The following is a 57671-nucleotide window of genomic DNA, read 5'->3' on the forward strand; positions in this document are numbered from 1 at the left end:
AGGACGCTCCGTTTCTTTCCAGTGCAAAAGCTTCGCGCAGGAACAGCCCCCCCTCCCTCAACGCCTGACGGCCGTTCCGAAACAGCGCATAGCCGTTCAGGAACCCATGAATCATGCGCGGGAAGTTTTTCAGCAGAACTGGTATTCCGGCCTCATCGAGACGCAGGGCATAAAGCTCGCCCTCGCCCCTGAGCGGATCAAACCCCGCCGTGACAATCATGGCAGGTGGAAGTCTGTCGAACTCATCCGCGAGTAACGGCGAAAACGCCGGGTCAAACAACTGCTCTGGCCTCGCCAGTGTCTGGCCGCAATACCAGTACAGAAGCTCCGCACTCAGCATGTAACCGTTCGCATAAGTCTGCCGGGACGGCGGAACGAACGGACCGCTGAGGGCCGGATAATACAGAAGCTGGGCGCTAAGCGGGCGTGATCCCCGCCCCCGAACCCATTGAGTGAGTGCAGCGGACAGATTGCCCCCCGCGCTGTCACCCGCCACAGCCACCGGCAGATCGGCTGGCACAGTCCTGAAAATCCAGTCCAGCGCAGCCTTGGCGTCATCCAGAGCGGCTGGAAAGCGGTGCTCTGGCGCAAGACGGTAATCCAGCGACAGCACCATTGCCCCTGAAGACGCTGCAAGACGGCAGCAGATCCCGTGATGCGAGACGAGGTCGCAATGCACGAATCCGCCACCGTGCAGAAACAGAACAACGCCCCTGACTTTCCCCCGTGGGCGATACAGACGCGCAGTCCGCTCTCCCTCGCCTCCGGGAACACGGATCTCGCGCCACCGCCGGATCCGCAGCGACGAGAGCCTGACGGGAAAACTCGGACGCCCCGTCACACGGCGGATCTGCCGCAGAACATCTACAGAGGGCTGTGGAGCAGGGATGGGCGGAATTTCATCAAGAACGATTGTGCGTGGCGCAATACCACGTCTGCGGCTCTGTCGGGCCAGCCAGAATAGGAAGATCCGCAATGTCAGGGTCGGGCGCATCCATCCCTTATGCCCCGGGCATCAGAAAAAGTCTGCCCTTGACCCCGCAGGCGTCCCGGAGCAGTGTCTGCGCCGCCAGACGGCTGGACGATCGCTGTGTATGCGATGAGGATCGCATACAGGGAGGAAAGTCCGGGCTCCACGGGAAAACGGTACCGGTTAATTGCCGGCGGGGGCGACCCCAGGGACAGTGCCACAGAAAACAGACCGCCCGCCGGACTGTTGCCTCAGCGATTTATCGCGGGGAAAATACGTTGCGGGTAAGGGCGAAACGGTGCGGCAAGAGCGCACCGCATCTCCGGCAACGGCGATGGTCATGGTAAACCCTACCGGGAGCAAGACCGAATAGGAACGGCAGGTTTCCGCAAAGAAGCCGGGGGCTTCTCGCCCCGTCGTTCGGGTTGGTTGCGTGAGGCCTGCAGCGATGCAGGTCCCAGAGGAATGATCGTCCCGCTTTCGGGCGGACAGAACCCGGCTTACAGGCCGTCTGGCACCCTCTGAAAATCTGTTCTTCCAGTAATTGTTCCCCTCACCAAAGAAGAACAAAAACAGAACAAATAACGACAGGTATAGATCCGCCTCCGCGATTATCCCTGATAAACCCTAACAAACAGCAAAAATTTTTGTCACATTTCAACTTTCAAAAATGTCGCAGTTTTCTGCGGTTTTCTGACGATATCTGTTTGACGTCCCATGAAATCCCATGATATCCCAATGAAGACCAAGCCAAATAATCAGCAGCCGAATACCCGGTTCTGAATGCAGGAAGGAGGCACATCGTTCATGAGCATGTTCCTCGGCACGCATCAGAACCGTTTCGATGCCAAGGGACGCGTCTCTATTCCCGCATCCTTCCGCGCCGCCCTGAAATCCCAGGCCCAGCCGGGCGACCCGCTGGTTATTCTCCGGCCGTCCCACCTCCACCCATGCATCGAGGGCTGGACGGTTGGCGCCTTCGCCTCCCTCGCCACCCCGCTTGACGAATACGATCCGTTTTCGGAAGACCATGAAGATCTGGCCGCCAGCCTCTATGCGGATGCCTATCCGCTGGACAGCGACAAGGAAGGCCGCATCATCCTTCCCGAGACCCTGCGCACGCACGCCTCGCTGACGGACGAAGTCTCTTTCATGGGGCTGGGACGTACGTTCCAGATCTGGCATCCCGCTGCTGCTGAAGAGCGCCGTCAGGCCGCCCGGAGTCGCGCAAAAACGCTTGCAACCAGACGTCATTCCATCAGCGCGCGCGCCGCCACAAACACTGCGGGAGCAGCCGAATGAACGCGATCACCCTGGTTCATTCCGGCCATGTCCCGGTCATGCTGCACGAGGTGCTCGAAGCCCTCGCCCCCCGTGCTGGCGGACGGTATCTGGACGGCACGTTCGGCGGCGGTAGCTATGCCCGCGCCATTCTGAACGCGGCTGACTGCACCCTCGACGGCATCGACCGTGACCCGACAGCCATCGAACGCGGAAACGCCATGGCTGTACAGGCCAACGGGCGGCTGCGGATGCATCAGGGCACATTCGGCGACATGGAAGCCCTGGTCGGCGCAGAAGGACCTTTTGACGGCATTGTTCTGGATCTGGGCGTTTCGTCTTTCCAGATCGACCAGGCCGAGCGCGGTTTTTCGTTCCGCAACGATGGCCCGCTGGACATGCGCATGGGCTCGGACGGCCCTTCCGCCGCCGATCTGGTCAATGACCTCAAGGAAGCGGAAATTGCGGACATCCTTTACCGATATGGTGAAGAAAAACTCTCACGCCGCATCGCACGCGCCATCGTGGCTGCCCGCGCCGAGGCTCCAATCACCACGACCGGCCAGCTTGCCCATATCATCCGCTGCTGCGTGCCCCGTGATCGCGCCAATATCGACCCCGCAACCCGCAGCTTTCAGGGACTGCGGATTGCCGTGAACGACGAGCTTGGCGAACTGGAACGGGCGCTGGAAGCCGCACCGCGCCTTCTTGCCCCGGGCGGTATTTTCGTGGTTGTGACCTTCCATTCCCTCGAAGACCGTCTGGCAAAACGCGCCATGGCCGTTCTTGCAGGGCGGACGGGAAATCCTTCCCGCTATGAACCGGCGCCGCTTCGTCAGAACGCACCGGCCTTTTCGCTTCTCCATTCCCGCCCCCTCTCCGCTACGGACGAGGAAGCCCGGGAAAATCCGCGCGCCCGCAGCGCCCGTCTGCGTGCACTGGTCCGCAATCCCGTCTCCCCGATGCCCGTCTCAGGAATGTCCTCATGATCCGGCCCTTCACCGTCGCCTGTGCCGTCCTTGCCGCAGGATCCGGCCTGTTTCTCTATACGAAGAAGCATGAGACCACGGTTCTGGACCAGCAGATCACGAAAATCGTGCAGGACACACAGCGCGTGCGGAGCCAGACCGCCATGCTGCGGACGGAATGGGCGCTCCTGAACCAGCCGGACCGCCTCAACACGCTCGCCGCCCGCTTCGTTCCGACCCTGCATCCGATGGAGCCGGACCAGTTTATCCGCATGGCGTCTCTTGAGGCACATCTGCCGGCTCCCGGCTCGAAATCACAGGCAGCAGATCCTCGCGAAGGGCTGCACGAGGTCGTCAACAGGGCCGCAGAAGCTGCACATCTGCCCCTTCCCGCCCCGCAGCAGCCTGTTGTGCATGCACAGCCTCCCGCCCAGAGCACACCAGCGCCCCGGCCTGTGGTCGTAGCCATGGCAAGCCACCTTGCCCCGCTTGCTACCAAACCTGCGGCGATCCCGACGCACCCCTCCCATGCTCGTGCTGCCGACGTCCAGCTGGCCTCCGCCACGCCTCGGCCGGTTACAGCGTCCGTTCACAGCCATGCGGACATGGCGCCGAACGTCCATTTCGTCAGCTATCGTGAGAGCCACCCTGCTCCGCTGATGGTTGCGGCCTGGCATCCGCAGGCTGTTCATGTCAGCCATGCTCCTGTGACGACGCGCCTTGCGGAAGAACGCCCGCGAGCACATCACACTCAACTTTCCGCTCTGGCAAATGCAAATGACGCATTGCCCGCGCCGGTGCCGTTGGCTAACTGAAAGCCCTTCCGTCGTTAACCGCTCGTTCAGCATTCTCGGATAGCTTAGGGCGAGCCCTTCCACAGGACGCACCCCCGCACGATGCCCCAGGACGTGCCACCTTCTTCCGGTTCGCAGCGCCCCGCGCGTCAGGATGTCCCGTCAGGACGTCCCCGGAAAGGTGCGTCCCCGCGGGGCTTCCGCAGGCTGAATCTTGACCAGATGCACGGACGCCTGCTGGGCGTAGGAATGGGGTTTCTGGCGATTTATGGTGCCGTAGCCCTCAAGGCGACCGTTGCCACTGTCCTGATGCCGATGGAGCCTGAAAAGCGTCAGATCGCCCCTCAGGTCCCCGAAATTCCCAAAAGCGATCCGCGCGGGGAAATGTCCGGCGATTTCGTCCTGCCGACCGTCAAGCGCGCCACCATCACCGACCGGACGGGCCAGGCGTTGGCGCTCTCGCTGCCCGTGGCGCAGGTCTATGCCAATCCAATGGAACTGATCGACCCGGCAGACGCGGCGGACAAACTCCGGAAAGTTCTCCCTCAGCTTGACCGGGACGAGACGATCCGGCGCCTGTCGCTGAAGAAGCAGTTCGTCTATCTCGCACGCGATATTTCCCCCGTTCAGGAAATCGCCATCAATAATCTGGGCATTCCGGGCATTTATTTCGAAGCAGGCGAACGCCGTCACTATCCGCTGGGCCGGACGGCTGCCCAGATCATGGGTAGCGTCGATATCGACGATCATGGCATCGCCGGTGTGGAACGATATTTCGACAAGCGCCTGAACTCCGACAAATCCCCGCTGCGCCTGTCGCTGGACGTGCGCGTGCAGACTGTCGCACATGATGAACTTCAGGCTGCAAAAGACGAATTCTCCGCCATCGGCGCCAGCGCGATCGTCATGGATGTCCGCACCGGCGAAATCCTCGCCATGGTCAGTCTGCCCGATTATGACGCCAACGATTTCGGCCACGCCCCCAACGATGCGCGCTTCAATCGCGCCGTCACCGGCATGTATGAACCCGGTTCGACCTTCAAGCTCCAGACGGCCGCAATGGGCCTGCAACTCGGCGTTGTTCACCTGTGGGACCGCTTTTCGACCATCCCCATCCGCGTCGGCCGTTTCACTATCCGGGATATGAAGACGGACCATTTCGCTCCATGGCTCTCGCTGCCCGGCGTTCTGGCCTTTTCGTCCAACCCCGCCGCCGCGCATATCGCACTTGATGTCGGTGCAGCCCGGCAGCAGGACTGGCTGCGGAATATGGGCTTCTTCAACCGCGTTCCCGTTGAACTGCCCGAAGCCGGACGTCCGCTCGTACCAGCCTCGCGCAACTGGGGCATTTCCACCGTCATGACGGTCGGCTTCGGTCATGGTGTCGCCGAGCCGCCGCTTGCGATCGTGCGAGGAACAGCCGCGACCGTAAACGGTGGCATCCTGCTCAAGCCAACGCTCGTAGCCCGCGATACCGAAGACGATAGCAAGCCGACACCCGATGCTGATGCAGCACAACTGCGTCCGGTCGCGTACCGGCCAGGTACCGACAGCGACGAAATCGGCGCTGAAACACCTGTGGGCACAAGGGTTCTGTCCGAACAGACGTCAGCCCTCCTGCGCAAGCTGCTGCGCCTTGACGTTACGATGGGAAGCGGCAAGTCCGCCGAAGTTCCGGGGTATTATGTCGGCGGCAAGACCGGTACGGCAGAAAAAATCGGCGCGCATGGCGGCTATCTGAAGCACGTCAACGTCTCGGCCTTCACCAGCGTCTTCCCGATGAACAATCCGCATTATGCCGTCTATGTCATGCTCGACAGTCCGCAGGGAACTGCGGCGACCCATGGATGGACGACGGCCGCCTGGAACGCCGCCCCGACCGTGAAAAAGATCATTTCCCGCGTCGGCCCGATCCTGAACCAGTTCCCGGATCTTGCAAACAAAGACGCCATTGATGCCTCTCTGGCCATTCCGATGAACCCGGTCGTTCCCCCCGGCTATCATGCCCTCGGCCCCGGAAATGATCCCGGAGACCCGCGCAATCAGGCGCACGAAGCCAAGACCCCGTCCTCCAAGACCAAGACACAGCACTGAACCGTCCCATGCGCCTCTCCCAGCTCTTCGCCCTCTGTGGCAAATCGCAGTCCCTGACGGGCGACCCTGACATTCTGGCCGTCACTGCCGACAGCCGCAGAGTTGGCCCGGGCGCGCTGTTCTTTGCCTTGCGCGGCGCAAAACAGGACGGAAGCACCTTTATCGCACAGGCTCTCTCACAAGGCGCCGCCGCGGTGATCATTGATCATGACGGCGCAGAAACCGCAGGCCCGGTTCCTGTGATCAGACGCCCGGATGCCAAACATCTTCTGGCCAGCATGGCTTTCGCCCTTGCTGGCCCGCAGCCTTCCTGCATCGCGGCAATCACGGGGACAAACGGAAAAAGCAGCACTGCCGATTTTCTCCGGCAGCTCTGGATCCTTCAGGGAAACCGCGCGGCCAGTCTGGGAACGCTAGGGCTTGTATCGGATACAGACATCCCCGCCCCTCCAAGCCTCACCACCCCCGATCCCGTCTCGCTGGCCCAGACTCTCGCCGCACTGGCCCGGAACGGAGTTGATCACGTCGCGCTCGAAGCCTCCTCGCACGGGCTGGAGCAGCACCGCCTGGATAGCATATCCCTGACAGCCGCCGGCTTCTCCAACCTGACACGCGATCATCTCGACTATCATCTGACGCTGGAAGCCTACCGCACGGCTAAATTGCGCCTGTTTGAAGAAGTCCTGCCTACGGGCGGCATTGCCGCTGTCAACGCCGATATGGATGGCGAGACCTTTGCGGCTCTTCAGGCGATTGCAGCCAGACGAAACCTGAAACTTCGCAGTGTCGGGCGCAATGGCACGGCTCTCCGGCTGATCGAGGCCCGCCCCACGCCCTCCGGTCAGATTCTCCGTCTGGCCCTGCATGGCGAAGAACTGCCCGAAATATCCCTTTCTCTGCCGGGCCGCTTTCAGGCCGACAACGTCATGCTGGCAGCAGCCATGTGCTGGACGGACGATTCCGATGCCCGGCAGGTTGTCGACCTTCTGCCTCGTCTCAAAGGTGTCCACGGGCGATGCGAACGCGCGGTCGAACTGCCCAACGGTGCCGCGGCGTATGTCGATTACGCCCATACGCCCGACGCTCTCGACTGTGTCCTGTCCAGTCTGCGCCCGCATACGACAGGCCGTCTGGTCGTGGTGTTCGGCGCAGGTGGCGACCGTGACCGTGGCAAACGTCCACTGATGGGAGAGGTCGCTGCACACATGGCGGATCTGGCCATCGTCACGGACGACAACCCCCGCACGGAAGATCCCATGGCGATCCGCTCCGAAATCCGCGCGGCCTGCCCGGACGCCCTGGAAATCGCGGACCGTCGCAGCGCCATCGCAGCAGGGCTTGAAGCCCTGAATCCCGGCGATATTCTTGTCGTAGCCGGCAAGGGGCATGAACAGGGACAGATCGTGGGCACGGATATCCTGCCTTTCGATGATCGTCTCGTCATCCGCGAACTGACAGGTGCCGCATGAGCGTGCTGTGGACCAGTGCCGACCTGCGGGCCGCGACGGGTGGTAGGCTTGAAGCGGACGTCAGCGTCACGGGCATTTCGATCGACACACGGACGCTCGCCCCCGGCGACCTGTTCATTGCCCTGCGCGGCGAAACCAGCGATGGCCACGCCCATATCCGGCAGGCTCTGGACAGGGGTGCGGCCTGCGCTCTCGTGCATGACACTGCCGGTCTGGACGATCCGCGCCTCCTGATCGTTCCCGACACCATGACCGCATTAGTGGATCTGGGCCGCTACGCCCGCTCCCGTTTCCACGGGAAAGTCGTGGCCATCACCGGAAGCGTCGGCAAGACAACGACCAAGGACATGCTGACCGTCGCCCTGTCCGCGATCGGCCCGACACATGCCGCCGTGGCGTCCTACAACAATCACTGGGGCGTTCCCCTTACGCTGGCCCGGCTGCCACAGGATGCCCGCTTCTGCATCAGCGAGATCGGCATGAACCATGTGGGAGAAATCGCTCCCCTTGCTGCTCAGGTCCGTCCCGATGTGGCCATCATCACCACGATCGGCACGGCACATCTCGGCCATATGGGCAGCATCGAAGCGATTGCGCGGGAAAAAGCCTCCCTGTTCGGCGCCCTTCCCGGCCATGGGATCGCAATCGTCCCTGATGATGCTCACGGGCAGACGGTCTTTACAGACGTTCTTCCTGAAGGCTGCACTCTCTGGCGGTCTGGCTTCTCCGCCGCAGCAGAACTCCGCCTTGAAGACGTGAGGTGCACGGCGGAAGGCAGCCATTTTTCGCTCCACACTCCCTGCGGAACGCAGAACGTGACGCTCACTGCGCCTGGCGAGCATCTTGCCAGAAACGCGGCCCTGGCCCTCGGCGCAGTTGTAGCTCTTGGCGAAGACGTCGCAGCAGCATCGCGCGCTTTGCACGGTTTCGTGCCGGGCGCGGGACGCGGACAGATCCGCACGATCCTGAACGACGTAAGCCTGCTCGACGAAAGCTACAACGCCTCCACACCCAGCGTCCGCGCGGCTCTGGCCACGCTCGCCCTGCTTCCGGCCCAGCGGCATGTCGCGGCCCTCGGAGACATCCGCGAACTCGGCATATTCGCCGATGCCGAACACCGCTCTCTGGCAGATGCCGTGCAGAATGCAAATGCCCTCGCATTCTGCTGCGGCCCCCATATGCGCGCACTTTATGATGCGCTGCCGTGCGGGCTTCAGGGTGGATATGCCGCCGATGCTGCCTCTCTTGCCTCTGTGCTCCTTAACGCCCTTCGCCCCGGTGATCTCCTGCTCGTGAAAGGCAGCTTCGGCAGCCGGATGCGTGACGTGATCTCAGCCCTCGACAACGCCTCCAGCCCGGTTTCTTCCTGATGCTCTTCAATCTCATCGCCGCTCACGACACGTCACATGGCGGGTTCTTCAACCTGTTCCATTACCTGACGTTCCGCTCGGGCTGCGCCTGCCTGACGGCACTGGTCATTTCGCTGGCTCTGGGCAAACCCTTCATCGCACAGCTCAAACGCATCCAGCGCGAAGGCCAGCCGATCCGTTCTGTCGGACCGGAGCGCCACATTCTGGAAAAGGCCGGCACGCCAACAATGGGCGGAATGCTGATCCTGATTGCGCTTTTTTCGGCAACACTGCTCTGGGCGGATCTGACAAATGGCTTCGTCTGGGCCGTCATGCTGACCACGGCAGCCTTCGGCGCGGTTGGCTTTGCCGACGATTATCTGAAACTCTCCAAGCGCAATACGACCGGCGTCTCCAAACGTACCCGACTGGGCTGCGAATTCCTGACATCGCTGATTGCCGGAATCTGGCTGCAACATTTGACGCCGCCAGAACTGCGCAACATGGTCGCCTTCCCTTTCGTCAAGGATGTGCTGCTTCCGCTGGGTTATGCGTTTCCGATCTTCGCCATGATCGCCATCACCGGCTTCGGCAACGCCGTGAACTTCACGGACGGTCTGGACGGACTGGCCATCGTGCCAGTCGTGATCGCAGCACTGGTCTTCGCCCTGATTTCCTATCTGGTCGGCAATCACGTTTTTGCAGACTATCTGCAACTGCACCCGGTTCCAGGCACGGGCGAACTGGCAGTTTTCTGTGCGGCGCTGATTGGGGCGGGCCTAGGGTTCCTGTGGTTCAACGCCCCGCCAGCAGCCGTTTTCATGGGCGATACTGGCTCCCTCTCCCTCGGCGGAGCACTTGGCGCCATTGCCGTCGCCACGAAGCATGAGCTTGTCCTGTGCATCGTGGGTGGCGTTTTCGTCGCCGAAACCCTGTCGGTCGTCATTCAGGTCTTCTGGTTCAAGCGAACGGGACGCCGCGTCTTCCTCATGGCGCCGCTGCATCACCATTTCGAGAAAAAGGGCTGGCAGGAGCCAAAAATCGTCATCCGCTTCTGGATTGTCTCCATCGTGCTCGGCCTGTGCGGCCTGGCCACCCTGAAGCTGCGATGAACGGCTTCCCGCCCAACCTTCTTGCAGGCGAGCGTTATGCCGTCTGCGGTCTGGGGCGCAACGGCGCGGCTGTCGTCCATGCCCTGCTCGGGATGGGCGCACAGGTTCAGGCATGGGACGATCGCAACGCCGATCTGCCCGCACATCCGAACCTAACACTCGCTCCGCTGACCGATCTGTCAGGGATGACGGCCCTCGTCCTGTCACCGGGCATTCCGCACCTGCTGCCGAAGGCACATCCTGCCGCGGACCTCGCCCGCGCACAGGACGTCCAGATCCTGTCCGATGCCGAAATCCTGTATCGGGCGGTCCGGAAATCCGGCACAAAAGCCGCGTTCGTGGCCGTCACAGGCACAAATGGCAAATCGACGACAACAGCCCTGATCGCCCATCTTTTTACGGTGGCCGGACGCCCCTGTGTTGCAGGCGGCAATCTCGGGACAGCGTCTCTGGCGCTCCCGCTCCTGCCCGATAACGGCGTTTATGTGATCGAAATGTCGTCCTACATGCTTGAACGGCTGGACAGTTTCCATGCCAGCGCGGCTTGCCTGCTGAACCTGACGCCCGACCATCTGGACCGGCACGGCGACATGACCGGCTATGCCGCAGCCAAGGCACATGTCTTCGACAATATGGGCTCCGGCGATCTGGCTGTGATCGGCACCGATGATGACTGGTGCCGCGCCATTGCCTCAAAGGTCGCAGCGCGCGGCGTGCAGGTCTCGGAACTGGATGCCGATGCGCTGCCCCCCTTCGACGGTCCGGCGCTTCCGGGCCGGCACAACGCCCAGAATGTCGGCGCAGCCTGCGCCATCGCACGTCATCTTGGCCTTGGTGATGCAGCCCTCCGCGCCGGTCTGAAATCCTTCCCAGGCCTGGAACATCGCCTGCAGAAAGTGGCGGAATGCGACGGCGTGTCCTTCATCAATGACAGCAAGGCCACCAATGCCGAAGCCGCCTCCAAGGCCCTTGCCTCGTATGATAAGGTCATGTGGATTGCGGGTGGCGTTGCAAAAGCGGGCGGTATCGAAAGCCTTGCACCCTTCTTCGGACATATCGCACAGGCTTTTCTGATCGGGCAGGATGCTGACACGCTCGCTGCGACACTGGCCATGCACGGCGTACCCTTCCAGCAGTGCGGGACGCTGGAGAATGCCATTCCGGCGGCTTTCAGCGCGGCTCTCGCCCAGACTGTTCCGGTTGTCCTGCTGTCCCCCGCCTGTGCAAGTTTCGATCAATTTCGCAGTTTCGAGGATCGTGGTTCACACTTTATTCAGGTTTGCGATAATATTGTGAAATCAGGCCATTCGGGCACCATGCTCACGCCAAAGCTGGAGGATTGACACCATGTCGGGACTGTCCCGCGTCGAGACCTCCGCCGTTGCCCGCTGGTGGCGAAACCTTGATCGCGTCACGCTGGCCTGCGTCGGCCTGCTGATTGGACTTGGCTATGTGCTGATGCTCGCCGCCAGTCCTGCGGTGGCGTCGCGTATCGGCGCTTCACGCAACATGTTCATTCTCAAGCAGGTGATCTTTCTGGCGCTGGCTGGCGGGATCGTGCTCGGTACGTCCTATCTGTCACGCAAGGCCATCAAGAGACTGGCGATCATCGGCGGGATCATCGCACTGGGTGCAACGGCCATGACGCTGGTGCATGGCATGGAAATCAAGGGCGCGCGCCGCTGGATCGCGCTCCCGATGATGTCCGTGCAGCCCTCCGAGTTCCTCAAGCCCTGCTTTGCGGTCGTGACCGGCTGGCTGCTTTCCGCACGACGTTCTGTCGTCATGTGGGGCAATATCGCGTTTCCGGGGATGCTGATTGCGTTCCTGTGCTTCGGTTTCATCCTGCTCCTGCTGAAATCGCAGCCTGATATCGGAATGCTTTCCGTCATTACGATGGTCTTCATGACCCAGCTTTTCGTGGATGGCCTCAAGCTCTACTGGGTCGGACTGTGCGTGGCGGGCATGGCCGGAGCCTTTGCGGTCGCCTATATCGTCTTTCCGCACGTCCAGTCCCGCGTCCAGCGCTTCCTGCATCCCGATGTCGGTGACCATTACCAGATCGACACCGCACTGCGTGCCTTTGGAAACGGCGGCCTTCTGGGACGCGGCCCGGGTGAAGGACGGGTAAAAGACCTGCTGCCAGACGCCCATGCCGACTTCGTCTTCGCGGTTGCCGGTGAAGAATACGGCCTGATCTTGTGCGTGATGATCATCCTGCTTTTCGGAACGATCGTTTTGCGGACCCTCCTCAAGCTAATGCATGAAGACGATCCGTTCGTCATTGTCTCTGCTGCGGGACTGGTGACGGGTTTTGGCCTTCAAGCCTTCGTCAACATGGGTTCGACGTTGCATCTGATCCCGACAAAGGGCATGACGCTCCCCTTCATTTCCTATGGTGGCAGTTCAGCAATGTCGGTCGCCCTGACCATGGGAATGGTTCTGGCTTTGACCCGCCATCATGTAGGCCAGGGCAGAATCGGGCAAAGAGCCGCCGCGTCTTACGGCCAGAACCCGTTGTTTGAGAGGAATGCGCCGTGAGCCGCCCCATCGTTATCGCCGCCGGTGGCACCGGAGGGCATTTCTTCCCCGCTGAAGCCGTCGCGACTGTGCTCGCGGAACGGGGCCATGACCTCGTCCTCATGACCGATGCCCGGCATGGCCGCCGGGACACAGGCTTGTTCAGAGACCTGCCCCAATATGTGCTGGATGGTGCCGGTGTGGCAGGCAAGGGCCTTGGCGGCAAAGTCCGTGGGGTGCTCGCCCTGCTGCGCGGTATTGGAGAAGCACGTCGCGTCCTCAAATCCCTTGATGCGGCAGCTGTGGTGGGTTTTGGCGGATATCCGTCTATCCCCCCCCTGACCGCATCCCGTTTTCTGCCCTCCGCAAAGCGGCCCCGCATGGTCATTCATGAGGGCAATGCGGTTCTCGGACAGGCCAATGCCTTCCTGGCCCGCTTTTCTCCGCTGATTGCCACCTCTTACGCTACGGTCGCGCGCCTCCCGCAACACGCCCAGACGACGCTTACCGGTATGCCCGTACGCGCAGGCATCGAAGCGCTTTTTGGTAACACCTACGCGGTTCCCGAAGAACGGATCAACCTTCTGGTCTGGGGTGGCTCTCTGGGAGCACGCGTATTTTCCGAGGTTGTCCCACAGGCCCTCGCTGCCCTGCCCGAAGAACTCCGCAAGCGCCTCAAAGTCACGCAGCAGATCAAGGCTGACGATCTGGACCGCGTCCGCGCCATCTATACGGACGCCGGTATTGAGGTCGAAGCCGCACCGTTCTTCACCGATGTGCCAGCCTGTCTTCGCGATGCACATCTCGTTATCGGTCGCGCGGGCGGCTCTTCGGTCGCGGAACTGACCATGTCCGGCCGCCCCTCCATTCTCGTTCCGCTTCCCATCGCAGCCTCCGATGAACAGGGTGCGAATGGTCAGGCGCTCGTGGATGCGGGTGCCGCCTGGATGATCCGCCAGCCGGATTTCACGCCCACAGCGCTGACAGCTCTGCTGACGGACCTATTTTCCCAACCTGAAAAGCTCGAAAATGCAGCAAAAGCCGCTCATTTCTGCGCGCGCCCTCATGCTGCCGCAAAAGTCGCGGATCTGATTGAATCCGCTCTTCGTCCCTGATCCTCCGCTTCTACCCAAGAGTACCTGCCCCATGCGCGCCCTGCCCCTGAACATTGGAACCATTCACTTCGTCGGTATCGGCGGCATCGGTATGTCCGGTATTGCCGAGGTGCTGCACATGCTGGGCTACAAGGTACAGGGGGCGGACATCGCGGAAGGTGCGAATGTGCAACGCCTTCGCCAATCCGGAATTATCGTTCATATCGGCCATGACGCCGCCAATCTGGGCGATGCGCAGGTTGTCGTAACGTCGACGGCCGTGAAAAAAGACAACCCCGAAGTCGTGGCGGCACGCGCCAAGCTCATCCCGGTCGTCCGCCGCGCGGAAATGCTGGCCGAACTGATGCGTCTGCGCTGGTCCGTCGCCATTGGTGGCACGCACGGCAAGACCACGACAACCAGCCTCGTGGCCTGCGTTCTGGAACATGCCAAGCTGGATCCGACCGTCATCAACGGCGGCATTATTGAAGCCTATGGCACCAACACACGCATGGGTTCAGGCGACTGGATGGTTGTCGAGGCCGACGAAAGCGACGGCTCGTTCCTGCGTCTGCCCGCCGTGATCGCGGTCGTGACGAACATGGACCCGGAACATCTGGATCACTGGGGCACGGAAGAGGCCATGCAGGCCGGCTACGACCAGTTTGTGTCCAACATCCCGTTCTACGGCTTTGCGGTCCTGTGCGTGGACCATCCCCAGGTCCAGCAGATGATCCCGCGCCTGTCCGATCATCGTGTCATCACTTACGGCTTCAGCCCGCAGGCCGATATCCGCGCTGAAAAAGTCGTTATGGACAAGCGGGGTGCCACATTCGAGGTCGTCGTCACGAACCGTCAGCGCAACCGCTCGCGCCGGGCGGGGCCCTTCCGTTTGCCGATGCTCGGACACCATAACGTCCTGAATTCGCTGGCCGCCATCGCCGTCGCCCTTGAAATGGAAATCAGCGATTCCGTCATCGCATCCGCCCTGACGACCTTCAAGGGCGTCAAGCGCCGCTTCACGCGCACCGGCGACTATAACGGCATCTCCATCATCGACGATTACGGTCATCACCCCGTCGAAATCGCCGCCGTTCTGAAAGCCGCGCGTCAGGCCGGCGCAAAGAACGTCATCGCCGTCGTACAGCCGCATCGCTATTCGCGCCTGAAAGTCCTGTTCAACGAATTCTGCACCTGCATGAATGATGCCGATACGGTCATCGTGGCGGACGTGTACGCTGCGGGTGAAGCCCCGATCGAAGGTGCGGGTCGTGATGCACTCGTCGAAGGCCTGCGCGATCGTGGTCACCGTTCCGTCGTGCCACTCCCCGATCCCGCGCATCTGCCGGAAATGATCAACGCCATCGCCAAGCCGGGCGACTATGTTGTCTGCCTCGGTGCCGGGACCATCACCCAGTGGGCGCAGGCGCTCCCTGCCCAGCTCGAAGCGCTGAACCGGCAGCCTGCAACCGAAGGCGCAGCATGACGGGTAGCAGCGATTTTCCAGTCAAGAGCCTCCGGGGAAGACTGACCGCGAACGCACCTCTGGGGCCCCGCGCATGGTTTCGCGTCGGCGGCCCGGCGGACTGGATGTTTATCCCTGAGGATCAGGATGACCTGGCCCGTTTCCTGCGTGAAAAACCTGCGACCATGCCGGTCACGGTTCTGGGGGCATGCTCGAACGTCATCATCCGCGATGGCGGCATCGCAGGCACAGTCATCCGCCTTGCGCGTGGCTTCGCAAATATCGACGTACAGGGCAGCAGCCTGATCGTCGGGGCTGCTGCCCTCGACGTCACCGTAGCCGAACATGCCGCCGCAGCCGGCCTTGCCGGTCTGGAGTTTCTGGCCGGCATTCCGGGTTCGATCGGCGGCGCTGTCCGCATGAATGCAGGGGCTTACGGATCGGATCTTGATGCCATTCTCGAATGGGCCGAAATCCTGACGGAAAAAGGCGATCTGCGCCGCCTCTCACATGACGAACTGGGCTTTGCGTATCGTCATTCGGAGCTTCCAGAAGGCAGCGTGGTGATCCGGGCCTGCCTGCGTGGGACACCAGATAATGCAGACGCCATCCGCAGCCGCATTGCGGACATCCGGGCCTCCCGCGAAGCCTCGCAGCCCGTACGCGCACGAACCGGCGGCTCCACGTTTCGCAACCCGGAAGGTCACAAGGCCTGGCAGCTGATTGACGAAGCCGGATGCCGCGGCCTTCAGATCGGAGATGCGCAGGTCAGCGAAAAGCACTGCAATTTTCTGCTCAATCTGGGACAGGCCAGCAGCGCGGATCTGGAAACTCTGGGAGAGACCGTGCGAGAGAAAGTTCTGGCACGCAGCGGCGTCAGTCTGCACTGGGAAATCAAACGGATCGGACGTCAGTCCGAAGGAGAGCAGACGTTATGAAAGTCGCAGTCCTGCTGGGCGGAACATCCAGCGAGCGCCCCGTCAGCCTCGTCAGTGGCGAGGCCGTGATCAAGGCCCTGCGCGACACGGGTCACGACGTCACGCCGATCGACGTCGGCCCGGATATTGCCGCGACAATCGCCAGCCTGAAATCCACAGCACCGGACGTCGTCTTCAATGCGCTGCACGGCCCGCGCGGCGAGGATGGAGCCATTCAGGGCGTTCTGGAATGGCTCGGCCTGCCTTACACGCATTCCGGAATCCGGGCCTCTGCCGTCGCGATGGACAAAGGCGCCACGCGGATCCTTCTGGCCGCCGCAGGTCTGCCCGTGGCACAGGGGCGTGTGGTCACGGTCGAGGAACTGGCCGAAGCCGATCCCCTTCCCGCACCCTATGTCATCAAACCGGTCGCCGAAGGGTCATCCGTGGGGGTCGAGATCGTGCGGACGGGCGACAATCGCCGTGCGGAAATCGCGCAGACATGGCGCTTCGGAAAGGACGCACTGGTCGAAAGCTTCATCCCCGGCCGCGAACTGACCGCCAGCGTCATGGGAGACCGTGCCCTCGCTGTCACGGATATCCTGCCCTGCGAAACAGCCGCGTTCTACGATTTCGAAGCCAAATACAAGGCTGGCGGCTCGCGTCATGTCGTTCCTGCAGATATTCCGCAGGCCGTGACCGATCGCGCGCTCGATTATGCCCTGCGCGCTCATCAGACGCTGGGCTGTCAGGGCGCGAGCCGTACGGATTTCCGTTACGACGAGGCCACCGACACGCTGATCATCCTTGAAGTCAACACACAGCCAGGCATGACACCCACATCCTTGCTGCCGGAACAGGCTGCCTATTGCGGCATTCCCTATCCGGACCTGTGTGACTGGATGGTCCGGGAGGCACTGACGCGCTGATGCGGGAAGACCCGTCCTTTCAGAAAAACGATTTTATCCGGGAGCGTTATTCCGGGGCCATGCCGCCTCAGGAAGACCGTCCTTCCCGGGCAAAGCTGTTCTGGCGCCGGCAACGGCGGCTGGTCCGGCCTGCGATCGTATTTCTGGTCGTGATGGGTCTGGCAGGTGCAGGTATGCGTCTGCTGTATGACGCGGCTTCAGAAGAGCGCTTTGCCCCCCTGCGCGAACGGCTGGTTGCAATGGAGCCATTGCCCATCCGCCATATCGTCATCAACGGCCGCGGCATGACCAGCGAGGCCTCGATCCAGGACGCACTGGGCACGTCCATCGGGCATCCAATTTTCGGCTTCTCCGTCGAAGCCGCCCGCCAGCGACTGGACGAACTGCCGTTCATCGATCACGCCACGGTCGAACGGCACATGCCCGATACCGTCATCATCACGCTTGTCGAACGCACCCCGATCGCCGTCTGGCAGGACCGCGGGCATTTCATGCTCATCAACCGCGCCGGTGAAGAAGTTCCCGATCAGGGACTGACGGGAAAAAATGCACAGGCCTTCCTCCAGCTCCCGCTGGTGGTGGGCGAAGGCGCCAATACCGCCGCCGCAGGCGTCATTGATGCCCTCAACCACGAACCGCTGGTCAAGGCTCAGGTCACGGCGCTGATCCGCGTCGGAGGCCGCCGCTGGAATGCGACGCTCAAGGACGGCACCACCGTTCTGCTGCCTGAAGGTGAAGAAGCCGCAGCTTTTGCGCGTCTGGCGCGTTACCAGCAGAGTATGCGCCTTCTGGAACGTCCGGTGCAGTCGATTGATCTGCGTCTTCCGGACAGAATGGTCGTCCATCAGCCCCCGCAGGCCATCCCACCTGCCGAAGGAGCGAAAACCGATCCGTCTCCGTCCTCTCCTCCACCCCCAGCAGACAGCGCGAAGCAGCCATGAATGACCTTACCTCCATGTCAGATCTTCCGGCATTCCGTCGCCGGGGCGGTCTGAGAGGCCGGTCCCTCATCCCCGTCGGCGGCGAGCGTGACGTCAGCGTCAACCGTGTCCCGCGCGACATCCTGCCGCTTCCACCGGAAGAGACGCATCGCAGTATCGCATGGCGTCCGGGCATTTTCGGCGCGCTGGATATCGGCACGACGAAAATGACCTGCCTGATCGGCAAGGGCGAGGCTGACGGCTCCATCCAGGTTCTGGGTCACGGATGGCGCCGCTCCCACGGTATCCGCTCAGGATCAATCGTCGACATCCGCGAAGCCGAAGCCGCGATCCGCGCCACAGTCGGCCAGGCCGAGGAGGCCGCCGAACGGCGCATGGACTCTCTGGTCGTCAACCTGTCCTGCGGCAGGCCGCTGAGTCGGCTGGTGGACGCCCAGATCCCGATCGGTGGACGGGAGGTAACGGCTGGAGACGTGCAGCGTCTTATTGCGGAAGGACAGGCCCGCGCCTGGATGGAAGGCCGCGAGGTCATCCACACCCTTCCCATCGGGTATGTCGTGGATTCCATTCCCGGCATTGCCGATCCCATCGGCCACCAGTGCGAAGAACTGGCGACCCGAATGCATGTCGTAGACATGAACTCCAGCGCCCTGCGCACTCTGGATGCCGTTCTTCAACATGCCGAACTCAAGCTGGACGGGCTGGTTGCAAGCCCCTTTGCCTCGGGCATTTCGGTTCTGGCGGCCGAAGAGCGGGAGCTTGGCGTCACGGTTGTGGAAATGGGCGGAGGCACCACTTCGCTGGCGGTTTTTTGTGAAGGAAAACTGCTGCACACGGCCCAAATCCGCGTCGGCGGACTGCATGTCACGCGCGACATCGCAGGCGTCCTGTCGACGTCCCTGGAAACGGCCGAGCGTCTCAAGACGATGTATGGCGCAGCCCAGATGGGGTCCGACGACCAGCGGGAAATCCTGTCCGTACCCCTGATCGGGGAAAACAGCGACCGGCTGGTGCGTCTGCAGCGTTCCAAGGTTATTTCCGTCATCCAGCCCCGGATCGAGGAAACGCTGGAGCTTGTCCGACAGTCGCTCGACAATGCGGGACTGGGCCGACTGGCCAATGGCAGGGTCGTCCTCACAGGCGGAGCCTCCCTGCTTGAAGGGATCGTCCCCGTCGCCACCCGCATCCTCGGGCGCCCTGTCCGGATGGGGAAACCCCAGAATATCTATGGCCTGCCCGAGACGGCCGCGGCTTCGGCAGGCTTTTCAACCGCTGCGGGGCTCCTGGCTTGGGCAGCGGGTGCGGATCGGGATTTCGGAGATATTTCCGCACCCGAACCAAGACCTCGCGGACTTGTTAAACGTCTCGTAGGCTTCATACGCAATAATGTATAAGCTATTACAGATCATAACGCCCTCACCTGTCGCTTTCATGAAGTTCCGGACCAGATCATGACGCTGAACCTTACCCCTACTCCCAATTCCCACGTTGAGCTGGCGCCACGGATTACCGTGATCGGCGTTGGCGGAGGCGGGACGAACGCCGTCGACAACATGATTGCGTCTGATCTCAAGGGCGTGGAATTCGTCGTTGCCAACACCGACGCCCAGCAGCTTGCCCACTCCAAGGCTGAACGCCGCGTCCAGCTTGGCCCGCATCTGACCCGCGGCCTGGGTGCAGGCGCGAAGCCGGAAATCGGTCGTGAAGCCGCCGAAGAAGCCGCTCAGGAAATCGACCGGCAGCTTGAAGGCGCGAATCTGGTCTTCATCACCGCTGGCATGGGTGGTGGCACAGGGACGGGTGCGGCGCCGGTCATCGCGCGCATGGCACGCGAACGCGGCGTCCTGACGGTCGGCGTCGTTTCGAAACCTTTCAATTTCGAGGGGCGTCGCCGTACGACAGCTGCTGAAAAGGGCATTGCCGAACTTCAGAAGCACGTCGATACGCTGATCGTCATCCCGAACCAGAACCTTTTCAATTCCGCAACGCAGAACACGACATTCCGCGAAGCCTTCCGGATGGCCGACAATGTCCTGAACATGGGCGTTCGCGGCATTACGGACCTTATGGTCTCCCCCGGCCTGATCAATCTCGATTTCGCGGACGTCAAGGCCGTGATGGAAGAGATGGGCAAGGCCATGATGGGTACGGGCGAAGCGTCCAGTGAAGAAGACGCAGAAGACCGTGCCGTCCTCGCAGCCGAACGTGCGATTTCCAATCCGCTGCTGGAAGACGCCTCCATGGCCGGCGCACGCGGTCTTCTCATCAACATCACGGGCGGTGAAGACCTGACGCTTTATGAAGTCAACGCCGCCGCTGACCGCATCCGTGAGGAAGTGGCCGACGATGCAAACATCATCTTCGGCGCGCTGATCGACGAAAAGCTGAATGGTCGTGTCCGCGTCTCGGTCGTCGCAACTGGCATCGACACGCAGCCTTCCCAAGACCCGTCCGCGCCTCCCGAGCACCTTCAGACATCCACGCCGCACGCAAATGCAGCCTCGCAGGCGGCCCCCCGGGAGACATCTTCTTCCCGGGCCAGCGCACCGTCCTTCCAGCCCGGTTCAACCTATGCCGGCGGTCCGCCGCGGCCGAATTTCGCGCTCGACGCTCAACAGGCACCAACTCACAACACAGCTCCCCTGTCTGCGCAGGAACCCCCTCTGCCCGAGCAAGCTGCCCCTGAAAACCAGTCACCTCGACAGGACAGTGTCCATCAGTCCTCTCCCCGGGCCGGTCTGTTTTCCGACCCGTCCCGCCATGCTCCCCAGCAACAGGCCGAAGCACCCCGCAGCCTGTTCGGTATGGTCACAGGCGCTTTCCGCAGTCGTCCGGCCCAGCCGCAACATGGCCAGCAGCCAGCCCAGCGTGCCGAGCCGAACACACGCGACGGGTATCAGCACCAGGCTCCGCAGCATCCCGAACAGCCCTCCAGCGGCGGCGATGATTCCAACCTGGATATCCCAACCTATCTGCGTCGCTGATCAGCACACCCCTCTTGTGGGCAACACAAGAGGGGTAATATCCGGCAACAATCGTTGACTGGAACCAAAGTCCGGTATCTGTTTTCTAGTCTCTGGAACAAGATTTTTCGGAGGCTTTATGCAGGTGACGCCCAAGCAAGGTATAAGAACGGCGAGTGGCGTTGATACAGCGCGCCCTGAAATGGCGTCAGGTTCTGATGCCTCGTCTTCCCGCCTGGAGCGCACCAGTTCAAAAAACCTGCAGACCACTCTCGCACAGCCGATTCACTGTCAGGGGATCGCCCTGCACAGTGGTGTCACGGTCAACCTTCTTCTTTCTCCTGCTTCCGCCAATACGGGGATCAGGTTCCAGCGTTCGGATAAGGAGGGCTCACCCTCTTTCCCCGCGACCTATGACCATATTGTGGATACACGCCTTTCAACGGTTGTCGCGTGTCAAAACGACCCGTCCCTCCGCGTCGCCACGATCGAACACCTGATGGCAGCCCTCAATGCCTGCGAGATCGACAATATCCTGATCACGGTCAGCGGACCGGAACTGCCGGTTCTCGACGGGGCTTCTGACGCCTTCGCGTTCCTGATCCAGTGCGCTGGCCGCAAAATCCTCGATACACCCCGCCAGGTCATCGAAATCCTGCGCAATGTCCGCGTCGAAGGCGAAGACGGCGCTTTTGCCGAACTGCGTCCCGCACAGCGTGGACTTTCACTGGCCATCTCCCTGAGTTTTGCGGCTCAGGCCATTGGAAACCAGCGTTACGCCATGCAGCTTAACGAGCAACGCTTCATGGAAGAGGTCGCTTTCTGCCGGACATTCGTCAATCGTCAGGATATCGAATATCTTCAGAGTATCGGTCTGGCGCGCGGGGGATCACTGGAGAATGCCGTCGTCGTGGATGGAGAAAATATTCTCAATCCCGCAGGGCTGAAAATTGAGCGCGAGTTCGCCCGTCACAAATTACTCGACGCTATTGGCGACCTCTATTGTGCCGGGCACCGGATGCAGGCGGGTTTTATTGGCCATAAATCCGGCCATACACTCAACAACCGACTCCTGCGCACCGTTTTTTCGGACGCTGCCAACTGGCGCTTCGTCTCCACGGCCCCTGCCCGATCCGTTACAAAAGCCCTGCGCACACGCGTTGCCGCCTGAGACACATGGCAGGTCTTTCGTCAGCGCATTCCCGTGATATAAGACGGGCTTCCACGGGAAGAGCAGGTATGACAAGCAGCACTCAGCGTCATTTTGAAGCATCGGTCACGAATGATGGTTTCATTCTGAGAGCTGCGGCTGTCAGCGGGCTTCTGCTGCTGTCCGGCTGCTCCATGTTTTCGCATCAGCACGAAAAACCCGCGATTCCAAAAACCGCTGACGCCGAGACCCTGTACAATTACGGAATCGACGCGCTGCATACCGGCCATTACGAACTGGCTGGCGGCGAATTCGAACTGCTTCAGCAGAATTATCCCTATTCCGGCTTCACAGGAAACGCGGAGCTGATGGAGGGATATTCCTATTACCTTCAGGGCGAATACGCACTTTCGGTCCAGCAGCTCGAACGTTACCTCCAGCTGCACCCGACCAGTCCGGACGCTGCCTACGCCTTCTATCTGCGGGCACTCTGCTATTACGAACAGATCGCCAATGTCGAACGTGACCAGCAGGGTACGGTTGAAGCACTGGACGCGCTGGAAGAAGTCATCACCCGCTTCCCCCAGACCTCCTACGCCCGCGACGCCCAGCTGAAGATCGACCTGTGTCGTGACCATCTGGCAGGCAAGGAAATGCTGGTGGGCCGGTGGTATCAGCAGCAGCGCAACTACGAAGCCGCCATGACACGTTATCAGCGCGTCGTGCAGGATTATCAGACAACCAACCACGTCGCCGAAGCTCTCGAGCGTCTTGTGGAAGTCTATCTGTCCCTCGGGCTCAAGGATCAGGCCCGCCAGACGGCCGCCGTTCTCGGCTACAACTATCCCGACAACCAGTGGTATCGTTATGCCTATAATGATCTTCGGGACAACAAGCTGCTCAATGGCGACCTCAAAAAACCAGTCGTCCGTCCGGGGCAGCCTGACCATCGTGGATTTTTCTCCCGGATGTGGCACAGCGTCTTCTGATACCAGCCCTTTGAAACAGGGCACTACACTCCCAACATTGCTGTCATGCTGACCCATCTCTCGATCCGCGACGTCGTTCTGATCGAAAAGCTCGATCTCGGCCTTTCCCCCGGTCTGACCGTCCTGACCGGCGAGACCGGGGCGGGGAAATCCATCCTGCTCGACAGTCTGGGCCTGGCCCTCGGAGAGCGTGCCAGCGGTGGCCTCGTGCGCTCAGGCGCCACGCAGGCCAGCGTATCGGCTATTTTTGAAATCGACGCCCGCCATCCGGTTCTTGCCCTGCTCGACGAGCACGGCATCGTCCGCGAAGACCCGTCGGACCCGATCGTCCTGCGACGCATCGTGACGCCCGATGCCCGCTCCCGCGCCTATGTCTGCGACCAGCCGGTCGGCGTTGGTCTGCTGCGTCGCGTGGGCGCCCACCTCGTGGAGATTCAGGGCCAGCACGAGCAGATGGGCCTTGCCGACCAGAGCACCCATCTCGATCTGCTGGACGCTTTCGGAATTGCCCCGCCACTCCGGGAAAAGACAGCCAGCACCTACCGGCAATGGGCCGCAGCCCGCAATGCCCTCAAAGCCGCGCGCACCGATATGGAAGCCGCAGCCCGCGAGGAAGAATGGCTGCGTCAGACGGTCGATGATCTGGAACGTCTGGCGCCACAGGAAGGTGAGGAGGACGCGCTCGCCGCCACGCGCGTCAGCCTCCAGCGTGATGAACGCCGTGGTGAAGCCGTTGCCGCCGCCCTGTCAGAACTGACTCCCCGTGACCGCCGCTCGTCAGCTCCGGCTGCTGCCCTGCGTGCAGCCAGCCGTGCGCTCGCAAGACTGCTGCCAGCACCGACGGAGACGGAAACCCTTTCAGACAGCCACCAGACACAGGCACAGGACGCGCTCGACGCTCTTGGAAAAGCCGAAGAAGCCCTTGCCGAAGCGGAGATGCTGCTGAGCCGCCTTGCCGCAGATACGGAAGGCGATCCCCGTCTTCTGGAAGAAACGGAAGAGCGGCTGTTTGCACTCCGGGCCGAGGCCCGCAAACACAATATTTCCGTGGCCGAACTGCCAGCCTTTCTCGCCGCTCTGAAAACACGGCTGAACGCACTGGACTCCGGAAACGCCGAACTGGCCCGTCTTCAGACAGCCCTGACCGAAGCCCGTCTGGCCTACGAAGACGCCGCGCGTACCCTCTCTGCCGCCCGCCAGAAAGCCGCCGAAAAGCTGGAAAAAGCGGTCAGCACGGAACTGCGCCCCGTCAAGCTCGAACGCGCGCGCTTCATCGTCTCGCTTCTGCCTCTGGACCCCGATCACTGGACCAGTCAGGGCATGGAACAGGCCTCGTTCCTGATCGCAGCCAACCCCGGACAGTCTCCCGGACCGCTCGCCAAAGTGGCATCAGGGGGTGAACTGTCGCGCCTTATGCTGGCATTGAAAGTGGTTCTAGCGGAACGCTCCGACATCGGCACACTCGTGTTCGATGAGGTCGATTCCGGCGTGGGCGGCGCTACGGCATCCTCGATTGGCGACCGGCTTCACAAGGTTGCTCAGGACGTGCAGGTTCTCGTCGTCACTCATAGCCCGCAGGTCGCGGCGCGTGGCGATCATCACCTGCGAATCGCCAAACGTGTCCGCAACGACCGAACCGAGACCTTGGCCGAACCGTTACCCCATGACGCCCGGCGTGAAGAAATCGCCCGGATGCTCGCAGGCGACATCATTACCGACGCAGCCCGTGGGGCTGCCGACAGTCTTCTTGGACATCAGATTTCATGACCACTGCCCCAGTCTCCGCCGCCGAGCGTCACGCTGAACTCGAAGCGGACCTCGCACGGTGGGATGAGGCCTATCACGGGCGCGACGCGCCTGAAGTCTCTGACGCCGCCTATGATGCGGCCAGACGCGAACTTCTGGCACTGGAAGACGCACACCCGGACCTCCGCTCGGAAAACGGCTTTAGCCAGCGGATCGGATCGGCTCCTGATTCCGCTTTCGGGAAATACCGTCACCTCGTCCCAATGCTGTCCCTCGACAACGTTTTCGACCCGGAAGGCTTCGACGGCTTCGTCTCAAAAGTCGGGCGTTTTCTTGGTCTGGACGAACAGCAGCTTCAGGCCCTCCAGTTCGTGGCGGAACCGAAAATCGACGGTCTCTCCATCAGCCTGACCTACGAGCACGGACGTTTCGTGCGCGGCACCACGCGCGGAGACGGTATTGAAGGCGAGGATGTCACCGCCAACCTCCTGACTCTGCACGATATTCCTCATGAACTCCTTGGCACGGCACCCGAGCGTCTCGAAATCCGCGGGGAGGTCTTTCTCTCCAAAAACAGCTTTCTGACCCTTAACGAACAGCAGGTCGCTCGCGGCGCACGTCCCTTCGCCAACCCCCGTAACGCGGCCGCAGGGTCTTTGCGACAGCTGGATGCCGAAATCACGCGCAGCCGACCGCTCTCGCTCTTTGCTTATGCTCAGGGCTACACGTCCTCGCCCGTTGCCACGACGCACTGGGGCTATCTCGAAAAACTGCGGAGCTGGGGCTTCAGGGTTAATCCACTCTCCGAGATGATCGCCCATGCCCGCGACATTCCCGCCTATGTCGACAAGCTGGCCCGTGAACGCTCTGGGCTGGACTACGATATCGACGGTATCGTCTTCAAACTGGACGATATTAGTCTGCAGGAGCGTCTGGGTTTCGTCGGCCGCGCACCGCGCTGGGCCATCGCCTGGAAATTCCCGGCCGAGCAGGCCATCACCCGCCTTGTGGACATCGAAATCCAAGTCGGCCGCACAGGCGCCCTGACGCCTGTGGCCCATCTGGAGCCTGTGAATGTCGGCGGCGTCATCGTCTCGCGCGCAACACTGCATAACGAAGACGAAATCGCACGTAAGGACGTACGCGTCGGTGATCTGGTCCGTCTCCAGCGTGCCGGAGACGTCATTCCGCAGATTCTCGGCCCGGTATCAGGCGATGACCCGCGCTCAGAACCGTTCGTCTATCCCGATCACTGCCCGGTCTGCGGATCCCTCGCCGAGCGTGTTCACGGAGAAGCTGTCCGCCGCTGCACGGGCGGCCTGACCTGTGAAGCCCAGGTTGTGGAACGTCTGATCCACATGGTCTCGCGCAATGCCTTCGACATTGACGGCCTTGGCGAACGCAGCATCCGCGAATTCCATGATGCAGGCTATATCCGGACACCGGGCGATATTTTCCGCCTGCGGACCCATGAAGAGGCCCTGCTTCAGCGCGACGGCTGGGGGCGACTATCCGTGGACAACCTGCTCCGCGCGATTGACGAGCGGCGGACAATCCCGCTGACGCGGCTTATTTTCGGCCTCGGCATCCGGCGCATCGGCGAACGCAATGCCCAGCTTCTGGCGCGGCACTACCAGACTTTCGAAAACTGGCGCGACGCCATGCTGGCTTCCCGGCCGGACTCTGACGAGCGGGCCGCTCTTGGCGCGATCATGGGGGTGGGCGATGCGATTGCCGATGAACTGTCCGCCTTTTTTGCCGAAAGCCATAATGTCGAGACCCTTGATGATCTGGCAACGGAACTGACGGAGATCACTCCCGAAGATGCGCCTGTGGAGGGTCACCTCTCAGGCAAGGTCATCGTGTTCACAGGAACAATGACGACCATGAGCCGACCGGAAGCCAAAGCCATCGCCGAGCGACTGGGCGCACAGGTGACAGACAGCGTTTCGAAAAAGACATCACTGGTTGTTCTGGGTGAAAAAGCGGGTTCAAAAGCGAAGAAAGCCGCCGAACTCGGGATCGAAACCACGGATGAGAGCGGCTGGCGCGTACTCGCAGGACTGTAATAGAACTGCAAAATCAAAACCGTGAGAAAGTTGGTAATATTTCACTTTTTCAGGGTATAACGCCTCCCGCATGTCAGTCTCCCCTTCTTCCCAGCATCAGATCGTTCTCCTCCTGCTGGGCTTCGCCGCCACGGTCGCGCTGATTGGCGTCTCCGTCCTGATCTCACTCTCCGAGATCTCCTTTGCCGCGGCCCGCGATGTGCGTCTTCGTTCCCGAGCCGAAGCGGGAGACCCTCGCGCTGTCGCGTTTCTCAAGCTGCGGCGCAACAGTGGTCAGGTCATTACGGTCCTTCAGATCTGTCTGAATGCTGTGGGTGTTCTGGGCGGTATCATCAGCGAATCCATGCTGAGCGACCCGATCGCGGCGGGCTTTCTCGCCATGGGAACAGGCCCGGCGTTAGCCAGCAAGCTGGGTTCGGCCTGTTCCTTTATCCTGATCACGGGCCTTTTCGTCCTGTTTGCGGATCTTCTGCCCAAGCGGATCGCCATGAACGCGCCAGACCGGATCGCGCTCAAGGTTGGCTGGTTTCCTGCCGTCGCCCTGAAAATTCTCTACCCGGCCGTCCTCGTCTTCTCGAAGATATCCGACTGGCTGCTCAAGCTCCTCAAGATCCCGGCCGCCGCAACCGTCGAGCCCGTAACGCCTGAAGACCTGCGGGCCATTCTTGCGGCCGGAACAGCCTCCGGTGTGCTGCTAGAAGAAGAGCACCAGATGATCCAGAACGTGCTCGGCCTTCAGGACCGCGCGGTCACGTCCGCCATGACGCCGCGCGACGAAATCGTTTTTCTGGACGTGCAGGAAAGCCCGGAAAGCCAGCGCGACAAGGTGCGGGTTCGTCCCTATTCGCGCTACCCGCTCTGCGACGGCGGCCTCGACAAGGTCATAGGCTCCATCCGCGCGGAAGACGTTCTGGTTGCCGTGGTTGACGAACCCCAGCCCAAAAGCACCGGCTTAGCTCCCATCGCCAGCCAGATCTTCCGCATGCGGCGCGACGTTTTGTCGCTGCCTGACACCCTGAACCTGTGGGAAACCCTTGCCCAGTTCGAGGCGCATTCGGCAGGCTTTGCCCTGATCGTCAACGAATACGGTCTTGTGGTCGGTCTCATCACCTACAAGGACATCATGGGCGCCCTGATGGACGGTCTGGTGAGCCCGTTCGAAGAACAGGCCATCGTCCGCCGCGATGACAAATCCTGGCTGATTGATGGCGCAGCTCCCATCGGCGATGTCATCCGCGAACTGGACATCCCCATGTTCGACGATGCCCAGAACTTCGATACGGTCGGAGGCTTTGTCATGAACCGCCTGCGCCGCATGGCGCGCAAGGCGGACAGCGTGCAATCCTCAGGCTTCCGGTTTGAAGTGGTTGACGTGGAAGGCTTCAGAATCAACCAGTTGCTGGTGACACGCCTGAACTGACTTCCTCTCCCGGACGCAGGCTGCTTAGATCATCGCATGATCGATCTCAGCCACTCCGCTCTCATCCTCGTCGATATCCAGAATGACTTCCTGCCCGGCGGCGCACTGGCCGTCCCGGACGGGGACAGGATCCTGGAAGCCGTCAATGCCCTTGCCAGGCGTCCATTCAGGGCTGTGATCGCCACACAGGACTGGCACCTACCCCATCACTGTTCCTTCGATGCTCAGGGTGGCCCCTGGCCAGCTCACTGTGTTGCAGGCGCCAATGGGGCTGATTTTCCCAAGACACTCAGATCCGGGCCCATAACGCACATCATACGTAAGGGTGTTCTGCAGGAGCGGGACAGCTATTCCGGGTTTCTCGACAATGATCGTGCAACTTCAACGGGGCTCGACGGGTTACTGAAAGGCCTTGGCATAAACCATGTGGTCATCTGCGGGCTGGCGCTGGATTACTGCGTCATGGCCACGGCGCTGGATGCGGTGGGTTGCGGCTATCAGACGGACGTTATTCCCGAAGCCTGTCGGGGGATTGCCGCTGATCCAAAGGCTACTCTGGAAACACTTGAAAAACAGGGCGTTCGGTTGAAAAGCGTGAATGCCTTCTGAAGGTCATGATCATGAACATAACCAGACTGATTCCTGCCCTACTTGCATGTGCAGCATTCCAGGCCGCCTCGGCGGCGACACCTCCGACAACGGCGGATCTGGCTAACATGCAGGGGTTTCGACAGGCCTATCAGGCTATGGTGACACTGCCATCATGGGTGATGACGGCACATGCGACATCCGTGCCGGTCAGCGATCTCAGCATTGGAGGCAAGTCCTATCTTCTGGGACATATGTGCCGTCAGCATGACTGCGCGGCAGAGCAGCTTGAGGTTGTTTTCGCGAAAGACCATTCAGCAGCCTGGGGGCTGTTGAGCATCAAACGGAATGGGCCATTGAAACAGGATTTCTTAGGCGAACCCGATGCAGAGATGCAGAAGATTCTTCTCAAAGCCTATCAGGATAATAATCCAGCAGACTGAATTTAAAGGAGAATGGAGCGCCAGCCGTTTTTTTGGAATGGCTGGTGCGCCCTGATGGATTCGAACCATCGACCCACAGCTTAGAAGGAGTGCGGTTTTCCTTATTTTTCAATAAGGAAGTTTGCAGAACGATGCTAACTTTAGTTGATGTACTTCTAAGTTTTGCAAACTGCAAACCTCAGCGAAATAACGCTAAAGATTGCGGAAACCATCAATGCAATAGGAATTGATGCGCTCAAAAACCCATCACCTATCGCAAAAGACCGCTACGATCTTAATTCCCTAAGCCGGAGTACAAATAGCTGCTTTAGAAGCATATAAGTTAATAAAAAACAAACTCTGTCTGTTTGTTCCTAAAATCTAAGAATCGTTTTTCTTCTTACATTTTCACAAAACCCATTTTGGTCACGGGAAGCGAACTGATTATCGCATCCAAAAAAAATATTTATCTTGAAAAAAACATGCGCCTGTGTATGATTTTGCTATCATGCTGTAGCCACGCCCACTCAATAAACTTGAGATAGTGATTTTCTTTTTTAATTATTGAAAAAGCTAACAATCATGCATTTCCCGTGCGCAGTATGCGCACTACAGCATGCAAGTTCTTTTTGCATTAATCGCAAAAAAGTGAGATTGCCCCCCTTAACATTCTCTGCATAAAGCGGGTTATATAAGACGCGGCTTGAGAACACCCGAAGGTTCTCCGGTAGATTTTGGTCTGCGAGAAACGATTTGGGGCAAGTTAGCGTTAGGTATGTATGAATTATGAGAACATTCGGATCCTGTCCTGTTCGACACAGCAAGACTGAAAGGGAGAGAAGCTTAGTGAGCAGTTGGTAACGTTCATAACGTTATGAGAAACGTCTTCCGACGAAGACGATCCGTCTCCTATTGCATTCACTCAACTCTCCTCATCAAGCCTTGCGAAGAAAAGGTCACCCTCCCATGACACGTCACGCTCCAATCCTCACCCCAGTCGCCGTATCTCCAGCCAAAGCACGTCTGCAAGCTACGTTGTTCGGCAATGAGAATAACGAGAAGCTCCGGAATATTAAGTTCTATGTAGGTAGCGGCAAAAAAATTAGTCCTGATATTCTGGCGGATGCTGTAGCGCAGTTTATAGAAAATCGCCGCAATAAAGCTAACGGTACAGTTGTGCACTCTAGCTATCCCTACCCTCGCGAAGGGTACAAAGGCTCCGTAAAGGATTATTTCAGCAAGCTATAAATCCTGTTGAAAATCCGAAAAGGCCCTAGTATGCCTAGGGCCTTTTTTTTTACCAAATGATTAAGGCCCACTTAAAATGCCGATCAGGAATGTACTCCAATTTTTTCATGGAGAAGAACGTCCTTTTTTTGTTGATGTTCCGGATATTGCAAAGCACATTCTGAGTTACGTTTCTCATCACTCGATATTTTATGTTGAGCACGAAGAAACAGAAGAACCTGTGCCGCTCGAAGGCATGCTTGAGCAACAGGAAATTACCACCGGCTTTGCCCAAGAACCGACGATAGCCGATTATATCCATCTAAAGAAGGATGCCTTGGATCCCCAACGACGGGTGATCTGCGCTAAAGAGCTTCTCCATATTCTTGATCCTAGCACTTGCAGAACATCAGACCCTAAGGGGCTAGACCAGCTTATTGAGGATATGGGGTCCTCTTTCGATGTTTTTACAGACACAAGCGCCCCTTCGGCACAAGATGTCGGAAACCTCATTCTTGCGTCGTCAATTTTCATTTCCAATGATATGCGGCAGCGCGCACTAGAGGCTATCAATGCCGGCAAGCTGACAATGGAAGCATTTGCTGCAACCTTAGAAGTTCCTTTGGGAGTTGTAAGGGTTGTCCTTAGAGAAGATTGGCCCAAAAAACTTAATGAACAAATGATATCTCTCCAAAGAGAACTCGATAAGGAAGGTGATGAAGAAGAAGAAAAATACCATCGCGAGATGGAAGAGTACAAAACTTCATAGTAGTCTGCTGTCATTCTATATGACACGCAAACGTACTTAATGAATATTTCTGTATGCGCATACTAGTTGCTCCAAGATAAGGGCACACTGCGCTGAGACTTTCATTCTTGCTCGCCCCTCTGACACATCTGGGTAGATCATGCGCGCGATCGCCGAAAAGGACATTTCGCGCGCCAGCATCATTTCCAGACGGAGATGAGCACAAAGGCCGAGCTGATCCCTGATCTGCGATATTCTGGCGGAACAACGTCCCCGGCCGAGCATCCAGGTATGGACGTCGCCCTTCTCTCTTTCCCAGTCGTCAGGGCGATCATCGACGACACCAGTATTGGCGAAGATGTATTCCCGATACCATCGGTTTGCGGCAGCGATCTCTTCATCGCCGATATCCTGCGCATCATACAGCGATTGGAGAGTGTGGAGCTGGACTGCGATTAAAGGATGACCCGCCTTTACGGCTTCAGACATCTGGTAGACCCTCCAATGGATATGGCGGCGCACCTTCAGGCCAAATAGCTCGCCAGCTGATGGGATGACCCCGACGCAGCGCATCTTCCCCAGACTCGACACGGACAGCAGAAATTTCCGGGATATCTCGTCGCATGCTTGCAGCCCGCTCTTTCCTCGGCCGACCGGAATGCCGCTTTGAACGACGCCTTACAGGAGGCGCTGCCGCTAACTGCACCGCCAGATCCAGCGCAGATACTCTTGCCATTGACTTAGCCCTTTTTTCTTAGTCCAGGATGACTGCCTTAGGCGGCTCGCCTGCTTTGGGATGGGTCGACGCTGCATCGAGGCCCAGCTTGGCCGCCTCGATCGTGCGGCTGGCCTCGGCCGGGATCATCAGGGCCTTGGCATCGGGCTGATAGGCGTTGGTGTTCCAGCCCTTCGACTGGGCCAGCGACGCGACCACCTTGTAGAGCAGCGCCAGCCTGCTGCCGGCCGCGGGCGGTTTCCAGAAGCGCATGGCCAGCGCGGCCGCCGCGATCAGGAAGGTGAGGATCGAGACAATGTCCCCCGCATACCGCGCAGGCAGGTACGGCAGGACCGTCTGGAACAGGGTTGTCCAGTCCATTTCAGTTTTCCATTTCTCAGGAGAAGTGCGGTTTGATGGCAGCCTATTTTACCAGCCGGTCTGCCAGGGCGTCCGTCCCCATTTACCGTCAGAGATGCAGTAATAGAGGTATCCTGAACCATACATGGTTTCACCCCGCGCGCAGGACTCAGTTGAAGAGGCGGGCTGTTCCTGCGTGTTGACGTAGATCCGCCCGTCCACACGCAGGGAGGCTGACTTGAGCAGCACGGACGGATTGGAGCCGCTGCCATCATCGTAATAGGTGAGGCCGACATTCACGCCGTTGCCGTTGGTGAATGTGATCATGCCGCCCATAGCGAGGGCATTATAGCCCTGCCAGTTCCAGGGCGTGATGGTGACGGACCCGCCATTTCCGGAGAACGTACAACCCGAGGTTGAGCAGAACGTCCCTGAGGATCCGCCGCCTGATCCGTTCGCAGCGATCGCCGCGTTGACCCAGGCTGTCGTCGCTACCTGCTGGGAGTTGTTCCCGGCTGCCGGATCTGGAAACAGCACCACGCCCTTGAACGTGACGTTGCCGTTTATGATCCCGTAGAGGGTCGGATCGTAAATGTCCCACTTTGCGATGGAATGGGTGTTCGGATCCGCAAGGCAGTCGTGGCCGCCCATCACCCCGAAGACCGCCATCATCGCAAAAACAAAGCGCTTCATCTTGGATGTCCTCAGTAAAGATTGGGGATGACCGCGCCGATATGGAACGTGCAGGCCGGCAGGGATTCCGTGTCCAGCAGCAGCGCGATATGGGTCGCAAAGGCAGGCGCTCCGGCACCGGTCGTGTCCGTGGCCAGCGGATCCGGCGTGCCCGGCAGGCCCAGATAGCCGGGCGCGGTCCCGTGGCTCATCCAGTTGGCATATCCGGCCTTCGGGACGTGGACGTCGTCTTCACCGCAGAACAGATTGGCCGCGCCAAAGGTCGGCCGGCCGAACTGGTCCGAGCCCGTGATCTGGACGAAGAATGTCCGGAAATACAGCGTGACCCTGTCCGCGTCGTCGGTCGGCATGGTCGTGTTCGACGACACGGCCCCGGTCGAGAGATCATACGGGAAGAGGACTTTCAGCCCGATATTGCCCGTCTGGTACTTCTCGATCGGGATGCAGATAACGATCCGGTCGTTCCGGCCCTGTCCCTGCGTCTGAACCTTCAGGGATGCCGGATAGCCGTTGAACACATAGTCGGTGGACAGCGCAGCACTGGCGCCCTCGGACGTCCACTGGTCGATGCCGGCGACAGCGTCGGAATACAGACCGCCGATCAGACCGACCCCGCCATTGAGCGGCAGGGCGCTTTTCGACTGAGGGATGAAGAACCCGGCCAGGCCAAGCGGGTCGGAGGTGAAATTGTTGCACGACCCGATATTGGAATTGCCGGTATTCAGCGAGCTGCGGATCTTGAGCTGGCCCGGTCCCCGCAGCGCCACCCCGTCCGGCCCGGTCAGATTGTAGATCTGTGTGTCGTGGAAGATCATTGTCGAGAGGTTGTGCTCAAGAAAGACAGGTGGTCCGCCGTACTTCTTTGAGTCACCCGCGCCGAGGAACATTCCGCCGAAGCATACGATCGCGCCGCTGCCGGTGCAGTGATACAGCGGCTTGTCCACACTCTTCGGCCCGTTCATTTCCATGTGGCAGCCATGGACCTCGATGCGGCCGGCATTGTTCGCAATACACTGATCGGAATAGTCGAGGGATGAGCCGTAGAACGTGAACTCGGCCCCGCCTGGATTGCTGATGATGCAGCCGGAGTTTCCGAAGCCCCCGCCATAGAAGCGGAAGTTCTCGCCGGCATTGATGCTCCCCGGCAGGAACTGGAAGCACAATCCGCAGGCTCCGACGCCAAAGTCCCAGTATTCCGAGAGGTACGCGCCGCTGCCGAAGTTCATCCCGATCTGGAAGTTCTCGACCGAGCCGGTGCCGAAATTCTGGATGGTGCCGTCCGTGTTCTCATACGAATTGTACCAGACCCCGGTGACACCAGAATCAGTGCCTGGGCCCACCAGCGTGAAGCCTTCAGTGATGACCGGCAGCGGGTAGTGCAGCGTGGCCCCATCGCGCGTTGAGAGGATGGCCGAGTTCCGGTTGAGCTTCGTGACCGAGAACTTCGTGAATTCGACATTCAGATAGCCAGAGATCGACACCACCACGAAAGACGAACTGTCCTCGGGGACGTAGAGCGGAACCGACATGGATCCCGTCACCGGCACGTCAGACAGGTTGGAAATGATCTTGCTCGGCCCCTGCATGATCCAGGGCGATGGACCCGCACCAGGGCTTGATCCGTTGACGCCCATGCCGAGGCTTCCCGGCTGCCCGTTCAGCATGGCGTAAGAGCCGCCGAGAGTGCAGGAATACTCGATCTCGAAGACATAAGCGCCCTTGGGGAGGGTCAGCTTCTGTCCGAACTGGTTCCAGTGTCCCGTGGCCGTCGACATGTTGTTGTTGTCGGATGCGGCGATTGCGGCGGTCGTGTTCGAGATCGTGTACGTCCCGACCGTGCCCGTCCCGGTGCCCAGGCCGGTGATCGTCGTGTCCGTGCCCAGCTTGAACTGCGAATCATACAGCCGGTCGCCGACCTTGAGAGCGGGGAGGCCCGTCATCGCCGTGACGGTCAGAACGCCGTTCGAGACAGATCCTGTGATCTGCGTCGCGTTCGGCGGATCCGTGTAAACCGCCTTGCCCTGCTGGAACACGACGTCCGTGCACTGGGCCGGGGAATAGATATTGGCGTTGACGAACGCACCGCTGGCATTGGCCGTCTGGAAGGTCGGATCGTCGATATGCTCCACGACCGTAGTCACGGCCTTCAGGGCACTGAAATCCAGCGTGGAGTTCGTGAAGGTCCCGAAGGACGTTCCCGAGATCCAGATCATGGGGTTGTCGTCCAGCGCCACCGCATCATTGCACATGATGTAATGGAGCGCGGGAGAATTGATGCCCTTGCCGGAATAGCAGACGGTCTGGATGGCGACGAAGTCGATCTCCTGGTCCAGACTGTAGGCGATCGGAAAGACCGCCTGCGCCTCGGCCAGTGTCGGGAAAAAGCCGGACAGCCGGTGACTGTTGCCGTCCCCGACCGCGCCGAACCACTGCGGATTGAGACCGCCCTGATAGACGCGCCGGTAGGTGGTGCCCCCGGCCGTGACGATGATGGTCCCGAAGTCAGGCGTATCGGCAGTCGCGGCGCGGATGAAAATGCCAGCCGCTCCGCGCGTCAGATCCGTCCCGTCCCAGGACGTCAGCAGGATCGCAGCCGGCGACGTCTTGAGCGCCCGGAACTGCGCGATGGACGAGACGTTCGCCCGGACGCTGGAGGCCACGATGTCCGCGACGGTTGCGCCGTCGAGCGTACTGGCGGCATCAATCGTGCCGGACTGGATGGACTGGCGGATCGACTGACCGCCATCTGCATCCACCTTGTTGCCCAGGGCAGCGGCGACCTGCGTGGATTTGACCAGATTGGCCTTGTTCCCCGTGTCGACGACAGACTTCCAGGGCGGCGTGAAATTCTGGACCATCAGACGTATCCGTTCTTCAGTGTCATGGGAGTTGCGAGGCCGAGAAAGATGGCGCGCTCACGGGCACGGCGATTTTTCAGGCCGGCCAGCTCGACCAGATGGCCGCGCACGGTGGCCTTGTCCCAGCGCAGCAGCTCGTCAGCCGCGCCGTCATAGTCACCGGCATTCAGCTTGTGCAGCAGGGTCGAGCTTTCGACGGCGGGTGTCCCGACATTGTACTGCCAGGACAGCAGGGCCGCGCGCTGGACGTCCGACAATGCCACCCGGACCAGGCGGGACAGCGCTGCATCCAGCGCTGTTACCATCCGGAGCAGGAGACTGCTGGCGGTTACCTCATCAATGGAAGCGGTCCGGGCCGTGACGGGCTGCCCGTTGGCCAGCCAGCGGCTGCCATAGCCGATCGTCCAGTACCCGGCCGGACAGACATAGGGCGATGCGCAAAAGCCCTCGAACCCCGGCCGCCGCAGCAGCGCCGTGGCCAGAGTGATGGCAGTGTCATGCATGGGGATTTTCCATAAAAAAAGCCGCCCGGTTGGGGCGGCTTTGGTAGGGGAGAGGTTGGTAGGGTGGCTTACGCCTCATCTGAGATATGGCGAGACCAGTCAGACTATCTCCGATAGCAGACCATTTCCGGTTTTTCTTGACGCAGGGGACAGGAGCGGCCAGCGGTGAAGGCATGGATACAATCAGCCTCCTCGCTCTGCTTCTGACTCTCTCGGCGGGGTTCAGCATTCTCAATCACCACACGTTTCGCCTTCCTGTGACGATCGGTGTGCTGGTCTTCTCATTACTGGCTTCCCTGCTGGTCATGATCCTGAATCCATTAATGCCGTCCTATGACCTTCAGGCTCTCCCGCGATCTGTTCTCGGAGCGATTAATCTTCCCACTGCCCTTCTGAATGGTGCGCTGTCCCTGCTTCTGTTTGCCGGGGCCACGCAGGTGGATGTCCGACATCTGCGCGCAAAGCTTGCCTCCGTGGCTGCTCTCTCTGTTCTGGGAACCGTTTTGGCTGTTGCCTTTCTGGCAATCGCGGCATGGTACGTTTTCCCTCTGTTAGGTCATACCATTCCTTTTACGTGGTGCATCGTCCTTGGCGCCATCCTCGCACCGACTGACCCCGTCTCGGTGGTCGGTATGCTGAAGCGTCTCGGATTGCCAGGACCGATTCAGGCCGTTTTCGCAGGGGAGAGTCTGTTTAATGACGGCGTGGGAGTGGTGATTTTTGGCGTCACGATAGGACTGGCAACCGGGGATAGTCAGGGAGTAACCGCCTCCGAGATTGCTCTCAGCTTTTGTCGTGAGGCGATTGGTGGGGGTCTACTAGGCGCACTGACCGGATGGATCGCACTCCGTGTGCTTAAGGGGCAGCGGGATCAGCATATCGATCTGTTGACGTCACTGGCTCTTGCGACCGGAACCTTTAGTATTGCAAACCAGTTTGGCATGTCGGGTGCGATTGCTGTCGTGGTGGCGGGACTGTGCTTCGGAACAAGCTATAGCCGTTCCGTTTTCGATGAGGCATCCCGCAAGGAACTCGACGTCGCATGGACACTTATTGATGAAGTGCTGAACGTCCTGCTGTTCATGCTGATTGGATTTGAAATCCTAGAAATCAAACCGCATGTGTTTACGATCTTGGCAACCCTTGCCGTGATTCCGCTGTCCGTTGCCGTGCGGGCATTGAGCGTGCTGTTTTCAACGCTTCCGATTCACCTTAGGCAATGGGAGCGAGGCCGTGTTCTTGGTATCCTGACCTGGGGAGGTCTGCGTGGCGGCATCTCGGTTTCGCTGGCGCTTGGATTGCCGCCCGGAAACTTGCGCGAACTGCTGCTGCCGGTTTGCTACGGCGTAGTCGTGTTTACGATCATTGTGCAGGGACTAACCATGGAGCGGGTTGCCCGAAAACTCTATCCGTCCTCTACGCTTGGGCCGCAATAATACTGCTCTGATTATCCGAAAAGCAGATCCTGCAGGAGGAAAGTCAGCGCAGCTTTATCATGTTTTTCAACAGATAGCGGCCCTTCCGTCCCCCCCCCCCATACCTGACCTCACTTCCCGATCGAGACAACCAGATGAACGACCCCCGATCCAAGGATTGAGGTTAGCAGGGTGATGGCGGCCGTGACCACGGCCCGCGCGCCGAACAGACGGTCGAGCTTGCCGTTGATCTGGCGGTTGCTGCTCTCCATTGATTTCGCCAGCGCCTCAATCTCACTGCGCAGGGAAGCGATTTCCTGACGCATCTCGGCCCGCAGATCGGACTGGCTGTTTCCGACGCTGGAGAGCTGGGTTTCCAGCGTCAGGCAGCGGTCTTCAAGAACGCGGATCCGCTCTTCGGCAGACAGAGCAGCGGGCAGGCTTGCGACCATGGTGGTCGTCTGGGAGTCAGGCATCGTTTTTCCATAAAAAAAGCCACCCTGAAGGCGGCAGACAGAAGAATGCGGAGCGGCAGGGCGGCTGGTTACTTCGGCCCCTTGGCGATGTAGGTGATGTCCGTCGTCCCGCCATTGTTGATGTGCAGAGAGAAGCCATTCTTGTCCGGCGCATAGGCGTGACAGTTCACGTCCCCATCCCCGAAATTCTGGGCCATGACCCTCGGCGTATCGGAAAACGGGACGGCGAAAGTCACGCGACCACCGGCGGACACGCCTGTCGCGACGTCCATGACGATTTTCTGCCCCGGATCCGTGGGCAGATCTTCCGTGAAGGCGAAACCGTGCCCGTTCCAGTTGATGGACTGCTGGCTGACACTGAGCACAGGCGAAGTCCCGGAGTAGAGAACGAAATTCCCGTCGCCCTGAAACTGGGCTCGCATGGTGCCGTAATTGACAGTCAGACGGGTGGCCGTCCCATCGGTGATGTCCAGCTTGTTGCCGTTCGCATTATTCGCCGCTGTCAGGGCGGAGTTCGCAGTCCCCTGCGCAGAATTGGCGGACGACATCGCCGTGTTGACCTGAACCGTGGTCGCATAGTTTTTTCCGACCCAGGACTGGAAGGCAATATTCCCGAAATCCGTCTGGTCGACGCCGAGGCCCACACCTGACCCGTCCGTGCGCAAGCCGACATAGACCTGATTGCCCCCGAAATTGGCAAAGCCCCATCCCTGTTTGACGAACTGGTTCTTCGCATCCACGGCCCTGACAGCCTGACTGCTGCCCCAGTCCGACACCTGCGGGACCAGTAGTTCCGAAAGAACGGTCAGAGATTTGAGGCTCACGGCCCCGTCTTCATCCAGCAGGACCAGAAACTCGGCCGGGATTTCGTTATAGACCTGCACGCCTCCGGAGAAGCGGAGGAGGTCCGTGGTGTTCTGCGTGTTGCCGATCACCCGGCTGCGGGCCAGCGTGCAGGGATTGCCGATCGTGAGCGTGCCCACGCCCCATTCCGCCTGCGTCCCGTCATCCGCGAAATAGAAGATCCGGCCCCCGCCCGGAAACGCCTGGGAGAACGCCCTGCGATCGGCAACCGCACCGTTCAGCACGAAGTCCCCGACACCCGGACTGCTGGCGGTCTCCAGAACAAAATTGGCCAGCATGGTCATCACAGTCGCTCCGTCTGGGTGAAGGTCCAGCTCCGCCGATCGGCGGGGCCGTAAGGATTGCCGATGTCGCCGCCGCTCAGACGCCCGAAGATCGCTTCCTCCTGGGAGGCCGCCCCCGGATCCGGAAGGAAGAGAATATTCTCCCCGACCGCCGCGACCCGCTGGATCTCCCGCAAGGTTGCGGTCTCGGCCGCGCCATAGGACTGATGCGCGATCGAGGCCTTTCGCTGGATCCAGCGCATCTGCGGAAATTCCGCGCCAGACAGTGCCGTCACCTCATCGACGCCGAGATTGAAGCCCGAGCTGCTGTCGGTGGAGAAGTTGCGGACCGGCTGCCAGAGCGGCCCGACATAGGCGAGCGGGATTGAGAGATACCCGTCCGGATTGCCCGGATCCGCGATCGTGATCGCCACGACGTCACATTGCAGCTCGGCCGGCAGAACGCAGACCGCCTGACCCGCCACGATCGCCATAGGCTGGGTCGCATCATGCAGGACGTTGCCGGCGCTGCTGACGACGATCCGCCAGCTGGCCTGCGCCGTCAGGTTGGTGCGATGCACCGAGACGACCCGCACGCCGCCGCGCTGCGACAGCGCCACCGTCAGGGTCGCTGTCGTGACGTCTGCCCGCCAGGCATAGGCCGGATTGCCCTGCGGGGAGGTCAGGTTCGTGACAGGCAGCGTTGCGGCGGCGCTGTCGGCCGACAGGACAGCGGAGAGCACGGCGTTCTGATAGCCAAGTCCACAGTTTTCCATGAAGTCTCACATAATATCTGGCCCGAAATCACCGCCGTCCACGTCTTGCGGGACGGTCCACAGGGTCAGGATCTGAAGGGTTGCCGTCGCATCGCCGCCCCGGACATGCTCCGCGACAACCACGCCCAGGCACGGATTGGCCAGCTCCGGGACGGGAGCCTGAATCGTAATCGTGTCACCGAGATCGACCTGCCAGCTCAGTTCCACCGGTATGGTGACAGCCCACAGCGTGCGATAGAGGCCCCACAGACGGCCGTGGGAATCCGCCACGGTCTGGGCATCCTCCGGGAACGCCAGGGCCGTGACGACCGGGGTCGGATCGCTCGGGAGCCGCCAGCGCATCCGTAAGCTCGCATCGGACCAGACGGCATTGCGATCAGCCATGGCGATCAGGGCCTGCCGGTCGGCCGGGGCCTGCGGGTGCAGACCCGATCCAGCCGTCTGGACCGTGAAATTGTGCTGCCACCCCATACGCCAGCGCCATGTCGGCGGACTGAGGGAGGCATCCAGAGACACGGACTGGATGTCGGTGATGACAGTCGCATCCAGCGTCAGGGTCGAGGCGGTCAGGTCATCGACCGCTTCCAGCAGAACAGGCCGCAGCGTGCCCGAGCGCGTTGGCACGATCGAGAGCGCCAGCCCCGAGAGCAGCGTCCGGACGACGTCCTGTCCCGTGACGGTTTCTGTTCCATCCCAGAACCACCCCGCCCGCCAGGGGGCAAGCGGGCTCTGCGCTGGCCACTGGACGTCGATGTAGGATTCCGGAAGAACGAAGTCCTCCAGGAGCATCGTGCGCAGGATGTCCAGGACGTTCTGCGGCGCGGCTCCGGAGGGGAACGACCCGACCGCGTCCACGGTGATGCCATAGACAGGACGTGTTCCCAGCCGGATCCATGTGCCGGTGCCTCCTCTCTGGATCTGGTAGGTTCCAGGAGCAGGGGACTGGGCATAGAGATCCGCGACCAGCCCGCCGAAGGCGATGCCACCCGCAAAGCCGCCCTCATAGAGCGCGGAGATCTCGGCCGGCGCATCACTGACCTGATAGACGTAATTGACCGCATCAATCAGGACAGGCGTGATGTTACACGCCGTCCCCCGCAGGGTCGGCATGACGCGGCCGGAGACGTTGGCATCCCCGTCCAGACGGCCCGTGCCCCCATAGATCCGGCCCGCCATGGTGACATCGAGCCAGGACAGCGCCCCGAGCAGGGGCACGGTCAGCGTGCGCCGTCCGGGCTGCCAGAGCGTGCCCAGACCCGCAAAGACCGGCTGGAGATCCGCGCGCTTCGGATCCTGCCAGATCCCCCGGTCCCGGTCGAAAATCTTACGCCCGCTCAGGATCCGGATGGGCAGATGGTCATTCGTGCGGCTGGCGACGAGCGCGTCGAGGGAGCCATCATTGATCAGCGTGACCGATCCGAATGACGACGTGCCCCCGAGCGCGTCCGAGGTCAGGGAAATGCCGCGGTCCAGATCAAACGCCTGGGTGACGATCGGGACATAGGGAACATGGTTTTCATCGACGTACCCCATATCGGAGAAGCGCAGGGTCTCGATCGTCTCCAGAGACCCCGCACTCCGCCGCAGCGTTCCGCGTGGCCGGCTGCCATGGGCCGGAAGGCCATCGACCTGGACAGCCAGGGTATCGACCAGGTCGATCTCGACTGCCCGGATCACTGTCATGTCATGCTGCCTTTCCGGTGGTGGATTTCATGCTCTGCATGCGGGTCTCACTCAGCTGCTTGGTGGCCAGATCGACCAGCTGCGCCAGCGTCGTGTTGAGCGTGTCGGTGGACGTCTTCAGCGCCTCTTTCATGACGGAGGCCGTCAGATCGTCCGTACCGATGCTCCCCAGGCTCTGGAGTGCCTGCATGACGCGGGCATAGTCCTGGGCATAGGCCGTGCCTGACCCGTTGAAGGTCTTGCTCTGGGCCAGCAGGGTCTGCATGTCGCCCTGCATGGCCTGAAGCGCCGTGAAGCTCCCGCCCTGGGCTGCCGTCAGATCGGTCGTGAAGTTGTCATTCGCGACCTTGTACTGATCGGCGGCCGACAGCGGAGAGGCATCCGACGTGGCCAGACCCGCGCCATAGGTCTCCAGGCTGGACATGACGCTTTCAGCGCTTTGCAGCGCCTGGTCATTGTACTGCTGCTGGATCTTCAGGCGCTCGGCCGAGAGGGTTTTCTCCAGGTCGGCCGACTGGCTGATATATTCCTGCTGGGACGTGTAGGCGTCCCCGAGGAAGTTCTTCCAGTTGTCCGCCAGCTGCTGGCGCTGCTGGTCCGCACTGACATCGAAGTTCGTCAGCGCGGCCCCTTCATCATCGCCCGTGGCCGTCTGGTACCGCGCCTGAACCGACAGATCGCTCTGTCGCAGCGTGTCCAGCTGGGAGGCAAAGCCCTGGTCGTAAAGCGACTGGTACTTCGCATTCAGCTGGGTACCGTCCAGCCCGTACTGACTGGCCTGCGAGGCGGCTGCCTCATAGGTCTGTTTCAGCGCGGCCATCTGATCCACCCAGGACTGCTGTCCCGAGACCGTGGCCTTGAGCAGCCCCGGCATCGTCGTGTCGACGAAGGTCGTGATGGTGGAGATCTGGGTCTGGAGATCCGACGTCGACAGCGATTTGCCATCGAGCGCCGTGTCCAAAGCCGTTTTCAGATCCCCGCTGGCTTTCGTGAAACTGCCGACCGTGACCGTACCGTCCGAATTGAACTTCGAAACGGCAACGCCCAGCTGGTCGACCGTGTCGGCCATGGTCTTCAGGTTGGCGATCGCCGTTGCATAATCCGAGACGGATGTTGCATCGCTCGGCAGCCCCTGTTGCAGGGCCTGCTGGAATGTGGCGTCCGACGTGCTGTAGGTCGCCTGTTTCAGCAGATCCGTCAGCGAGACGGACTGGAGGGACTTGTCCTTGTTGTTCTTGTCATCCCGGACCGTGCCCAGCAGCCCGCCATTGCCGCCGCCAATCGTGACCCCGTCCGTGGACAGGACCTTGTTGAACGACGCGATGTCGGATTTGAGCTGCTCCGTGATCTGATCGGTCTGGGCCTGGTTCCAGGTCTTGCCAAGCGACAGCGAGCCTCCCGTCGTCATGACCTGGTCGATCGTGTACGGGTTTTTCTTGTGCCCGAAGAGACCACCCATAAGCCCGCCCAGACCGCCGCCGATCAGACCGCCCAGCATGGTGCCGATGACTGGAATGAACGATCCGGCCGCAGCACCTGCCGCCGCTCCGACGCCGCTTCCGATCATGCCGTTGGTCTTTGTCCCACCGCCGATGCCGGACAAAGCCGAGCCGAGCCCGAAACCCCCGCCGATCCCGCCAAGGAGGTTGCCCACCGTGGCCGTGCCGAACAGGTTGGTCTTGAGGCCGGAGGACAGCCAGGACGTGGAGCCGCCAGAGCTGCCTGTTACCGTCAGGGGATTCCATCCCCAGCCACCAGAGTCCTGGCTGATCGCGGTCGCTCCCGCACTCATCGAAGACGAAGAGCTGCCCGACAGAATGGACGAGACATCGCCCAGGGTCGTGCGGCTCTTGCCGTCGATCGCGTTCAGCAGCGGGTTGATCAGGGCCAGCTTGGCGATCACGGAGATCAGCTGGCTTTCCACGCCCTGCATGGCCGACTTGAACGTCACCCCGCCATTCGAGGCGTTGACCAGGGCCTGCGTGAAGCTGCTCGACAGCGTGTCGGCTGCCGAAGAGATATCGCTGGTCAGTTCGTTCAGCGTGTCCTGCTGCTTCTGGTAAGCGTTCGTAGCCGTCTGGATCGCCGCGACGTTCTCCAGATCGGTCTGTGAGGCCTTGGATGTCAGGCCTCTGCCGCTTTCAAGAAGCGCGTTGCGTTCTTTGAGAACGGCCATCTGCACGGAAACAGCGTCGGAGTTCTGTCCGATCGCATCCGTCTCTGCCTTGATGTAGCTGAGATCTAGGCTCTGGCCATAAAGTTTTCCAGCGGTCGAAAGGTCCCCCTGAACCTCGGCCGCCCGTCTCATGGCATCAGTTTTTTCCTGTATCTGTCGTGTCTGCTCCTTCTCCTTGGGGAGAGACGTATCCTGAACGTTCTCATAGGCTTCCACGGAGCGCAGATAATCGTCCAGGCTGCCCTTGCTGGCATCATATCCTTTGAGCACATTCTCCTGAGCCGCCGTCTTACGGTTCATGGCCTCGATGCCGCTGTTGAACTCGCCTGTCAGGATCTGCTGTTCGTTTGATTCCGCCTTCAGGAGCTGCGCTGCCGTGGCATGGGCGTAACCCAGCTTGCGGGCGGCTTCTTCGGTCTGCTGGTCGACCTGAACCATGGCTTTCTGCGCCGCCGTGCCAGCCCAGGCCGCATCCGTCGCCTGCTGCTGCTGATGTGCCAGCTCCTGCATCGGATCGCGCAGATCGTTCAGCGCGGCCTTATGCGTCATCAGGCGATCGGTCAGAGCCTGCGTTTTTGCATCATAGTCAGCGTCGGTGATGACGCCTGCCTGACGCTGCTTGTCCAGTTCTGCCTGCGCATCAGTCATCTGCTTGATGGCGTTGACTTGATCCGACCTCTTGGAAGTCGTCGAGCTGTCCGGGGTCTTCAGGGCATCGTCGATCTTGCCCTGCATGGCCGCGAGGGTCGTCGCACCATAGGTTTTCCCGCCCGTGACCTGCTGGGCATAGTCCTGCACGGACTGCGGGACCGTGGTTTTCCCCTGAAGGTATTTGTCGACGTTCCCTTCGCCCCAGTTATAGGCCATGGCGACCAGCTGCTCGTTGCCGCTGTATTTGGAATACAGCCGGACCAGCAGACGCTCGGCCGCCGTGACGTTGCCGGTCGGATCCGTCAGGTCGTTGCCGGCTGCATTCGCCGGCATGACCTGCATGCCGCCGATCGCGCCAGCCGAGGAGGTCACGACCGCGCCACTGCGGTCATACTGCCCCGTCGTGCTTTCGACTGGCTGGATCCGATGTGCCAGGGAGATGACGTCGGAGTTCGCGCCGATCTGCTGGCCGACCGTATCAATCAGCCCTGACATGCCCGAGCTGGTGCCCTGCTGGATCTGCTGTTGCTGGGCCTCATAGGCGACATGGGCCGGCTGGAAACTGTCCATCCAGCCCTTGAGTTCTTTGACCTTGTTGATCAGGTTTGTCAGGCCGTCGATCGTTTTGGCGGTCTGCGCGACCAGGAAGCCCCCGACCTTGTTACCGAAACTCTCGACGCCTTCCATCGGACCGGCCCAGGCATCCTTGAGATTGCGGACCGACTGCTGAAACGGCGTCAGCCCCTGATCCACAGCGCCGCGCGTGGCCGATTCAAGCTGGCCCATGAGCAGCTGCCAGGCCTGCATCCGGTTGCCGCTGTCCTGAAGATCCTTGACCTGACTGACCAGCCCCTGATGAACGCCCAGCAGACCCTTGTCGGCAAAGTCCTGCGCCGCCTTGGCCGGGTCCGTGTAGGCGTCTGCCATTTCCTTGGCAGCTTCAGGCACGGTCTCGCCCATGACTTCCGCCAGATCCCGTGCTTCCTGCGTCAGCGACGTCAGGCTGGAACTGTCGACCGTGGGCAGGGCCGCAAAGGTCGTGGTCACGCTGCGGCTGTCAGCGAGGGATAGACCGCTGCTGGTCGAGAGCCGCCGGGAGGCGGATTCCGCCGCGCTGGCCATTGCCGTGTAATCATCGCGGGTTGCGCGCAGGTGCTGCGACAGCGTCGCCAGTTGCTCCTGCTCTGCTTCGGCCGCAGACCCGATTTTATAGACGGAAGCTGCCGCCGCTGCACCTGCGACAGCCAGACCGGCAGGGCCGATCATCCATCCTGCGACAGTTTCAAGAGCCCCACCAAAACCGCCCATGATCTGGATCATGTTCGGCAGCTGATAGAACGCAGCCTGGAAGGCGGATCCGCCTGCCATCACCTGGTCAAAGAACTTGTGCGCTTCGTCCGCCAGGATGCCCATCTTCTGGCTGGAGAGACCAGCTTTCTGGCCCGTTTCCTCCAGGGCATCGCCTGCCTTTTTGGCGGCCTGCACGGCATCCGCATGAGTCTGCGTCAGCTTCTGGACTTTGGCAGCCTGTGCATCATAGGACCGTGTCGCCTGCTCCTGTGTAATCTCGCCGCGACGGACACTCTCCGCCAGAGTATCCGCTGAAGTAACAAGGTTGTTCTGAGCTTTTTCGAGCGCATTGGCGCTCTTGGTTACGGCGTCCCAGGTATTGACCAGACCTGTCCCGCTTTTGGTGCTGCGCTGGATCTTGGAATCTGTGATTTCAGCACTGTCCCCAACGCGATCGAGACCATCCGCTACAGCATCAAGCGCAGCGGCATCAGCCTGGGCTGAAGAGGCGATCTGGCTGCGGTAGGAAACTTCGAGCTCTTCAACCGTCGCCATGGTCGCGTTCCTTCAGATTCGTTTTGTCAGGATCATGGCCGGGTAGGTCATGGATGTGCCGGCAGCGCGGCTCTTGCTCCGCCCCTTGCTGCGCCGAAGGACGTAAGGGGCATTTTCCATCAGGCCAGACGGAATGGTGACGAAGGCGCGGGCTGCGTTCACGGTTGGGAATTTGCGCTGCACCAGCTTGCGGACCGCGTCGACGATGCCCGGAGGCACAGACATTTTCTTCATCGCGCCCGTGTCGATCTTGCGCGCATAGGGCTGCGGGTTGACGATCATGACCGACACGCCTTCCGGGATGTCCGCCACGTCCTGTGTCCAGGGCCGGCCATCGACGACCACCATCCAGCTGTCTCGGTAGCGTCCGGATCGCACCGGAGAGCGGTCCTTGCACAGCTGAAGCGCGGCCTGGGCTGCCAGCCCCATGACGTTGAACTTGTAGAGGATGAAGCCGTCCGGCTGGACGGCTGTCTCCGGCGCGCCCTGTCGACCATCCACGATCGTCACCCAGTGCGGCGGCGCATCCCCGCTCCGGACCACCTGATCGCGGGCCTTGATGGCCACAGCCGCGAGCCGCGCGGACTGCGCGGCTGGCGACAGGGTCTGGTCCCGGAACAGACGGATATTGCGGGCCACGCTGCGCGGAGACGCCATGTCACTTCCTCATGAGGGTCTGCATGTCCTGGGAAATCGCGTTGTTGCGGAACCGCAGAAACACGGCATCAAGGGCGCGGATCAGGTCATGGACGTAAACCCGTTCCTCGTCCGTCACGCGGTTGGCCTCACACCAGCGGTCAATGGCCAGCCAGAAGATCGGCCCCGGCCGCGAGACGATGCGGATCATACCCATGGATGCCCCGACCCCATCAGAGGTCCAGGCGCGGTCATGCTGGAGTTCATGCCACGCCCGCCAGGGGACTTCATTCCAGGGATCGGGAAGGACCCGGTATTGCAGGGCCGTTTCCCGGATTTCGGGGATTTCATTCTCCCCGGTATAGGCGCCCCATTCCAGTTCCCACTGGAGCGCCGCGATCAGTTTCCCGCTGCGGCCTTGGCCTGTTCGGCGCGGTCACTGCCAACGCGGCCGGCCGCCATGATCGCCAGCGTGGTCAGGGCCGGGTAGTTGCCGCTTTCCAGCATGCTGCGGAAATCATCGACGCTCACCGGCTGATCGTCCGCGCCGTCGAGGCCGCGCACACCGAGCACGCACTGGCGGGCGATGGCCTTGCCCTGGCAGACGTCATCCGTGGTCGGTGGCAGGGCGTCCGGAGCATAGAAGCCGGCACCGGCACGCTGCGAGCGGTTCAGCTCACGGGCGGATTCCAGACGCAGGGCATAGAGCGTGTCGCGGTAGGCCGGCGTGAAGCCGCGCGTGGTGATGAAGAAGGTATTGCCTTCCGGACCGACTTCGATCTCTTCGCCTTCGGAAACCTTGCTGAGATCGCGGGAAAAAGTGGAGAGCTTGGCCATGTGAATTTTTCCAGTCTGAAATAAGGGATAAAAAGCGCAGATTTCCGGGGATCAGCCGCCCGGAGCAGCTGCCGGGATGCGCTGGATCTTGAAGGTGCCACCGCCAGCCTGCGGATTGCCTTCGATGTCAAAGGTGGCGACGATCGAGGTGTTCTTGCTGCCAGCATTGATGACCGGGTTGCGCAGCGCCGCGTTCAGGAAAGTCAGGATGTAGCTGTTGCCGTCCGCGTCCTTGACCGTGGTGACGATCGGCCCCTGCGTGCCACTGGCCCAGACCTGATACATGTCCCAGGTCTTGAAGAAGATCTGCGCCGAGCCCGAAGCCAGCAGCTGACCGACGCGGATGCCGCAGGCGTCGGCATGGCCCATGCCGTAATCCGAACCCGAGCCATCACGGGCCAGCGTGATCTGGATCTGCTTGACGCAGCCATCCGGAGCCACGCCGTTCACAGTCATGCCGACGAAGTTGTCGACCGTGTTGAACACGCGACCGGACGGCGCATCGGTGTAGGTTGCAGCCGGGTCGGCATCCGCAAGCGTCTCCTGCTTGCAGGAGAAGTCGAAAGACGTCGACGCAAAGCTGCCCTGGGCAAAGGTCAGCTGCGCCTGAGTGCAGTAGCTGCCCGGACGCACCACCCACTTGCCGTTCATCTTTTCGATGATGGTCCAGGTCTTCACGACAGCGCCGTTCTGCGCGACGTTGTTCGCCCAGTCTGCGCCGAGTACGGCTGCCAGCATGTCGTCGTAGGTGCCATAAGACAGCGCGCCCGACAGTGTGCCGGCCACGGAAGTCTGCGTCAGGACGGCCTGTGCCGCCTCGATATCGGCATTGATTTCGTCCGGGCGCTGGGTCGCGTCCGTCGGCTTGAAGTTCTCGCCCGTAAAGCGGGTGCGCTGATAGTTTCCCGTGGCCGGGACGCCGTAAGTCGGCTCCATGGCATAGGAAATGGCAGTATCGTTCGCCTGCGCGGCGGCCTGATAGCCTGCCGTGGCTCCGGTAAAGGCCATGTTTCACCTCATAAAAAAAGCCACCCGAAGGTGGCTGTGTCAGGAATTTCAGGAAGGATCAGGACGCTGGCAGGACAATGTCCTGGTAGCGGTAGTCCACCATCAGGGAAAAGCGGATCCAGTTGCCCGTTTCGTCCTGAGCAGGCGGGTCGAAGCCCTGATCGTCGTAATACAGTCCCTTCGGCAAATATTCGACAGGAACCCGAAAGGCGACGGAGAGGATCTTGCGCTTCTGAACCGCATCAATCGCGCCTGTTCCGCGCTGCACCATCAGATGTAGCCAGATCTGGCCTGTCTCTTCATTGATGATTTCCCCGACACCCAGACGCCCCGAGGCTGCACTGGCGGTCTCGAAATAAACCCACGGATCAGTTCCAGGATCGAGGTCCTGGGCAAGAATATCCTTGACCTTCAGACCTAGCGGCGCGGCTGCTGCCGTGGCCCGGTCAAAGGCATCCTGCCAGACGACGGGAGAGGTCATGTTCCACCTGCTGCAAAGAGTTTCCAGCCGCAAATCTCACTGCCGTCATAAACAGCCGTGGCGTCCGTCAGCATGTATCGGCGGCCACCATCCGTCAGGATGTCCATGTTGCGGGGCTGTCCATAGGCTGCGGCCGACAACTCATCATTCAGGGTTTCTGCCACGAAAGGCATGACGGAAACCCCCGCCTCCAGCGCGGCCGTGGCGGGCGGAGCAGAATAGGCAATCAGAGAGACCGGATCGGACTTGTCGGATCGCGACAGCGTCATCATGCGCCCTTTATGCCGGATCTGCCGACGCCGGCTTTCAGTAATCTGTCCCATCAGGCCATCCAGTCCGCTGCCAGGGAGAGACGATCGAGCGCGGCCACGGCATCAGGAGAAAGAGCCCCGACAGATGGATCCATGGTCTGCCAGGTCGTGGATCCAACACCCTGGACACTTTCCGTCTTCAGAAGCGGATCACGCCCCTGCCCGCATCGCAGCAGCTGGATCGTGCCCAGGCATCCGCCCGCGATGTCGTCGGGAAGCGGCGTTACTGCCATCGGCAGCAGATCTGCATCATTCTTTTCCGGATCATCCATTTCCGGAAGAAGAAATCCCGCCACATAGCTGACTTCAACATCCCACACATGATGCGGGAAGCCGCACCCTGCGGGCACCGGAAGAATATCCTCGATCCGGGCATTCATCCTGTCGACTGATAGCTCATCCAGCGCCACAACCTTGCGACCGCCCACGCTTATGGATCGAATTGCCGCAATCGGACCGATCGACAGGTTTATTGCCGTCACCCTGCCCCGCACGCGAATGCGTTCCCGATATTCCTGCAAAGCCAATGGTCGCTGGAGATAGGACACGCAGGCAGCTGAGGCACTGGAGATCAGAGCATCCAGACCCTGCATCTGAGCCATATTTGTGATCTGGAGATATGCCAATGCACTCTCCAGAGACACAAGGTTGGTGGTTTCTGCTGGTGTCGTGACGACAACAGGCATATTTCACCTCCAAACAAAAACGGCCTCCGCTAGGAGACCGTCAGGATTTGCCGTTTTCTGATTCTTTGCTCGGGTCAGTGCCCGAAAGAAGGTCTCCGCCATCGCCCTCGCCGGCTGCCCCTGAGGATGATTCCGCTTTGGCCAGGGTCTTGACCGGCATAGCCTCAGCCGTTCCCTTCTTTGCTGCGACAATCGCATCCGCGACGCTATCCGGAAAAACCGCGATATCCCCAGGATTGTAAACCGAGCCGATACCGCTGCACCGGCCTGTGAAAGTGATTCGCTTCATGGATTACTGTCCTGCAACTGAGCCGGGAAACCAGGCCGCACCCGTAAGAACGGAGATGGCCGCGTCATAGCGGGTATTGAGATCGACCGCCTCAATCACGCGCACCAGCGTCTCATCATTCTGGAAGGCTGAGCGCGTCACCCCCTCATTGTCGACATAAGAGGCCTCCGTGCTGACAGCGAGGGTCGTCTGCAAGGCATCGCCAATCAGGATCTGGGAGAAATCAGCGAAATACAGTTCAGACTGATTTCCATTCGTCCCCAGATTGTCCGGAACAGACGTCGTCGTCGTGAATGGATAGCGACCAATTCTGCCTTCTGAAATTTCAGGGAAAGCAAGAGCGCCAGTCGCCGTCAGCAGCTGCTCCAGGAACTCCGCAACCGTCGGGTTAATGATGTAACCACAGTTTGCCATCGGAGCATTGCTTCGCGAAAGTCCCAGGCGCATGGCAGCGAGGTCATTGCGAACGTTCTGCACGACATTGGTCGGGTTTGCCGCGATGACATTGGCGGCAGCGGCGAGATAACGAAGCCCAGCCGGCGCGACGCTAGACCCCTGCCCGCGAATGAACTGCTGATCCTCAGCGATCCCGACCTCACGGACCATGTCATTTCTGACCAGCGTATCCGTCTGAATCGAATTGTATCGCAGAAGATCATTTGAAATCGGCACAAGAGCAAACAGCTTCTTGGCAGACATCTTGACCATGCCGACGCTAGGAGCACTGGTGGGGATCGCTGCACGCTCGCCGCCCCAGCTCGCATTGGACGTCGAAGTCTGCTTGCGGGTCGACAGGTTTCCACGCGGCATCGGAACGGAAACAGCGCCCATGCGACGGACCGCAACCGCCGGACGAAGTGCGTCGATCAGATCGGTGGAATAATCCTGATTAACCAGGAAGCCACCCTGCACATCGACCGATTCCTGCATGTTATCGGCAGCCTCAATCGCAAAGGCCGAACCCCAGGTCTTTTCCGAGAAGTCCGCGACTGCCCGCATACCTCCCTGCCCTCGCGTCGCAGCCACCGCCTGGGCAAAGCGCGAGAACTTCATGCCCGGTTCAAGCTTTTCCGCCGCCTGCGCGGGCACCGTTGCACCGGATCCGCTCCGACCAGCCGGCAGCGTGGCAATCGGGCGCGCAGCAGCTGCGCGACGATGCTCCAGATCGACTTCACGGGCGATATTCGCCGTCAGTCGGTCATCTTCGGCTCTCAGCGCGTCATATCGGGCAGCTTCTTCGGCCGTCATCTCGCGGTCGCCATCCGTGGCGGCCGTGTTGACGACAGTTTCCATCTCCGTATGGACTTCACCTTGGCGGGCGCGGAGGGTCGTAATGCGATCAGCCATTTTAGCCTTCCTGTGCTCGAAGCCGGCGCATATCCAGATCCTGCATGGCAGCAGTCCTTCTTGGAGCCGGTTTTCCTGTGATTTTCGGGGTTTTGCCGGCGCCGAGACGGGAAACTGTCCCGCTCAGCGTTCCGGTTCCATCGGCCATGCCGGCTGAAACGGCACTTTTCGCCGATTTCATGCCGCCCTGACCGAAATTCTTCTGGACGTTCGCAACCGTGGTTTTGCGGCCACGCGCGACATCGGCCATGAAAACAGCCTCCATATCGTCCAGAACAGCGCGGATCTGCGCCTGCCCATCGTCCGAAGACGGGTCCAGGCGCTTGTTTGGCGCGTTGGAACTGACGATATCGACGCTCTGGCGGCCGTTGGCATCCGGCCCAACCTGCGTTGAGGTCGAGCACACAATGCCGATCGAACCTGCAACGGCCAGATTGTCCATGATGATTTCATCAGCCTGACTGGCGAGCCAGTAAGCGGCCGACGCAGCGGTTCCGGTGACAAATACCGTCACGGGCTTTTCCAGGGCCGCGATCTGCCCCGCCACGTCGCTCAGTTGCACGGTCGCACCGCCTGGGCTGTCCATCACCAGAAGGATCTGACTGACAGCCGGACTGGACGCCGCCACCTGAAGGTCGGATGCCAGGGTTTCCAGCGTGGTAAACCCACAGATATCCGCCATCAGGTTCGCATAGGGCATGATCGGCCCCATGACGGGGATCATGGCCACTCCGTTGCTGACTGTCGCGGTCTTTGCGCCCTGCAAAGGCGAACCACCGCCTGAGATCGCAGCCATCACACCCTGATATCGGGCGGCATTGCCGTTTTCCCGCAGCTTCTCCAGGTCAGGAGACAGCATTGTCCGCTCTGCCGCCGCCTCGATCGCGGCCAGCCATTCCGGCTGGATGGCCCAGGGCATCGCCCTGATGGCATCCAGCGCATAGTGTCTTGTCATGTCAGCTTCCTGTTGCAGGATCCGGGCTTGGCTGTCCGCTGATGCCCATATTGATCGGACGCCAGATCTCGCCGCCGGCATCGCCGCCGACCGGGTTAAGACCGAATTCGGCCCGGCCCTCATCCGTGCTCATGACGCCGCCATTGCGCAGCGCGGCGATGCCCTGGGCACGGTCGAGGAAACCACCCTTCACCAGGTCGGACGGGTCATGGACGAACGCGCAGCCGCTTGCCGCAAAGGCATGGGCCGCACTGGCTGCCACCCGGCTGAAATGTGGGCCGAGGTGGTAGATTACGAATTCCAGGGACTGCTGCTCGATATTGCCGAACGTCGCCTTGGACAGCTCGAACAGCAGATGCGGTGGCACGCCCCAGGCGCGAGCAATGTCCAGAACCTGCATGGTCCTGGTCTCGACAAGCTGCCCATCCTTGTTATTGACCGGCATGTAAATCGGCTTGAGGCCGTTACTCAGAACCGCAGTTTCACCGGCATTTTCCACGCCCGAAAAACGCGATTTCCAGTCATCCTTGATTGCCTGCCGCTCATCAGGCTTGATCGACTTGTCCGTCGACAGCACCGTCGGCGGCTGGGCATTATTCCGCCAGTAATTCTGGACAAAAGACGCAGTCGCCAGATTTTCACCGAAGGCCTCTTTCATGAAGGCGATCGGATTGAGCCCCTGCAATCCGTTTCGCCCCATGCCCCTGACGTGCCAGATATCCCGCGCCGGGAAGCGGCCGGTGGAGCCGTCCGGCAGGGTCGCGTCATAAAACATCTGCTGGCCAGAGACCCGGTCGAAGGTCTGAAGCGGCTGACATCCAAACGGATCCAGTCGCGTCAGAACAGAGGGCCGCATGAGGGCATCCCGCGAGACATAAGCGTAAAAATTGCCAGTCATCAGGACATCGCCGAGAAGGATTTCCCGGAAATCGTAATGACTTTGCGCCTCGTTCGGCCGCTGATTCATCAGAGTGTAGAGCGGATCTCCTTCCAGACGATGCGTGCCGGTCCCATCCTTCCGGCAGTAATACATCGGCACCATGGCGAAAACGCCCGTCAGGATCCGCAGCGCCTGCATGACGGCCGGCAGGGACATGGTCGTGCGCTCATTGACCATGACGCCCGCCTTCGATGGACCGCCCATTGGAAACGAGATCCAGGGCCCACCCGTCTGAAAGGTATTATCCGGGGTGGAAATGCCGCTTTCAGCCGAAAGCCGAGGCTCCTGGCGCGCATGGACAGGCGTCGACGCACCAGACCCGCGCAGGAAGTCCAGGAGACCCATTCTTACATCCCTTCATAGACAAATTCGTCGAAGTCAGACGGAGCCGTGGCCATCCCGATCGCCATGATCAGGGCGACGGCGCCGTCAATCTTGTTTTCCACCCGCTCCTTGCGCGGATAGACGTTGTCCTTCGCATCCGTGTGACAGACGACGTTGGACATGCACCAGGCGAGAACAGGATCGCCGTCATGGTGCAGCCGACCGGACAGGACCAGCGCCTCCAGTTCCTTCATCGGCTCTGAAAAATTCTGCACCGTCTGCCGATATTCCTGCATCGGCACGTTCCGCTCGGTCATGCGTTGGGATAACTGGGTCGCCTGCCATGGGTCATAGGCCACAGCACGCACATCGAAGACGCTGACGTCGCTCTGAATGTCTGCCTCGATATTATCGAAGTCGATGACATCCCCAGCTGTTGCCGTGATGCGGCCTTCGATCACCCAACCCTCATATTGGGCATTTCCCGATTCATCGACCTGCCGCTGCGGCAGGTAAAAATGCGCGAAGACGTAATAGTGCGTCTCGTCGCCATTCTTCCGCTGGAACAGGCGGATCCGCACGGCAAGGTCAACCTTGCTCGCCAGATCGAGGGCCATGATGCAGTCCTGGTCGGCAAAATCCTCGATCCGCAGGCTGGGATCCGCGCAACGTCCCCACGCCAGCATATCCATCCAGGCCTGATTGGCATTAACCCAGAGATCCAGATGCTTTGTCTTGAAGTTATTCTGCGCGCTGGCCAGCTGCATGGCCTTGTTCGCCAGCCCCGCCACATAATCCGGCATGACGGACACGCCCCAGTTCGGATTGGCCTTCTTCCAGATTTCCGGATCCGTCCAGTCGTCTCCGTCATCGAGCGTGTAAATCAGCCCGAAAAGCTGGTCATCCTCGGCCGTATCGCCCTTGAGCGCGTAAGGGCAGTCCTTCCAGCGGCTGAGCGCTATATTAAGCACCCGGACCATGTAGCTTCGCAGCTCGTAACAGATCCCCGACCTGTTAGACCCGGCTGTCGTAATGGCCCAGATCATGGACTGATCACGCTTGCCCGCGCCAGTTTCGACCACGTCATAGACCTCTCGGGTCTTATGGGCATGGACCTCATCAAGGCAGGCAAAATGGATATTCAGGCCATCCTGCGTCTTGCCATCACGCGAAAGTGCCGTGAACTGACCATCATTGGCCGCGCAGATGATGCCTGCGACCTGACAGTCCAGACCAAACTGGCGGGCCATGTCAGGGCGTTTGCCGATCATTTTCTGCGCGTCGCCGAAAACGATCTTGGCCTGATCACGGGTCGTCGCCGCCGAGTAAACTTCCGGCCCCGCCTCTCCATCGGCCGTGAGCATATAGAGACCCACGCCAGAGGACAGGGTACTCTTGGCATTCCCGCGCGGGACCTCGATATAGACGCGCCGGAAACGCCTAAAGCCGGTCCTCTTGTCCACCCAGCCGAAAGCCGTGGTCAGGATGAATGCCTGCCATGGCTCCAGCACGATCAGCTCCCGCGCCCGCGCCTTCGGCCCCTTGATATGCGGCATCAGGGAGATGAAACGGCAGACCTTTTCCGCGCGGTCTTTGTCGAAGCGGTATCCGAACCCCTTGGTTTTCTCGGCCTTCAGGTCCTGTTCCTGCCGGATACAGGCCGCGACCGCATGCTGGCAGGCCAAGATCCTGCCGGACAGCACATCGCGCATATACCGGCGCGCCATCGCAACGTGGGGATAGGCTGCGGCCATTATTCAAACTCGGAAAAGGGACTGAACATATCGCCCTGCCCCACATCCTTCAGCCGCAGACGGGCCACAGGCGAAAAGCCGAACTCCGATCCGACCGTCCGCATGAGGCGGATGCTTTCGGCGATGATAGCCAGCTCAGGACGGCCACGCTTCATGGTGCCCTGCCGCCCGTGCGTTTCGTAGGTGTCACCTTCACCGTCCTGCAGGGCACGCTCAGCGCGCAGCCAGCGGCTATAGGTGGCGCAATACTGGGCAAGCGCATCATGGTCCAGAAGCGTGAAGATTCCGCGCTCGACCAGCACAGGAACAAGCCTGTTCCACGCTGACTGGCCATCCTCATCGAGATAGTCAGGCGGCGGCGCCGCTTCCGACTTCAGACGCAGCCCGTCTTCCGGAAGCGCCCGCTTTCCGGCGTTTCCCGTGACGACGCGCAGATGCGCAGGTTTCGGCTTGCGGCCCTTCATGATGACCTCCTCATGCGAAATCGCAGGAGGGCTGCCATCCAACCATCCTGTAACTTTTTCCCTCAATTTCGCGGGTGTGAAAATTTGCCCATGGCGCGGTCCGGGTGCTCGGCCCTGGCAGGGATTGAAGACCCCCCTACCCCCAATTGACCCGAGGACAGAAAAATGGCGGAAAACAGCCATTTTTTGCCGTTTTTTTCAGATTTTCCGGTTCCAGGAATGATCCCGGCTGGTCCGTGCCGAATGATGCGACTGGCACAAGGTGCGCAGATTGGTCGGATCCAGACGCCTTTCCGGCGCTTCCCGCACACTTTCGATATGATCGACGTTCAGCCGGTCAGTCGGCGTCCGGCAGCCGGGAACACAACAGGTCGGATGCAAGGCCAGATGACGCGCCCTTACCTTTTCCCAGGCCGTATCGTATCCACGCTGGCGGGCTGACCCGCGCTTTGCATCGAATTCCCTGCGCCGCTGATCTTCTCCCTTATGCCACCTGGGCCGGAAGACTGGCGGTCGAACAGGCATGGAAAACCCCGGAAAACAGGCATAAAAAAAGACGTGAACCCGTTGGGGTGCACGTCTCGCGAATATGTCTATGGAAAATGCGCAATTTGGTCCAAACTGTCCAGCGGAAATTGTCCGGTCCGCAATTTTTCTGCGATGATGCAACAGGCCGTCAGGTAACGCCTCTTGGCCGTATTGCGGCCTATGCGCAGTTTCTCTCCGATTTTCTCCCATGACAGCAGAGGCTTTCCTGAGATCGGATGAACGCGCATGTGGAGCTGAACCACGAGGCGGATTTCCCGGTTTTCGCTTCCCGTGCCGAGGAACGCCAGCCAGGAGAACACAAGGTCCATCCGCGACACATCATCTGGCGTTGGCCGAGGTGGCCGGATGTCGCTTTCCCGTACCCATTGCAGATCCTCTTCGTCCGGCACCATGTCCGGCCAGAAGCCTCTGGCGCCAGACGGCCGAAGCCCATGCGCCGGCAACGCTGCCAGCGTCTGCGCGGCTTCATCCAGCCATTCCGCAACCTGCTTGGGGACATCCTGCGCCAGATCAATCCGGTGCCTGCGCCTCATGCCGCAGCCTGGACGAGGAAGTCAGACAGTTCCGGACGGCGCAGACCCGTTTCG

The 57671-nt window shown here is 60.6% G+C and carries 53 protein-coding genes and 1 other RNA gene (1 of these 54 running past the window's edge); 27 read left to right on the forward strand and 27 right to left on the reverse strand.

Translation table 11 applies throughout. From position 1 onward, the window contains the following. The coding region (locus GAL01_RS12670; RefSeq protein ID WP_062028538.1) for an alpha/beta hydrolase at positions 1-994 on the reverse strand (994 nt) is incomplete at its 3' end. A gap of 75 nt (positions 995-1069) precedes the next feature. Here GAL01_RS12670 and rnpB point away from each other — a divergent pair. From rnpB to GAL01_RS12800, 26 genes are all read left to right on the forward strand, one after another. Then, positions 1070-1489, forward strand: an RNA gene (gene rnpB / locus GAL01_RS12675) — RNase P RNA component class A. A gap of 288 nt (positions 1490-1777) precedes the next feature. After that, positions 1778-2272, forward strand: coding sequence for a division/cell wall cluster transcriptional repressor MraZ (mraZ, locus tag GAL01_RS12680; RefSeq protein WP_062028540.1), 495 nt, complete (start codon positions 1778-1780; stop codon positions 2270-2272). Then, complete coding sequence (gene rsmH, locus GAL01_RS12685; RefSeq protein WP_062028542.1) at positions 2269-3240, forward strand: 16S rRNA (cytosine(1402)-N(4))-methyltransferase RsmH; 972 nt, start codon at positions 2269-2271, stop codon at positions 3238-3240. Before mraZ ends, rsmH begins: the two co-directional genes overlap by 4 nt. After that, entirely contained in the window at positions 3237-4034 is a 798-nt protein-coding gene (ftsL, locus tag GAL01_RS12690) for a cell division protein FtsL (RefSeq protein WP_062028543.1), read from the forward strand. Before rsmH ends, ftsL begins: the two co-directional genes overlap by 4 nt. Before the next feature lie 81 nt (positions 4035-4115). Beyond that, entirely contained in the window at positions 4116-6107 is a 1992-nt protein-coding gene (locus tag GAL01_RS12695; RefSeq protein ID WP_062028545.1) for a peptidoglycan D,D-transpeptidase FtsI family protein, read from the forward strand. Positions 6108-6115: 8 nt separating this feature from the next. Continuing rightward, positions 6116-7576: a UDP-N-acetylmuramoyl-L-alanyl-D-glutamate--2,6-diaminopimelate ligase gene (locus GAL01_RS12700; RefSeq protein ID WP_062028547.1), complete on the forward strand. Its 1461-nt coding sequence runs from the start codon at positions 6116-6118 to the stop codon at positions 7574-7576. Next, positions 7573-8946, forward strand: a complete 1374-nt coding sequence (locus GAL01_RS12705; protein ID WP_062028549.1) for a UDP-N-acetylmuramoyl-tripeptide--D-alanyl-D-alanine ligase — start codon at positions 7573-7575, stop codon at positions 8944-8946. Before GAL01_RS12700 ends, GAL01_RS12705 begins: the two co-directional genes overlap by 4 nt. Next, a complete protein-coding gene (mraY, locus tag GAL01_RS12710) occupies positions 8946-10037 on the forward strand; it encodes a phospho-N-acetylmuramoyl-pentapeptide-transferase (RefSeq protein WP_062028551.1) in 1092 nt (363 codons plus the stop codon). Before GAL01_RS12705 ends, mraY begins: the two co-directional genes overlap by 1 nt. Continuing rightward, positions 10034-11380 (forward strand): UDP-N-acetylmuramoyl-L-alanine--D-glutamate ligase, encoded by a 1347-nt coding sequence (gene murD / locus GAL01_RS12715; protein WP_062028553.1) that lies wholly within the window; start codon positions 10034-10036, stop codon positions 11378-11380. The genes mraY and murD overlap by 4 nt, the downstream gene beginning before the upstream one ends. 4 nt (positions 11381-11384) lie before the next feature. Then, on the forward strand, positions 11385-12578 hold the full coding sequence (locus GAL01_RS12720; protein WP_062028555.1) for an FtsW/RodA/SpoVE family cell cycle protein: 1194 nt from the start codon (positions 11385-11387) through the stop codon (positions 12576-12578). Next, positions 12575-13672 (forward strand): undecaprenyldiphospho-muramoylpentapeptide beta-N-acetylglucosaminyltransferase, encoded by a 1098-nt coding sequence (gene murG / locus GAL01_RS12725; protein WP_062028557.1) that lies wholly within the window; start codon positions 12575-12577, stop codon positions 13670-13672. Before GAL01_RS12720 ends, murG begins: the two co-directional genes overlap by 4 nt. A 31-nt stretch (positions 13673-13703) precedes the next feature. Then, the gene (gene murC, locus GAL01_RS12730) at positions 13704-15137 is read left to right on the forward strand and encodes a UDP-N-acetylmuramate--L-alanine ligase (protein WP_062028559.1); all 1434 of its coding nucleotides are present in this window, start codon (positions 13704-13706) and stop codon (positions 15135-15137) included. Further along, entirely contained in the window at positions 15134-16054 is a 921-nt protein-coding gene (murB, locus tag GAL01_RS12735; protein ID WP_062028561.1) for a UDP-N-acetylmuramate dehydrogenase, read from the forward strand. Before murC ends, murB begins: the two co-directional genes overlap by 4 nt. Further along, positions 16051-16962, forward strand: a complete 912-nt coding sequence (locus tag GAL01_RS12740; RefSeq protein WP_062028564.1) for a D-alanine--D-alanine ligase — start codon at positions 16051-16053, stop codon at positions 16960-16962. Before murB ends, GAL01_RS12740 begins: the two co-directional genes overlap by 4 nt. Further along, positions 16962-17903: a cell division protein FtsQ/DivIB gene (locus GAL01_RS12745; RefSeq protein WP_062028566.1), complete on the forward strand. Its 942-nt coding sequence runs from the start codon at positions 16962-16964 to the stop codon at positions 17901-17903. The genes GAL01_RS12740 and GAL01_RS12745 overlap by 1 nt, the downstream gene beginning before the upstream one ends. After that, on the forward strand, positions 17900-19297 hold the full coding sequence (ftsA, locus tag GAL01_RS12750) for a cell division protein FtsA (protein WP_062028568.1): 1398 nt from the start codon (positions 17900-17902) through the stop codon (positions 19295-19297). The genes GAL01_RS12745 and ftsA overlap by 4 nt, the downstream gene beginning before the upstream one ends. A gap of 57 nt (positions 19298-19354) precedes the next feature. Further along, a complete protein-coding gene (ftsZ, locus tag GAL01_RS12755) occupies positions 19355-20887 on the forward strand; it encodes a cell division protein FtsZ (protein ID WP_062028570.1) in 1533 nt (510 codons plus the stop codon). A 118-nt stretch (positions 20888-21005) separates the two neighbouring features. Further along, the gene (gene lpxC, locus GAL01_RS12760; RefSeq protein WP_062028573.1) at positions 21006-22037 is read left to right on the forward strand and encodes a UDP-3-O-acyl-N-acetylglucosamine deacetylase; all 1032 of its coding nucleotides are present in this window, start codon (positions 21006-21008) and stop codon (positions 22035-22037) included. A gap of 68 nt (positions 22038-22105) precedes the next feature. After that, a complete protein-coding gene (locus GAL01_RS12765) occupies positions 22106-23005 on the forward strand; it encodes an outer membrane protein assembly factor BamD (protein ID WP_062028575.1) in 900 nt (299 codons plus the stop codon). A gap of 45 nt (positions 23006-23050) precedes the next feature. Continuing rightward, positions 23051-24772 (forward strand): DNA repair protein RecN, encoded by a 1722-nt coding sequence (gene recN / locus GAL01_RS12770; RefSeq protein ID WP_062028577.1) that lies wholly within the window; start codon positions 23051-23053, stop codon positions 24770-24772. Further along, entirely contained in the window at positions 24769-26820 is a 2052-nt protein-coding gene (gene ligA / locus GAL01_RS12775; RefSeq protein WP_062028579.1) for an NAD-dependent DNA ligase LigA, read from the forward strand. Before recN ends, ligA begins: the two co-directional genes overlap by 4 nt. Positions 26821-26890: 70 nt before the next feature. Further along, on the forward strand, positions 26891-28240 hold the full coding sequence (locus GAL01_RS12780) for a hemolysin family protein (protein ID WP_062028581.1): 1350 nt from the start codon (positions 26891-26893) through the stop codon (positions 28238-28240). Between the two features lie 36 nt (positions 28241-28276). Further along, positions 28277-28849 carry an isochorismatase family protein gene (locus tag GAL01_RS12785; protein WP_062028583.1) on the forward strand — a complete coding sequence of 191 codons (573 nt, stop codon included), beginning with the start codon at positions 28277-28279 and terminating at the stop codon, positions 28847-28849. Between the two features lie 11 nt (positions 28850-28860). After that, a complete protein-coding gene (locus GAL01_RS12790; protein WP_062028599.1) occupies positions 28861-29271 on the forward strand; it encodes an Ivy family c-type lysozyme inhibitor in 411 nt (136 codons plus the stop codon). A gap of 945 nt (positions 29272-30216) precedes the next feature. Then, entirely contained in the window at positions 30217-30498 is a 282-nt protein-coding gene (locus tag GAL01_RS15525; protein ID WP_145995644.1) for a hypothetical protein, read from the forward strand. A gap of 76 nt (positions 30499-30574) precedes the next feature. Further along, the gene (locus GAL01_RS12800; RefSeq protein WP_062028587.1) at positions 30575-31246 is read left to right on the forward strand and encodes a hypothetical protein; all 672 of its coding nucleotides are present in this window, start codon (positions 30575-30577) and stop codon (positions 31244-31246) included. A 36-nt stretch (positions 31247-31282) separates the two neighbouring features. Here GAL01_RS12800 and GAL01_RS12805 read toward each other — a convergent pair whose 3' ends face one another. The 5 genes from GAL01_RS12805 to GAL01_RS12825 form a co-directional block, all read right to left on the reverse strand. Continuing rightward, on the reverse strand, positions 31283-31714 hold the full coding sequence (locus GAL01_RS12805; protein ID WP_062028601.1) for a hypothetical protein: 432 nt from the start codon (positions 31712-31714) through the stop codon (positions 31283-31285). A gap of 265 nt (positions 31715-31979) precedes the next feature. Further along, entirely contained in the window at positions 31980-32321 is a 342-nt protein-coding gene (locus tag GAL01_RS12810) for a hypothetical protein (RefSeq protein ID WP_062028589.1), read from the reverse strand. A gap of 48 nt (positions 32322-32369) precedes the next feature. Next, positions 32370-32993, reverse strand: a complete 624-nt coding sequence (locus GAL01_RS12815) for a hypothetical protein (RefSeq protein WP_062028591.1) — start codon at positions 32991-32993, stop codon at positions 32370-32372. Between the two features lie 11 nt (positions 32994-33004). Then, the gene (locus GAL01_RS12820; RefSeq protein WP_062028593.1) at positions 33005-35851 is read right to left on the reverse strand and encodes a hypothetical protein; all 2847 of its coding nucleotides are present in this window, start codon (positions 35849-35851) and stop codon (positions 33005-33007) included. Then, on the reverse strand, positions 35851-36354 hold the full coding sequence (locus GAL01_RS12825) for a lysozyme (RefSeq protein ID WP_062028596.1): 504 nt from the start codon (positions 36352-36354) through the stop codon (positions 35851-35853). The genes GAL01_RS12820 and GAL01_RS12825 overlap by 1 nt, the downstream gene beginning before the upstream one ends. A 173-nt stretch (positions 36355-36527) precedes the next feature. On the opposite strand from GAL01_RS12825, the gene GAL01_RS12830 reads away from it, so the two are divergent. Beyond that, entirely contained in the window at positions 36528-37790 is a 1263-nt protein-coding gene (locus GAL01_RS12830; protein ID WP_062028597.1) for a cation:proton antiporter, read from the forward strand. Positions 37791-37900: 110 nt separating this feature from the next. On the opposite strand, the gene GAL01_RS12835 is transcribed toward GAL01_RS12830, so the two are convergent. The 21 genes from GAL01_RS12835 to GAL01_RS12935 form a co-directional block, all read right to left on the reverse strand. Continuing rightward, positions 37901-38245 carry a hypothetical protein gene (locus tag GAL01_RS12835; RefSeq protein ID WP_099253322.1) on the reverse strand — a complete coding sequence of 115 codons (345 nt, stop codon included), beginning with the start codon at positions 38243-38245 and terminating at the stop codon, positions 37901-37903. 68 nt (positions 38246-38313) lie between these two features. Then, positions 38314-39393 (reverse strand): hypothetical protein, encoded by a 1080-nt coding sequence (locus GAL01_RS12840; RefSeq protein ID WP_099253324.1) that lies wholly within the window; start codon positions 39391-39393, stop codon positions 38314-38316. After that, on the reverse strand, positions 39393-40148 hold the full coding sequence (locus tag GAL01_RS12845; RefSeq protein ID WP_062026950.1) for a hypothetical protein: 756 nt from the start codon (positions 40146-40148) through the stop codon (positions 39393-39395). The genes GAL01_RS12840 and GAL01_RS12845 overlap by 1 nt, the downstream gene beginning before the upstream one ends. A gap of 6 nt (positions 40149-40154) precedes the next feature. Beyond that, positions 40155-41831, reverse strand: a complete 1677-nt coding sequence (locus tag GAL01_RS12850; RefSeq protein WP_099253326.1) for a hypothetical protein — start codon at positions 41829-41831, stop codon at positions 40155-40157. Between the two features lies 1 nt (position 41832). Continuing rightward, on the reverse strand, positions 41833-46503 hold the full coding sequence (locus GAL01_RS12855) for a phage tail length tape measure family protein (RefSeq protein WP_062029435.1): 4671 nt from the start codon (positions 46501-46503) through the stop codon (positions 41833-41835). A gap of 12 nt (positions 46504-46515) precedes the next feature. Next, positions 46516-47160 (reverse strand): hypothetical protein, encoded by a 645-nt coding sequence (locus tag GAL01_RS12860; protein ID WP_062029437.1) that lies wholly within the window; start codon positions 47158-47160, stop codon positions 46516-46518. A 1-nt stretch (position 47161) separates the two neighbouring features. Beyond that, a complete protein-coding gene (locus GAL01_RS12865) occupies positions 47162-47356 on the reverse strand; it encodes a hypothetical protein (RefSeq protein ID WP_062029439.1) in 195 nt (64 codons plus the stop codon). A 182-nt stretch (positions 47357-47538) separates the two neighbouring features. After that, positions 47539-47976 carry a hypothetical protein gene (locus tag GAL01_RS12870; protein WP_062029441.1) on the reverse strand — a complete coding sequence of 146 codons (438 nt, stop codon included), beginning with the start codon at positions 47974-47976 and terminating at the stop codon, positions 47539-47541. A gap of 51 nt (positions 47977-48027) precedes the next feature. After that, entirely contained in the window at positions 48028-48984 is a 957-nt protein-coding gene (locus tag GAL01_RS12875; protein WP_062029444.1) for a phage tail tube protein, read from the reverse strand. Between the two features lie 58 nt (positions 48985-49042). After that, positions 49043-49465 (reverse strand): hypothetical protein, encoded by a 423-nt coding sequence (locus tag GAL01_RS12880; RefSeq protein ID WP_062029446.1) that lies wholly within the window; start codon positions 49463-49465, stop codon positions 49043-49045. After that, positions 49462-49788 carry a hypothetical protein gene (locus GAL01_RS12885; protein ID WP_062029448.1) on the reverse strand — a complete coding sequence of 109 codons (327 nt, stop codon included), beginning with the start codon at positions 49786-49788 and terminating at the stop codon, positions 49462-49464. Before GAL01_RS12885 ends, GAL01_RS12880 begins: the two co-directional genes overlap by 4 nt. Beyond that, positions 49788-50462, reverse strand: a complete 675-nt coding sequence (locus GAL01_RS12890; protein ID WP_062029450.1) for a hypothetical protein — start codon at positions 50460-50462, stop codon at positions 49788-49790. The genes GAL01_RS12885 and GAL01_RS12890 overlap by 1 nt, the downstream gene beginning before the upstream one ends. A gap of 40 nt (positions 50463-50502) precedes the next feature. Next, entirely contained in the window at positions 50503-50751 is a 249-nt protein-coding gene (locus GAL01_RS12895) for a hypothetical protein (RefSeq protein ID WP_062029452.1), read from the reverse strand. A 3-nt stretch (positions 50752-50754) separates the two neighbouring features. Next, positions 50755-52098: a phage major capsid protein gene (locus GAL01_RS12900; RefSeq protein WP_062029454.1), complete on the reverse strand. Its 1344-nt coding sequence runs from the start codon at positions 52096-52098 to the stop codon at positions 50755-50757. A 1-nt stretch (position 52099) separates the two neighbouring features. Continuing rightward, complete coding sequence (locus GAL01_RS12905; RefSeq protein WP_062029456.1) at positions 52100-53053, reverse strand: S49 family peptidase; 954 nt, start codon at positions 53051-53053, stop codon at positions 52100-52102. A 1-nt stretch (position 53054) separates the two neighbouring features. Beyond that, on the reverse strand, positions 53055-54338 hold the full coding sequence (locus tag GAL01_RS12910) for a phage portal protein (protein WP_062029459.1): 1284 nt from the start codon (positions 54336-54338) through the stop codon (positions 53055-53057). A gap of 2 nt (positions 54339-54340) precedes the next feature. Further along, on the reverse strand, positions 54341-56071 hold the full coding sequence (locus tag GAL01_RS12915; protein WP_062029461.1) for a terminase large subunit: 1731 nt from the start codon (positions 56069-56071) through the stop codon (positions 54341-54343). Then, entirely contained in the window at positions 56071-56535 is a 465-nt protein-coding gene (locus GAL01_RS12920; RefSeq protein ID WP_062029540.1) for a phage terminase small subunit P27 family, read from the reverse strand. Before GAL01_RS12920 ends, GAL01_RS12915 begins: the two co-directional genes overlap by 1 nt. Before the next feature lie 198 nt (positions 56536-56733). Further along, positions 56734-57060, reverse strand: a complete 327-nt coding sequence (locus GAL01_RS12925; protein ID WP_082790693.1) for an HNH endonuclease signature motif containing protein — start codon at positions 57058-57060, stop codon at positions 56734-56736. A 68-nt stretch (positions 57061-57128) separates the two neighbouring features. After that, the gene (locus GAL01_RS12930) at positions 57129-57617 is read right to left on the reverse strand and encodes a DUF6362 family protein (RefSeq protein ID WP_062029465.1); all 489 of its coding nucleotides are present in this window, start codon (positions 57615-57617) and stop codon (positions 57129-57131) included. Beyond that, a protein-coding gene (locus GAL01_RS12935) for a hypothetical protein (protein ID WP_062029467.1) crosses the window boundary here: on the reverse strand, positions 57614-57671 show its end. 887 nt of this gene lie beyond the right edge of the window; the window shows 58 of its 945 coding nt (coding positions 888-945); its start codon lies off the right edge, out of view; its stop codon occupies positions 57614-57616. The genes GAL01_RS12930 and GAL01_RS12935 overlap by 4 nt, the downstream gene beginning before the upstream one ends.

Source organism: Gluconobacter albidus (genome assembly GCF_002723915.1).
Taxonomy (GTDB): domain Bacteria; phylum Pseudomonadota; class Alphaproteobacteria; order Acetobacterales; family Acetobacteraceae; genus Gluconobacter; species Gluconobacter albidus.

What these genes read in the sequence shown, in the direction of transcription:
- lpxC (WP_062028573.1), top strand. Translation starts at nt 21,006, where the DNA reads ATGCAGGTGACGCCCAAGCAAGGTATAAGAACGGCGAGTGGCGTTGAT.
- mraZ (WP_062028540.1), top strand. Translation starts at nt 1,778, where the DNA reads ATGAGCATGTTCCTCGGCACGCATCAGAACCGTTTCGATGCCAAGGGA.
- GAL01_RS12850 (WP_099253326.1), bottom strand. Translation starts at nt 41,831, where the DNA reads ATGACAGTGATCCGGGCAGTCGAGATCGACCTGGTCGATACCCTGGCT.
- GAL01_RS12820 (WP_062028593.1), bottom strand. Translation starts at nt 35,851, where the DNA reads ATGGTCCAGAATTTCACGCCGCCCTGGAAGTCTGTCGTCGACACGGGG.
- GAL01_RS15525 (WP_145995644.1), top strand. Translation starts at nt 30,217, where the DNA reads ATGACACGTCACGCTCCAATCCTCACCCCAGTCGCCGTATCTCCAGCC.
- GAL01_RS12705 (WP_062028549.1), top strand. Translation starts at nt 7,573, where the DNA reads ATGAGCGTGCTGTGGACCAGTGCCGACCTGCGGGCCGCGACGGGTGGT.
- GAL01_RS12815 (WP_062028591.1), bottom strand. Translation starts at nt 32,993, where the DNA reads ATGAAGCGCTTTGTTTTTGCGATGATGGCGGTCTTCGGGGTGATGGGC.
- GAL01_RS12840 (WP_099253324.1), bottom strand. Translation starts at nt 39,393, where the DNA reads ATGACCATGCTGGCCAATTTTGTTCTGGAGACCGCCAGCAGTCCGGGT.
- GAL01_RS12870 (WP_062029441.1), bottom strand. Translation starts at nt 47,976, where the DNA reads ATGGCCAAGCTCTCCACTTTTTCCCGCGATCTCAGCAAGGTTTCCGAA.
- GAL01_RS12785 (WP_062028583.1), top strand. Translation starts at nt 28,277, where the DNA reads ATGATCGATCTCAGCCACTCCGCTCTCATCCTCGTCGATATCCAGAAT.
- GAL01_RS12780 (WP_062028581.1), top strand. Translation starts at nt 26,891, where the DNA reads ATGTCAGTCTCCCCTTCTTCCCAGCATCAGATCGTTCTCCTCCTGCTG.
- mraY (WP_062028551.1), top strand. Translation starts at nt 8,946, where the DNA reads ATGCTCTTCAATCTCATCGCCGCTCACGACACGTCACATGGCGGGTTC.
- GAL01_RS12880 (WP_062029446.1), bottom strand. Translation starts at nt 49,465, where the DNA reads ATGACCTCTCCCGTCGTCTGGCAGGATGCCTTTGACCGGGCCACGGCA.
- GAL01_RS12790 (WP_062028599.1), top strand. Translation starts at nt 28,861, where the DNA reads ATGAACATAACCAGACTGATTCCTGCCCTACTTGCATGTGCAGCATTC.
- GAL01_RS12885 (WP_062029448.1), bottom strand. Translation starts at nt 49,788, where the DNA reads ATGGGACAGATTACTGAAAGCCGGCGTCGGCAGATCCGGCATAAAGGG.
- murD (WP_062028553.1), top strand. Translation starts at nt 10,034, where the DNA reads ATGAACGGCTTCCCGCCCAACCTTCTTGCAGGCGAGCGTTATGCCGTC.
- GAL01_RS12810 (WP_062028589.1), bottom strand. Translation starts at nt 32,321, where the DNA reads ATGGACTGGACAACCCTGTTCCAGACGGTCCTGCCGTACCTGCCTGCG.
- murB (WP_062028561.1), top strand. Translation starts at nt 15,134, where the DNA reads ATGACGGGTAGCAGCGATTTTCCAGTCAAGAGCCTCCGGGGAAGACTG.
- GAL01_RS12860 (WP_062029437.1), bottom strand. Translation starts at nt 47,160, where the DNA reads ATGGCGTCTCCGCGCAGCGTGGCCCGCAATATCCGTCTGTTCCGGGAC.
- GAL01_RS12905 (WP_062029456.1), bottom strand. Translation starts at nt 53,053, where the DNA reads ATGACAAGACACTATGCGCTGGATGCCATCAGGGCGATGCCCTGGGCC.
- recN (WP_062028577.1), top strand. Translation starts at nt 23,051, where the DNA reads ATGCTGACCCATCTCTCGATCCGCGACGTCGTTCTGATCGAAAAGCTC.
- GAL01_RS12875 (WP_062029444.1), bottom strand. Translation starts at nt 48,984, where the DNA reads ATGGCCTTTACCGGAGCCACGGCAGGCTATCAGGCCGCCGCGCAGGCG.
- GAL01_RS12845 (WP_062026950.1), bottom strand. Translation starts at nt 40,148, where the DNA reads ATGGAAAACTGTGGACTTGGCTATCAGAACGCCGTGCTCTCCGCTGTC.
- GAL01_RS12865 (WP_062029439.1), bottom strand. Translation starts at nt 47,356, where the DNA reads ATGGGTATGATCCGCATCGTCTCGCGGCCGGGGCCGATCTTCTGGCTG.
- GAL01_RS12930 (WP_062029465.1), bottom strand. Translation starts at nt 57,617, where the DNA reads ATGAGGCGCAGGCACCGGATTGATCTGGCGCAGGATGTCCCCAAGCAG.
- ftsA (WP_062028568.1), top strand. Translation starts at nt 17,900, where the DNA reads ATGAATGACCTTACCTCCATGTCAGATCTTCCGGCATTCCGTCGCCGG.
- GAL01_RS12835 (WP_099253322.1), bottom strand. Translation starts at nt 38,245, where the DNA reads ATGCCTGACTCCCAGACGACCACCATGGTCGCAAGCCTGCCCGCTGCT.
- GAL01_RS12800 (WP_062028587.1), top strand. Translation starts at nt 30,575, where the DNA reads ATGCCGATCAGGAATGTACTCCAATTTTTTCATGGAGAAGAACGTCCT.
- GAL01_RS12920 (WP_062029540.1), bottom strand. Translation starts at nt 56,535, where the DNA reads ATGAAGGGCCGCAAGCCGAAACCTGCGCATCTGCGCGTCGTCACGGGA.
- GAL01_RS12900 (WP_062029454.1), bottom strand. Translation starts at nt 52,098, where the DNA reads ATGGCTGATCGCATTACGACCCTCCGCGCCCGCCAAGGTGAAGTCCAT.
- ftsL (WP_062028543.1), top strand. Translation starts at nt 3,237, where the DNA reads ATGATCCGGCCCTTCACCGTCGCCTGTGCCGTCCTTGCCGCAGGATCC.
- rsmH (WP_062028542.1), top strand. Translation starts at nt 2,269, where the DNA reads ATGAACGCGATCACCCTGGTTCATTCCGGCCATGTCCCGGTCATGCTG.
- GAL01_RS12765 (WP_062028575.1), top strand. Translation starts at nt 22,106, where the DNA reads ATGACAAGCAGCACTCAGCGTCATTTTGAAGCATCGGTCACGAATGAT.
- murC (WP_062028559.1), top strand. Translation starts at nt 13,704, where the DNA reads ATGCGCGCCCTGCCCCTGAACATTGGAACCATTCACTTCGTCGGTATC.
- GAL01_RS12890 (WP_062029450.1), bottom strand. Translation starts at nt 50,462, where the DNA reads ATGCCTGTTGTCGTCACGACACCAGCAGAAACCACCAACCTTGTGTCT.
- GAL01_RS12695 (WP_062028545.1), top strand. Translation starts at nt 4,116, where the DNA reads ATGCCCCAGGACGTGCCACCTTCTTCCGGTTCGCAGCGCCCCGCGCGT.
- GAL01_RS12700 (WP_062028547.1), top strand. Translation starts at nt 6,116, where the DNA reads ATGCGCCTCTCCCAGCTCTTCGCCCTCTGTGGCAAATCGCAGTCCCTG.
- GAL01_RS12915 (WP_062029461.1), bottom strand. Translation starts at nt 56,071, where the DNA reads ATGGCCGCAGCCTATCCCCACGTTGCGATGGCGCGCCGGTATATGCGC.
- GAL01_RS12825 (WP_062028596.1), bottom strand. Translation starts at nt 36,354, where the DNA reads ATGCATGACACTGCCATCACTCTGGCCACGGCGCTGCTGCGGCGGCCG.
- GAL01_RS12805 (WP_062028601.1), bottom strand. Translation starts at nt 31,714, where the DNA reads ATGTCTGAAGCCGTAAAGGCGGGTCATCCTTTAATCGCAGTCCAGCTC.
- ftsZ (WP_062028570.1), top strand. Translation starts at nt 19,355, where the DNA reads ATGACGCTGAACCTTACCCCTACTCCCAATTCCCACGTTGAGCTGGCG.
- GAL01_RS12745 (WP_062028566.1), top strand. Translation starts at nt 16,962, where the DNA reads ATGCGGGAAGACCCGTCCTTTCAGAAAAACGATTTTATCCGGGAGCGT.
- GAL01_RS12740 (WP_062028564.1), top strand. Translation starts at nt 16,051, where the DNA reads ATGAAAGTCGCAGTCCTGCTGGGCGGAACATCCAGCGAGCGCCCCGTC.
- GAL01_RS12910 (WP_062029459.1), bottom strand. Translation starts at nt 54,338, where the DNA reads ATGGGTCTCCTGGACTTCCTGCGCGGGTCTGGTGCGTCGACGCCTGTC.
- GAL01_RS12925 (WP_082790693.1), bottom strand. Translation starts at nt 57,060, where the DNA reads ATGCCTGTTCGACCGCCAGTCTTCCGGCCCAGGTGGCATAAGGGAGAA.
- GAL01_RS12720 (WP_062028555.1), top strand. Translation starts at nt 11,385, where the DNA reads ATGTCGGGACTGTCCCGCGTCGAGACCTCCGCCGTTGCCCGCTGGTGG.
- GAL01_RS12830 (WP_062028597.1), top strand. Translation starts at nt 36,528, where the DNA reads ATGGATACAATCAGCCTCCTCGCTCTGCTTCTGACTCTCTCGGCGGGG.
- ligA (WP_062028579.1), top strand. Translation starts at nt 24,769, where the DNA reads ATGACCACTGCCCCAGTCTCCGCCGCCGAGCGTCACGCTGAACTCGAA.
- GAL01_RS12895 (WP_062029452.1), bottom strand. Translation starts at nt 50,751, where the DNA reads ATGAAGCGAATCACTTTCACAGGCCGGTGCAGCGGTATCGGCTCGGTT.
- GAL01_RS12855 (WP_062029435.1), bottom strand. Translation starts at nt 46,503, where the DNA reads ATGGCGACGGTTGAAGAGCTCGAAGTTTCCTACCGCAGCCAGATCGCC.